At 46.4% G+C, this 57,671-nt stretch carries 57 protein-coding genes (2 of these 57 cut by a window edge); all 57 read right to left on the bottom strand.

Annotation, left to right across the window (positions count from 1 at the left end; genetic code table 11):
* A protein-coding gene (locus MUN34_RS04795) for a BMP family lipoprotein (RefSeq protein WP_026828054.1) crosses the window boundary here: on the bottom strand, nt 1-750 show its 5' portion. 324 nt of this gene lie to the left of the window's left edge; the window shows 750 of its 1,074 coding nt (coding positions 1-750); its start codon is at nt 748-750; the stop codon falls past the left edge of the window.
* Between the two features lie 128 nt (nt 751-878).
* Nucleotides 879-1,598 carry a GntR family transcriptional regulator gene (locus tag MUN34_RS04790; protein ID WP_012370694.1) on the bottom strand — a complete coding sequence of 240 codons (720 nt, stop codon included), beginning with the start codon at nt 1,596-1,598 and terminating at the stop codon, nt 879-881.
* Between the two features lie 222 nt (nt 1,599-1,820).
* Entirely contained in the window at nt 1,821-2,840 is a 1,020-nt protein-coding gene (locus tag MUN34_RS04785; RefSeq protein WP_247856969.1) for a BMP family lipoprotein, read from the bottom strand.
* Between the two features lie 232 nt (nt 2,841-3,072).
* Nucleotides 3,073-5,238 (bottom strand): DNA translocase FtsK, encoded by a 2,166-nt coding sequence (locus MUN34_RS04780; RefSeq protein WP_247856968.1) that lies wholly within the window; start codon nt 5,236-5,238, stop codon nt 3,073-3,075.
* Nucleotides 5,239-5,309: 71 nt separating this feature from the next.
* Nucleotides 5,310-6,974: a ribonuclease J gene (locus tag MUN34_RS04775; RefSeq protein ID WP_026828051.1), complete on the bottom strand. Its 1,665-nt coding sequence runs from the start codon at nt 6,972-6,974 to the stop codon at nt 5,310-5,312.
* Nucleotides 6,975-7,127: 153 nt separating this feature from the next.
* Nucleotides 7,128-7,790 (bottom strand): M15 family metallopeptidase, encoded by a 663-nt coding sequence (locus MUN34_RS04770; RefSeq protein ID WP_247856967.1) that lies wholly within the window; start codon nt 7,788-7,790, stop codon nt 7,128-7,130.
* A complete protein-coding gene (locus MUN34_RS04765) occupies nt 7,790-9,049 on the bottom strand; it encodes a lipid II:glycine glycyltransferase FemX (RefSeq protein ID WP_026828049.1) in 1,260 nt (419 codons plus the stop codon). Before MUN34_RS04765 ends, MUN34_RS04770 begins: the two co-directional genes overlap by 1 nt.
* Entirely contained in the window at nt 9,046-10,509 is a 1,464-nt protein-coding gene (locus MUN34_RS04760; protein WP_247856966.1) for a UDP-N-acetylmuramoyl-L-alanyl-D-glutamate--2,6-diaminopimelate ligase, read from the bottom strand. Before MUN34_RS04760 ends, MUN34_RS04765 begins: the two co-directional genes overlap by 4 nt.
* A 64-nt stretch (nt 10,510-10,573) precedes the next feature.
* Complete coding sequence (locus MUN34_RS04755; protein WP_026828047.1) at nt 10,574-11,815, bottom strand: M16 family metallopeptidase; 1,242 nt, start codon at nt 11,813-11,815, stop codon at nt 10,574-10,576.
* 78 nt (nt 11,816-11,893) lie between these two features.
* Nucleotides 11,894-14,113: a polyribonucleotide nucleotidyltransferase gene (pnp, locus tag MUN34_RS04750; RefSeq protein ID WP_026828046.1), complete on the bottom strand. Its 2,220-nt coding sequence runs from the start codon at nt 14,111-14,113 to the stop codon at nt 11,894-11,896.
* A 135-nt stretch (nt 14,114-14,248) separates the two neighbouring features.
* On the bottom strand, nt 14,249-14,518 hold the full coding sequence (rpsO, locus tag MUN34_RS04745; RefSeq protein ID WP_012370703.1) for a 30S ribosomal protein S15: 270 nt from the start codon (nt 14,516-14,518) through the stop codon (nt 14,249-14,251).
* 123 nt (nt 14,519-14,641) lie between these two features.
* Complete coding sequence (locus MUN34_RS04740; protein ID WP_247856965.1) at nt 14,642-15,571, bottom strand: bifunctional riboflavin kinase/FAD synthetase; 930 nt, start codon at nt 15,569-15,571, stop codon at nt 14,642-14,644.
* 17 nt (nt 15,572-15,588) lie between these two features.
* Nucleotides 15,589-16,497, bottom strand: coding sequence for a tRNA pseudouridine(55) synthase TruB (gene truB / locus MUN34_RS04735; RefSeq protein WP_247856964.1), 909 nt, complete (start codon nt 16,495-16,497; stop codon nt 15,589-15,591).
* A gap of 51 nt (nt 16,498-16,548) precedes the next feature.
* A complete protein-coding gene (gene rbfA, locus MUN34_RS04730; protein WP_012370706.1) occupies nt 16,549-16,890 on the bottom strand; it encodes a 30S ribosome-binding factor RbfA in 342 nt (113 codons plus the stop codon).
* Between the two features lie 36 nt (nt 16,891-16,926).
* A complete protein-coding gene (gene infB, locus MUN34_RS04725) occupies nt 16,927-19,095 on the bottom strand; it encodes a translation initiation factor IF-2 (protein WP_026828043.1) in 2,169 nt (722 codons plus the stop codon).
* A gap of 15 nt (nt 19,096-19,110) precedes the next feature.
* The gene (locus tag MUN34_RS04720; RefSeq protein ID WP_012370708.1) at nt 19,111-19,413 is read right to left on the bottom strand and encodes a YlxQ family RNA-binding protein; all 303 of its coding nucleotides are present in this window, start codon (nt 19,411-19,413) and stop codon (nt 19,111-19,113) included.
* On the bottom strand, nt 19,406-19,675 hold the full coding sequence (gene rnpM / locus MUN34_RS04715; RefSeq protein WP_012370709.1) for an RNase P modulator RnpM: 270 nt from the start codon (nt 19,673-19,675) through the stop codon (nt 19,406-19,408). Before rnpM ends, MUN34_RS04720 begins: the two co-directional genes overlap by 8 nt.
* Before the next feature lie 3 nt (nt 19,676-19,678).
* Nucleotides 19,679-20,806, bottom strand: a complete 1,128-nt coding sequence (gene nusA, locus MUN34_RS04710) for a transcription termination factor NusA (protein WP_026828042.1) — start codon at nt 20,804-20,806, stop codon at nt 19,679-19,681.
* 16 nt (nt 20,807-20,822) lie between these two features.
* Nucleotides 20,823-21,290 carry a ribosome maturation factor RimP gene (rimP, locus tag MUN34_RS04705; RefSeq protein WP_026828041.1) on the bottom strand — a complete coding sequence of 156 codons (468 nt, stop codon included), beginning with the start codon at nt 21,288-21,290 and terminating at the stop codon, nt 20,823-20,825.
* Between the two features lie 129 nt (nt 21,291-21,419).
* Nucleotides 21,420-25,715: a PolC-type DNA polymerase III gene (locus MUN34_RS04700; protein WP_247856963.1), complete on the bottom strand. Its 4,296-nt coding sequence runs from the start codon at nt 25,713-25,715 to the stop codon at nt 21,420-21,422.
* A 124-nt stretch (nt 25,716-25,839) separates the two neighbouring features.
* Nucleotides 25,840-27,540 (bottom strand): proline--tRNA ligase, encoded by a 1,701-nt coding sequence (locus MUN34_RS04695; protein WP_247856962.1) that lies wholly within the window; start codon nt 27,538-27,540, stop codon nt 25,840-25,842.
* A gap of 29 nt (nt 27,541-27,569) precedes the next feature.
* Nucleotides 27,570-28,811 carry an RIP metalloprotease RseP gene (gene rseP, locus MUN34_RS04690; protein WP_026828038.1) on the bottom strand — a complete coding sequence of 414 codons (1,242 nt, stop codon included), beginning with the start codon at nt 28,809-28,811 and terminating at the stop codon, nt 27,570-27,572.
* A gap of 13 nt (nt 28,812-28,824) precedes the next feature.
* Nucleotides 28,825-29,979, bottom strand: a complete 1,155-nt coding sequence (locus tag MUN34_RS04685) for a 1-deoxy-D-xylulose-5-phosphate reductoisomerase (RefSeq protein WP_247856961.1) — start codon at nt 29,977-29,979, stop codon at nt 28,825-28,827.
* Between the two features lie 12 nt (nt 29,980-29,991).
* Nucleotides 29,992-30,792 carry a phosphatidate cytidylyltransferase gene (locus MUN34_RS04680; protein WP_247856960.1) on the bottom strand — a complete coding sequence of 267 codons (801 nt, stop codon included), beginning with the start codon at nt 30,790-30,792 and terminating at the stop codon, nt 29,992-29,994.
* 19 nt (nt 30,793-30,811) lie between these two features.
* Nucleotides 30,812-31,549: an isoprenyl transferase gene (locus tag MUN34_RS04675; protein WP_247856959.1), complete on the bottom strand. Its 738-nt coding sequence runs from the start codon at nt 31,547-31,549 to the stop codon at nt 30,812-30,814.
* A gap of 83 nt (nt 31,550-31,632) precedes the next feature.
* A complete protein-coding gene (frr, locus tag MUN34_RS04670) occupies nt 31,633-32,190 on the bottom strand; it encodes a ribosome recycling factor (RefSeq protein WP_026828034.1) in 558 nt (185 codons plus the stop codon).
* 1 nt (nt 32,191) lies between these two features.
* On the bottom strand, nt 32,192-32,911 hold the full coding sequence (pyrH, locus tag MUN34_RS04665; RefSeq protein WP_026828033.1) for a UMP kinase: 720 nt from the start codon (nt 32,909-32,911) through the stop codon (nt 32,192-32,194).
* Between the two features lie 110 nt (nt 32,912-33,021).
* Nucleotides 33,022-33,903, bottom strand: a complete 882-nt coding sequence (gene tsf, locus MUN34_RS04660) for a translation elongation factor Ts (RefSeq protein WP_026828032.1) — start codon at nt 33,901-33,903, stop codon at nt 33,022-33,024.
* Between the two features lie 82 nt (nt 33,904-33,985).
* The gene (gene rpsB / locus MUN34_RS04655; protein WP_012370721.1) at nt 33,986-34,720 is read right to left on the bottom strand and encodes a 30S ribosomal protein S2; all 735 of its coding nucleotides are present in this window, start codon (nt 34,718-34,720) and stop codon (nt 33,986-33,988) included.
* A gap of 129 nt (nt 34,721-34,849) precedes the next feature.
* Nucleotides 34,850-35,305 (bottom strand): hypothetical protein, encoded by a 456-nt coding sequence (locus tag MUN34_RS04650; protein ID WP_247856958.1) that lies wholly within the window; start codon nt 35,303-35,305, stop codon nt 34,850-34,852.
* Nucleotides 35,306-35,316: 11 nt separating this feature from the next.
* The gene (locus MUN34_RS04645; protein WP_026828030.1) at nt 35,317-36,090 is read right to left on the bottom strand and encodes a FliA/WhiG family RNA polymerase sigma factor; all 774 of its coding nucleotides are present in this window, start codon (nt 36,088-36,090) and stop codon (nt 35,317-35,319) included.
* Nucleotides 36,091-36,103: 13 nt separating this feature from the next.
* Nucleotides 36,104-36,586: a chemotaxis protein CheD gene (locus MUN34_RS04640; protein ID WP_026828029.1), complete on the bottom strand. Its 483-nt coding sequence runs from the start codon at nt 36,584-36,586 to the stop codon at nt 36,104-36,106.
* Nucleotides 36,579-37,187, bottom strand: a complete 609-nt coding sequence (locus tag MUN34_RS04635; protein WP_026828028.1) for a chemotaxis protein CheC — start codon at nt 37,185-37,187, stop codon at nt 36,579-36,581. The genes MUN34_RS04640 and MUN34_RS04635 overlap by 8 nt, the downstream gene beginning before the upstream one ends.
* Complete coding sequence (locus MUN34_RS04630; RefSeq protein WP_026828027.1) at nt 37,180-37,608, bottom strand: chemotaxis protein CheW; 429 nt, start codon at nt 37,606-37,608, stop codon at nt 37,180-37,182. The genes MUN34_RS04635 and MUN34_RS04630 overlap by 8 nt, the downstream gene beginning before the upstream one ends.
* A gap of 11 nt (nt 37,609-37,619) precedes the next feature.
* Nucleotides 37,620-39,608 carry a chemotaxis protein CheA gene (locus MUN34_RS04625; RefSeq protein WP_247856957.1) on the bottom strand — a complete coding sequence of 663 codons (1,989 nt, stop codon included), beginning with the start codon at nt 39,606-39,608 and terminating at the stop codon, nt 37,620-37,622.
* 21 nt (nt 39,609-39,629) lie between these two features.
* A complete protein-coding gene (locus tag MUN34_RS04620) occupies nt 39,630-40,484 on the bottom strand; it encodes a MinD/ParA family protein (protein WP_026828025.1) in 855 nt (284 codons plus the stop codon).
* On the bottom strand, nt 40,481-41,548 hold the full coding sequence (locus tag MUN34_RS04615) for a flagellar biosynthesis protein FlhF (protein ID WP_247856956.1): 1,068 nt from the start codon (nt 41,546-41,548) through the stop codon (nt 40,481-40,483). Before MUN34_RS04615 ends, MUN34_RS04620 begins: the two co-directional genes overlap by 4 nt.
* A 3-nt stretch (nt 41,549-41,551) precedes the next feature.
* Nucleotides 41,552-43,576, bottom strand: coding sequence for a flagellar biosynthesis protein FlhA (gene flhA, locus MUN34_RS04610; RefSeq protein WP_247856955.1), 2,025 nt, complete (start codon nt 43,574-43,576; stop codon nt 41,552-41,554).
* Nucleotides 43,577-43,590: 14 nt separating this feature from the next.
* The gene (gene flhB, locus MUN34_RS04605; protein ID WP_247856954.1) at nt 43,591-44,682 is read right to left on the bottom strand and encodes a flagellar biosynthesis protein FlhB; all 1,092 of its coding nucleotides are present in this window, start codon (nt 44,680-44,682) and stop codon (nt 43,591-43,593) included.
* A 1-nt stretch (nt 44,683) separates the two neighbouring features.
* The gene (fliR, locus tag MUN34_RS04600) at nt 44,684-45,451 is read right to left on the bottom strand and encodes a flagellar biosynthetic protein FliR (protein WP_026828021.1); all 768 of its coding nucleotides are present in this window, start codon (nt 45,449-45,451) and stop codon (nt 44,684-44,686) included.
* Nucleotides 45,448-45,720 (bottom strand): flagellar biosynthesis protein FliQ, encoded by a 273-nt coding sequence (gene fliQ / locus MUN34_RS04595; RefSeq protein WP_012370733.1) that lies wholly within the window; start codon nt 45,718-45,720, stop codon nt 45,448-45,450. The genes fliR and fliQ overlap by 4 nt, the downstream gene beginning before the upstream one ends.
* 11 nt (nt 45,721-45,731) lie before the next feature.
* The gene (gene fliP, locus MUN34_RS04590) at nt 45,732-46,400 is read right to left on the bottom strand and encodes a flagellar type III secretion system pore protein FliP (protein ID WP_026828020.1); all 669 of its coding nucleotides are present in this window, start codon (nt 46,398-46,400) and stop codon (nt 45,732-45,734) included.
* Nucleotides 46,397-46,876: a flagellar biosynthetic protein FliO gene (locus MUN34_RS04585; RefSeq protein ID WP_247856953.1), complete on the bottom strand. Its 480-nt coding sequence runs from the start codon at nt 46,874-46,876 to the stop codon at nt 46,397-46,399. The genes fliP and MUN34_RS04585 overlap by 4 nt, the downstream gene beginning before the upstream one ends.
* Nucleotides 46,877-46,890: 14 nt before the next feature.
* Nucleotides 46,891-47,256 carry a response regulator gene (locus MUN34_RS04580; protein ID WP_026828018.1) on the bottom strand — a complete coding sequence of 122 codons (366 nt, stop codon included), beginning with the start codon at nt 47,254-47,256 and terminating at the stop codon, nt 46,891-46,893.
* A gap of 12 nt (nt 47,257-47,268) precedes the next feature.
* The gene (fliY, locus tag MUN34_RS04575; protein ID WP_247856952.1) at nt 47,269-48,399 is read right to left on the bottom strand and encodes a flagellar motor switch phosphatase FliY; all 1,131 of its coding nucleotides are present in this window, start codon (nt 48,397-48,399) and stop codon (nt 47,269-47,271) included.
* Nucleotide 48,400: 1 nt separating this feature from the next.
* On the bottom strand, nt 48,401-49,384 hold the full coding sequence (gene fliM, locus MUN34_RS04570; RefSeq protein WP_247856951.1) for a flagellar motor switch protein FliM: 984 nt from the start codon (nt 49,382-49,384) through the stop codon (nt 48,401-48,403).
* Between the two features lie 9 nt (nt 49,385-49,393).
* A complete protein-coding gene (locus tag MUN34_RS04565) occupies nt 49,394-49,843 on the bottom strand; it encodes a flagellar basal body-associated FliL family protein (RefSeq protein WP_247856950.1) in 450 nt (149 codons plus the stop codon).
* Entirely contained in the window at nt 49,818-50,054 is a 237-nt protein-coding gene (locus MUN34_RS04560) for a flagellar FlbD family protein (RefSeq protein ID WP_026828015.1), read from the bottom strand. Before MUN34_RS04560 ends, MUN34_RS04565 begins: the two co-directional genes overlap by 26 nt.
* Entirely contained in the window at nt 50,051-50,947 is an 897-nt protein-coding gene (gene flgG, locus MUN34_RS04555) for a flagellar basal body rod protein FlgG (RefSeq protein ID WP_026828014.1), read from the bottom strand. Before flgG ends, MUN34_RS04560 begins: the two co-directional genes overlap by 4 nt.
* The gene (locus MUN34_RS04550; RefSeq protein WP_026828013.1) at nt 50,947-51,417 is read right to left on the bottom strand and encodes a flagellar hook capping FlgD N-terminal domain-containing protein; all 471 of its coding nucleotides are present in this window, start codon (nt 51,415-51,417) and stop codon (nt 50,947-50,949) included. Before MUN34_RS04550 ends, flgG begins: the two co-directional genes overlap by 1 nt.
* Nucleotides 51,410-52,579, bottom strand: coding sequence for a flagellar hook-length control protein FliK (locus tag MUN34_RS04545; protein WP_247856949.1), 1,170 nt, complete (start codon nt 52,577-52,579; stop codon nt 51,410-51,412). Before MUN34_RS04545 ends, MUN34_RS04550 begins: the two co-directional genes overlap by 8 nt.
* Nucleotides 52,580-52,595: 16 nt before the next feature.
* Nucleotides 52,596-53,144, bottom strand: a complete 549-nt coding sequence (locus MUN34_RS04540; protein ID WP_026828011.1) for a MotE family protein — start codon at nt 53,142-53,144, stop codon at nt 52,596-52,598.
* On the bottom strand, nt 53,141-53,575 hold the full coding sequence (locus MUN34_RS04535) for a flagellar export protein FliJ (protein WP_026828010.1): 435 nt from the start codon (nt 53,573-53,575) through the stop codon (nt 53,141-53,143). Before MUN34_RS04535 ends, MUN34_RS04540 begins: the two co-directional genes overlap by 4 nt.
* A 12-nt stretch (nt 53,576-53,587) precedes the next feature.
* Nucleotides 53,588-54,901, bottom strand: coding sequence for a flagellar protein export ATPase FliI (gene fliI, locus MUN34_RS04530; protein WP_034769825.1), 1,314 nt, complete (start codon nt 54,899-54,901; stop codon nt 53,588-53,590).
* A complete protein-coding gene (locus MUN34_RS04525) occupies nt 54,894-55,616 on the bottom strand; it encodes a FliH/SctL family protein (RefSeq protein ID WP_034769823.1) in 723 nt (240 codons plus the stop codon). The genes fliI and MUN34_RS04525 overlap by 8 nt, the downstream gene beginning before the upstream one ends.
* Nucleotides 55,600-56,607 (bottom strand): flagellar motor switch protein FliG, encoded by a 1,008-nt coding sequence (fliG, locus tag MUN34_RS04520; RefSeq protein ID WP_026828007.1) that lies wholly within the window; start codon nt 56,605-56,607, stop codon nt 55,600-55,602. The genes MUN34_RS04525 and fliG overlap by 17 nt, the downstream gene beginning before the upstream one ends.
* A gap of 4 nt (nt 56,608-56,611) precedes the next feature.
* Nucleotides 56,612-57,671: the 3' portion of a flagellar basal-body MS-ring/collar protein FliF gene (gene fliF, locus MUN34_RS04515; RefSeq protein ID WP_247856948.1), read on the bottom strand. The gene runs 509 nt beyond the window's last position; the window shows 1,060 of its 1,569 coding nt (coding positions 510-1,569); the start codon falls outside the window, past its right edge; the stop codon is at nt 56,612-56,614.

Below are 57,671 nucleotides of genomic sequence, written 5' to 3'. Positions count from 1 at the left end.
GCCGTTTTTCTTACGGTTTTTCGCTTCTGTGAAGACACCTTGTCCTGTTCCACCAGCAGCATGATAGATGACGTCAACTTTTTTACCGTACATACCTGAAGCAATCGCTTGTCCTTTTTCAGCAGCGTTAAAGTCTTCTGCATATTGAACTTCGATTTCTGCTTTCGGGTTGACAGCTTTAACGCCGGCTTTAAATCCACTTTCGAACTTTTTGATCAAGTCAGAGTTAACACCACCAACGAAACCAACTTTGTCTGATTTTGTTGTCAAACCGGCAACAACACCAACGAGGAATGACCCTTCGTTTTCTTTGAAGACGATTGAAGCAACGTTTGGCTTATCAACGACCATATCGACGAGGGCAAAGTTATTGTCTTTGAACTGATCCGCGACTTTACCGATATCTTCCGCCATCAAGAATCCGATACCGAGAATCAAGTCATATTTTGCACGAGCCAATTGCTGAAGGTTCGGTTGGTAATCCGATTGTTTCGCCGACTGGAGGTACTTGTAGCCTGTACCTTCTTTTAAGTCGTTGTCTTTACCGAATTTCTGAATCCCTTCCCACGCTGATTGGTTGAACGACTTATCGTCAACACCGCCTGTATCTGTAACCATACCTACTTTGAAGCCTGCTTTTTCGTCCCCGCCGCTTGAATCTTTCGAATCATCGTTACCACCACATGCTGCGAGTACCGAACTCATTGCTAAACCTGTTGCTGCTAATGCGAGAAGTGACTTCTTTTTCATCTGAAATAATCCCCTTTCGAATATGGTCATACAAAGTTCCTGACTACGTCAAGCACCTGAGGCTGGTGATGAGGAGCGTTACGTAGGTAGGTGGAAAGCGCTTTCAGTAAAACCCCTAAAACGAGTGGTTAGACACGCTTACGGATGACATGGAAATCAAACTTGTCCGCACGGAAATAGTTCGCTGAATAAAGAACGGATCGGTCAAGCTCATCATAATGCGTTTGTCGCAGTACGAGTAACGGTTGGTCCGTATGTAATTGTTCAGCGATCTTTGGATCAATCCGCGGCTCGATGTGCGTGACCGCATGAGTGACACGGCGTCCCAGTTCTTTTTCTAGTGCGTCAAACAGTGACGTCGAGGACGTAAACTGTTCTTCATTTTTAATATAATGGCTTGGAATCTTATCGACACAATAGACGACAGGAACATCTCCCGCAAGTCGGATTCGTTCGATTCGATAAACCAGTTCATCCGGTCCTAACTGAAAACGTTCTCGATCACGTTCAGTTGGTTGTACCATTTCTGATGACAGGACTTCTGAGGTCGGAATCATACCTGCACGCGCAATCATCTCCGTGACACTGTAAAGCTCCTCAATCCCTGAAGTAAACGGTGGTCTTGCATTGATAAACGTACCGACACCGTGTTTACGGATGACGATGTTCTCATCTTCAAGAATTCGTAAAGCCTCTCGAAGAGTCGCTCGACTAACGCCAAGTTGCTTTGAAAGTTCAAACTCTGAAGGTAACTTTTCGCCTTCCTTGTAAACGCCGTCATCGATGTCAGACTTGATTTTTTCAATCACACGTAAATAAAGCAAACGATGATCTAATTTAATCGACATGACGCATCTCCATCCTCTATCTAGTTGTAACCAGTGCTCAGACTTCTGACGTATGAGAACTCCAGCCAAGATAAGTATATGATGCCGGACTCAATCCTGCAATCATTTTGTAACAGGTTAGAAGTCTGACTTCTGGCGCTTTTGTAACCCTTTTCATAACGTAAATAAGATTGGAAGAAAATAGGGCATTCTACCTAAGAATACCCCTTTTCACTCTACCGCTTATTGTTCAGGGACAACTGTTTTCCCTTGAATGACGGCTTTTTTAGCTTGTTCGACCTTTTTCAATGTCTCTTTTGACAACTTGTCTGATTCTACTAAATCGACACCTTGTTCTTTTAAACCGTAACGAATCGTTTTTCCACCCGTTAGTTTTCCGTCTTTGGCCGCATTTGCTGTATCTTGAACGGCACGATCTACTCGTTTAATGACCGATGTCAATGTCACATCTTCCGGCATACCTTCTTCTTTTTGATCCCGGTCGACTCCGATGACTGAAACATCTTCGCCGTTTTTCTTACGGTTCTTCGCTTCTGTAAAGACACCATTTCCTGTTCCGCCAGCTGCAGGGAAAATGATATCTGCGCCTTTTCCGTACATACCGGCTGCGATTGCCTGTCCTTTTTCCGGTGCTGCAAAGTCTTCTGCGTATTGGACATCGACTTTGATTTTCGGATTGACGGATTTCGCGCCTGCTTCGAATCCGGCACGGAACCGTTCAATGACATCCATCTTCATGCCGCCGACAAATCCGATATGGTCTGTTTTCGTCTGCATGGCCGCTACGATCCCTGCAAGATAAGCACCTTCGTTTTCTTTGAACGTAATCGACGTCACGTTTTTACCCGGTACGACATTATCGATGATGGCAAATTGTGTATCGTTAAATTGTTTCGCTACTGTTTCGATGTCTTCGTTAAACGTATTCCCGATTCCGAATACTAAGTTTTCCCCGCCTCGTGCGAGTCGAGACAAGTTCGGTTGGTAGTCCTGTTGGGATTTGGATTGAAGATATGAGTAGCCTTCATTTTGCTTAAGCTGATTTTCTTTTCCATACGCTTGAAGGCCTTCCCATGCCGACTGGTTAAATGACTTATCGTCGATTCCACCTTTATCGGCAACCATCGCTACGGAAAACTGTTCCTTTTTACTTGAATCGTTGTCTGCTGAACCTCCACATGCTGCTAATCCGACTGTCGCAACGGTCATCATTGATACGAATGCATACTGCTTTTTCATCATCGCCAACTCCTCTTCCTGTAATGTGAGCGCTTTCATTATCTATTTGTGAAAAAGTCGCTCACGTACCTTTATCGGGTACGCCAACTCATATGACTGAGTATGACAAATATCTCGCACAAAATCAACAGACGTCTGACAACTATTTTCATGAAAACGGTTTAAGTTTTCATTTTTTGGTTTTCGGATGAAAAAAGAGGACAAAGCCTATGGTGGCTTCCTCCTCTTTCCGCTGTTAATGCCCCATGACACGTCGGGGTTTTGATCCTTCGGACGGACCAATCAATCCATTTTCTTCTAACGCATCAATCAGTCGGGCGGCTCGGTTGTAGCCGATTCGATATTTTCGTTGAATCATCGAGGTTGATGCTGTTTCTTGCGTCAAGATGAACTGAACGACTTCATCGTATAGCGGATCGTCGACTTCCGTCTCCCCTTCTGGAATATCCTTTGGAATCATTGCCTCGACATACTGCGCTTTTTGTTGGGAAATGACATGATTGACGATTGTTTCGACTTCTTCATCAGACAAAAATGCCCCTTGGACGCGAACCGGTTTATTCATTCCGTTCCCAAGCAATAACATATCTCCTCGTCCAAGCAACTTGTCTGCTCCACTTGTATCAAGAATCGTTCGGGAATCCGTCCCACTGGAAACGCTAAAGGCGATTCGGGACGGGATGTTGGCCTTGATGACACCGGTAATGATGTCGACACTTGGCCGTTGCGTCGCGATGACCATGTGTATCCCAGCTGCCCGTGCCATCTGGGCGAGACGCATGATGGCATCTTCGACTTCGTTTGAGGCGACCATCATCAAATCGGCTAACTCATCGACGATGACGACGATGTACGGGAGGCGTTGATGGACTTTTTCCTCCGCGTTCATCTTATCGATCAAGGCATTGTAACCTTCGATATTCCGCGCCCCGTTCTGACTGAAGATTTCATATCGCCGTTCCATTTCCGAAACGACCTGCTTTAAGGCTTGGGCCGCTTTCTTCGGATCGGTCACGACAGGGGCGAGCAAATGGGGAATGCCGTTATAGACATTCAGTTCGACCATCTTCGGATCAATCATCATCAGGCGGACTTCATCCGGTCGGGCCCGCATCAAAATCGAGACAATCATCCCGTTGATACAAACCGATTTCCCGGATCCGGTTGAACCGGCGACTAAGACGTGCGGCATTTTATTCAGTTTCGCCGTGACCGTCTCACCGGAAATACTTCGACCAAGCGCAACGAGTAAGCGGTCCGGGTCTGCCTGGACACTTTCCGCCCCTAAGACCTCTCGTAAAGAGACCATGGCGACTTCTCGGTTCGGTACTTCGATTCCGACGGCAGCTTTTCCGGGGATCGGTGCTTCGATCCGGATATCTTTTGCTGCGAGCGCAAGTGCCAAGTCATCGGCCAGTCCGGTTATTCGACTTAGCTTGATACCTTGATCCGGTTCAATCTCATATTTCGTCACACTTGGACCAAGGTGGATTTTTAAGACTTTTGCTCCGATTCCAAACGACTTTAACGTGGCAATCAGTTTCGTCGCATTGTCTTTTAATCGTTTGTTTTCTCCTGATAAATCTTTAGTGACGGGTTCTGCCAGTAAATCGAGCGACGGCAATTGATACCCGTCCGGTGTCTCCGTCATCGTCAGCGGTCCTTGCGGTTCTTTCGCTTGTGGTTCGACATGATCCGCAAATCCGATGATCGGTACATCTTGAAGGTTGACCGGTGCTTCTTCCGGTACAAGTTCTTCGCCGGCTTGTTTTTTCAGTGTTTTCTTTTTAGCAACCGGTTGTTCTAGCGTTTCTGACTGGGTCGGTTTCTTTTTCTCAGGACGTTCTTTTGGTACTGTCTGTCGTTCGCGTTGCCGGAATTCCTGAATGCGTTCCTTGATTCCGACAGCCAGTTCACTGAAAAATGTCGGCTGAAGCAGATGAATACCTGTCACAATCAGAAATAACCCGATCATAAATGCCCCAAAAGTCGAGATGTAATATGAAGAACCTTGATACAGCCAAGCATTCATGGCACCACGCGGTTGACCGAGTAACAAATCAATCCAGATTAAGCCGCCTAAAATCAAGGAAGACCAGGCCCATTTGGCTAACCGTTCTTGGTTCGACAAGATCAGCAACAGCATTCCCCCGATCAATCCATACAGGAGCGAACCAAACTGTCCGACTTGATCTTTTGCGAACTCGGCCAGCACTTCACCGACACGTCCAAACTGTCCAAGTGCTAACACATACGCCAGCAACGAAAGGACCGCGATGATTGCTGCATATGTACGGTATTGAATGGGTTGACGCTGTTTTTTCGTTGGCGGCCGTTTTTTCGCTGTGGTGCGCTTTCGTGGTGGTGTTTTCCGGACCGGTCCTTTTTTTGTCGTTGCCATCTTTCTCTGACCTCCTGATAAAAAAACGACTCAGCTGACCATCGATCGGCCTCCCTGAGTCGCTCTTCTTGTTAAATTTCCATGATGATCGGTAAAATCATCGGACGACGTTTCGTCTGTTCATACAAGTATGAACTTAACTTGTCACGAATCAATGATTTCATTTCTGTCCAGTCGAGCTCACCAGTCAATTTACCTTGCAATTGCTTGGCAACGATACGGTTGGCTTCATTGATCATATCTTCTGATTCACGCATATAAACGAAGCCGCGGGAAATGATTTCTGGCCCGGAGACAATCGTTTTATTTTTTCGGCTGATTGTAATGACACAGAGGACGACACCATCTTGTGACAACAGACGACGATCACGTAAGACGATGTTTCCGACATCCCCGACACCGATTCCGTCAATCAGGACGTTTCCGGCGTTCACTTTCCGTGACATCCGGGCTTTTCGTTTTTCAAATTCAACGACATCCCCATTTTCGATGATGAAGATATTGTTGGCATTGACACCTACAGTTTGGGCTAAACGGCTATGTGCTTTTTGCATCCGGAACTCACCATGGATCGGCACGAAGAATTTAGGCTTAATCAAGTTCAGCATTAATTTCAAGTCTTCTGCATGACCGTGACCGGATACGTGGACTTTCCGTTGATTGTAGATGACGTTCGCTCCCGCGCGGAACAAGAGATCAATCGTTTTCGAAACGGATTTCTCGTTTCCGGGAATCGGTGACGCTGCGACAACCACGGTATCGTTTAAGCGGATATTGACCTGCTTATGCGCGTTCCGTGCCATTCGTGTGAGAGCTGCCATCGGTTCGCCTTGCGAGCCCGTCGTTAAAATCACAACCTGATTGTCATCGAGTCGATTGATATCCGACAGTTCGACCAACGTTTTTTGTTTAAAGCGCAAGTAGTTCAAACGTTGAGCGACCTCCACGATATTGACCATGCTGCGACCGACAACCGCAACTTTCCGGTTGTTGGCTTCTGCCGCTGCAAAGACTTGTTGCAGACGGTGAACGTTTGATGCGAATGAAGCTACGATGACGCGACCTGGTGCCTCGTAGATGACATCATTAAGTTCCGATCCGACCGTTGATTCTGATCCGGACATTCCAGGACGTTCTGCATTTGTCGAGTCCGATAAGAGACACAGGACACCACGCTGACCAATCGCAGCAATTTTCCCGAAATCGGCTTGTTTGCCGTCAACCGGTGTGTAATCAAATTTAAAGTCTCCCGTATGGACAATCGCCCCTTGCGATGTTTGGATACATACCCCGACTGCATCCGGAATCGAGTGATTAACACGGAAAAATGTAATGAAGTGACCTGCTACGGTTAATTTCGTCTTGGCATCAATTGGACGAAGATCTGCCTTTTTCAATAAACCGGCTTCTTTTAATTTAATTTCAATCAAACCAAGCGTTAAACGTGTTCCATAAACCGGTACTTTTAAGTCCCGTAAGACATAACTGAGGGCACCAATGTGGTCCTCATGTCCATGAGTAATGAAAATCCCTTGAATCCGCTCTTTGTTTTCTTTTAAATAACTAATGTCTGGAATGACTTTATCAATTCCAAGCATCTCATCTCCTGGGAACATTAATCCGGCATCGATTACGAAGATGTCCTCGTCGAGTTCGACGACGTACATGTTCTTACCGATTTCACCGGCGCCACCAAGAGCAAAGACGCTTACCTTTTCCGTCTTTTTCTTTGACACGATATGACCTCCTATTTATATTCACTTTTCGTGAGCCGTCCACTTATCACTATCACTATTCTAGCCGAACTTTGCCATTCTGCCAACAACAGGGATGGTGAAAACGAAAAAAAACATCGTGTGACCATTCTTTCGGTCCACACGATGTTCGTTTTACGGATTCAACAGCTTCTCGATTTCCTCTGTTCGGTTCGCTTTTTCCTGCCTGCTCGGTTTCTCGCCTGCTTGAAGCTCATTCAAGGAATAACCGAATGTCATCTCGAAGTGCGGATAATCGACAAACCGTTTCCAATCTCCACCCCATTCAAAGCCAAGCGCCTTCCCAACAGCAGCCACCTCACGCCAATCACTTTTACCTGATTGATTTCCGTCATAGTCTAAATCGTAAGAAATATCTCCGTCTATCATTTGAACAAAGTCAATCGCCAAACCATAATTGTGCATCGATTCTCCGCCCCGCGCGTTAGTCACGACTTCTCCTGCTTGCGATCGCCCTTGTTCATACAGCGTATCCTGCTGTTTTTTTGTCCGATACCCTTGTGTGATCCGGATATCGATGTTGTAGCAGGAATGACTGAGACGAATCAAATCCTTGGCACCTGCACGAACTGCTGGGTGAAGTTGCTTTAATTGATCCGCACTGTCGTTGATGAGACGATTCTCACCGGCGCGGTCCCGCGGACAACTCTCAAGTCCTAACTCCGGCTGATCGATCAAAATACTCGGCATTCGATTAGTAGACGCTGCAAGAAAGGATCCGATGGCAAACATGACCAACAGGAACAAAATCCAGATGAAGATTGTTCCCCGTTTCATTAGCGGCGTAACTTCTTCCGGATTTTTTGAAGAATCGGCAACCCTGTTTCAAGCAACAGATACAACGGCTTGTTCAAGACATAGTCGAATTCTCCGATTTTTTCAATCATTTCACTGCCCCAACCTGATTTAAACGCATATAGACCGGCATAATGATCGTCCGGATCCGTTGATCCACTGACACCACCAAAGTCATATGAGAGGGCGCCGTGCGCTTTCGCATGACGCATCATCGTCCACTGCATTAAATGATTCGGCATGAATTCACGGTATTCGTTTGATGAAGCACCGTAAAGGTAATATGACCGTCGACCGGCCAAGGTCAACAAGCCGCCCGAAAGAATCACTCCGTTTGGATGTTTTGCCGCAATCGCCATCAGTTCGGTTTTGGACTTCTCTGCTTTTTCAATCTGAGCGGTCGTCTGTTCGAGTCGATTATTTAAACTGTTGATTTTTTTCTCGACCGTTTCTTTTTCCAGCTGACGATGGATTTTCGTTAATTCTTTATCTGCTTGTAATAAGGCTGCTTCCGTATTTTCAAGCGCCCGGACGACATCCAGTTTAGTTAAAAACAATGCCGCGTCTCCAGTTGGACGCAGATGATCGTATAGATTTTCAAAATAATCGAGACCACGAATCGAAAATCCATCGCGTTCGCCCGTTTCGACCATCAGGTTCGCAAATGTTTTTAACTCTTCCCGCGATGCCTCGTAACAAACAATCCCTTTTCGTTCGGCCAAACGGACATTATAACGGAACTTGGAATGGAAACGATCAAAAATTTCTTTTTCCGATCCTTCAAGACTTGTCTCCATCGTAAAGCGCGGTTGCGCATAATCAAATCCGCCTCCGAATCCGTTGTGCTTGAATCCGAGTTCCTTCATTTCTTGAAGCAAGTTCGGATATTCTGTCCGGTCGACGTTCGGATCGAGTTTAATGGTAATCGCTTTTCGTTTCTTTGCGACTTGAATAGCCGCATCCCGTAATGCCGCAACGGCTGCCTGATCTGTATAATCAACGACAAATCCGCGTGGAGCATAACATAACGTAAACGGTAATTTTGGAACTTTTTTAAATAATAACAACGCGACCCCAACCAGTTGACCGGTTGATGTTCCGACCGCAATCCGTTCATGCGTCCAGCCAGTCGCTGCTTTGACGGATCCCCAAGCAGGTAACTGCAGGAGATCTCCTTTCGGGTGGGTTTTTACAAACTGTTCAAACTGCGCCTGTTCAATTTCAAGTTGTTGATAAGTCACTTCTTTTCCTCCAATTGGCGTATCATCTCTTTGACGAGTACTTCTTCGTCGAGGGGCGTCTTCTCATCCCCAATGATTTGATATTTTTCATGCCCTTTTCCTGCCAGGATGACGATGTTGTCTGGACGAGCAAGACTCGCTGCGTAGCGGACTGCTTCTTCCCGGTCTCCGATTTCAACGAATTGATCGTGGAGCATACCGGATGCGATTCCGGATGTGATGGACTCATACGATTCAAAACGAGGATCATCGGTTGTGATGACGACTGTCCCCGCATACGTCGATGCGAGTTGCCCCATCATCGGACGTTTAGTCACATCCCGATTACCACCTGTTCCAATCAAGAAGATGATGTTTTCTTTCGGAACATCGACCAATGCTTTCAGACATTGTTCAATTCCATCCGGCGTATGGGCATAATCCACGTAAATGTTGTAGCCGTCAATCGGCAAACGTTGCATCCGGCCTTTTGCTGGCTGTATCTGAGTGATCGCATTCGAAATCTCAGTTAAACTGTAGCCGATTGAAAGAAGGATGCCGGTAGCGAGCAGTAAGTTATAGACGTTGAATCGACCGATGAATTGAACGGTCAGTTCGACCGATTGTTCTTGATAGACCATCGTAAACGTCGTTTCCTGAAGTGTTTGTGTAATATTTGTAGCCTTCAAGTCGGCCGGTTGATCAATCCCGTATGTCATGACACGAGCACCCGTCATCATCTCAAATAAATGACTGATCTCATCATCCGCATTCAAGACTGCCACTTTTTTATCGGACAGCCGTTGTCCGAGTTGGGCGAAGAGCAAGCCTTTTGCCCGTGCATAATTCTCGAACGTCTTATGGAAATCCAGATGATCGTGTGTCAAGTTCGTAAAACCAGCCACATCAAAATCTGTTCCGGTCACTCGACCAAGCTCCAATCCATGTGAAGAAACTTCCATGATGACGTCTTCGACGCCTTCTTGGTGCATCTGATGGAAAAAGGCCTGCAGTTCCGAACTTTGAGGTGTCGTATTTCGACTCGGGACGACCCGATCGCCGATTTTGACTTCGACGGTACCGATGATACCCGTTTTCCGACCCAACTGAGCCAAGACATCACGCACGATCGTCGTCGTCGTCGTTTTTCCATTCGTTCCGGTGATGCCGATCATCCGCATCTTTTCGGAAGGATAATCATAAAACTTACCGGCAAGTTCTGCCATCGCTCGGGTTGTGCTTCTGACAAGAATGACAGGAATCGTCACATCGAGCAAGCGTTCTGACACGATGGCGACAGCCCCCTGTGCTTCGGCCTGTTTGGCATAATCGTGTCCATCCACTGTATAACCTTTGATGGCGACAAATAACGTACCTGGCTTCACATCACGCGAATCGGTTGTTAAGGATGTCACGACTGCCTCTACCATACGTTCCGTTTTTTGAGTCTGAATGACTTCGATTAGTTCAGCTAAATTCAAGGGTATTCCTTCTTTCTCCACAACTTGTTTTTCAGTTACATGCTACTTCAGTGTAGGGTAAGGCTCACTCGGTTTCAAGGTCTGCCTCATCGATTTCCGGCAAGATGTACGCTTTAGCCGGTGGTTCGCTAAAGATATAGGCAATCATTTCCTGAACGTTAGCAGGCGTAATCTGTTCTACTTCAGCAAGTACATCTTCTAGTGTCGGATGCATTCCGAGATGGAGTTCATTCCGGGCATTACGGTTCATATGACTCGATGTGCTCTCATTTCCTAAAATCAACGATCCCTTTAACTGCTCAATTCCATCTTCGAGCTCTTTCGTTGTCAGACCGTGTTCGAGCAGTTGCTGGATTTCCGTTGAAAGAACAGTTTCCACTTCTTCCAACGTTTCTTTTGATGTTCCGACATAAATCGTAAACGTGCCATGATCATCAAACGTCGTATAGTAGGAAAAGACGGAATATGCTAATCCGCGGTCTTCACGAATCGATTGAAACAAGCGGCTCGACATCGTTGCTCCAAACGCATTATTGAGTAAGGCTAACGTCGGCAAGCGATCATCCGCAGAAGGAATCGCCCGGAAATTATAACAAACATGGACTTGTTCCGTATCTTTTTCCTTCCGTAACGAATCGCTTTTCAAAACGGGCTCTTCAATCTGCCGAACGGTCCCATTTGTCTGCAGTACACTGAATCGGTTTTTAATTTGTGTAATCAGTTCGTCCGTCACATGCCCTGCAACTGAGATGACGATTTGTTCCGGTGCATACGCTTCCTGCAGGTACTCTACAATCATTTGACGGCTGAGCTGTTTGACACTTTCTTCCGTACCGAGAATCGGTCGTGCCATGACATCTTCCCCGTACGCCGCAACTGCTAACAGTTCATGTACCAAATCATCCGGTGTATCTTCATACATTTTAATTTCTTCAATCACGACCCGCTTTTCTTTTTCCAGTTCCTCTTCGTCAAACGTCGACTCCAAAAACATGTCTGCCAAGACATCAAACGCCGTGATGGCGTGTTCATCCAATGTCTTCACATAATAACAGGTCTGATCTTTACTCGTGAATGCATTAATATTACCACCCAAGCGGTCAAAATAAACGGCAATTTCTTTTGCCGATTGTTTTTTCGTCCCTTTAAACATCATGTGTTCAATCAAATGACTGATACCATGTTCTTCTTTTGTTTCCGTCCGTGAACCGGCTTTTATGAAAATACCGGTTGCCACACTCCGGGCATTCTCAATCCGTTCACTGACGATTCGAACCCCGTTCTCTAATACAAGTCTTTCGACCATCGTTCATTCCTCCTTGAAATATGAAACAAGGTGGCCCGCGGTGCACGTATTCGCACCGTTGAGCCACCTTTGTTTTCATTAGTTACGACGCGGTGGACGTTGTCCGTCACGTGGTGGGCGAGATCCAGTATCCCGACGCGGCGGGCGGCTGTCACGCTCTGTTTTTTTCTTTTCATCGTATGCAGCGCGATCTTCCGCACTCATACCTTCAACAAGCAGTACTTTATGCGATGCATTGACACGTCCTTTGTCATCGACTTCCGTGACACGGACTTTCAATTTATCGCCTAATTTAACGACATCTTCGGTTTGACCAACACGCTCAAGCGCTAGTTCCGAGATATGCACAAGGGCATCTTTCCCTTTGAACAATTCGACGAAGGCACCGAATTTTTCGACGCGGCGAACTGTCCCGTCAAATTCTTCTCCGATGACGACTTCACGGACGATATCTTCAATCAACTGACGAGCACGGTTAATACCGTCTTGATCCGTTGACGCGATAAAGACGGTTCCGTCTTGATCGATATCGATTTTAACACCCGTCTCATCGATGATGCTGTTGATGACTTTACCGCCGGGTCCAATCACATCACGGATTTTATCCGGATTGATTTTGAGTGTGACGATTTTCGGTGCATATTTAGACAACTCAACACGTGGTTCAGCAATGACTGAATTCATGTGTTCGAGGATGTGTAAACGACCAAGACGCGCTTGTTCAAGTGCCTCTTCTAAAATTTGGCGCGTAATTCCGCCAATCTTCATATCCATTTGAAGGGCAGTCACACCATCTTTAGTTCCTGCGACTTTAAAGTCCATATCGCCGAGATGATCTTCCATACCTTGAATGTCAGTCAAGATTGAATAGTTTTCGCCTTCTTTGATCAAGCCCATTGCAATTCCGGCAACCGGCGCTTTCAGCGGCACACCTGCATCCATCATGGCAAGGATTGATCCACAAATCGACGCCTGTGAAGACGATCCGTTTGATTCGAGGACTTCCGACACCAGACGAATCGTGTAAGGGAAATCTGTTTCTGATGGAAGAACTGGTAACAGTGCACGTTCCCCTAGTGCTCCGTGACCGATTTCACGACGACCCGGTGCACGCATCGGACGCGCTTCTCCGACTGAGAACGGCGGGAAGTTATAGTGGTGCATGAAACGTTTTTCTGCTTTGAGTCCAAGACCATCGATGATTTGCGCATCTCCTGCGACACCGAGCGTTGCAACAGACAAGACTTGAGTTTGACCACGAGTGAAGAGACCTGAACCGTGTGCACGCGGTAACAATCCGATTTCTGAATCAAGCGGACGGATTTCGGCAAGACCACGACCGTCTGGGCGGACTTTATCTTCTGTGATCAAACGACGCACTTCTGTTTTGACGAATTTGTTCAAGACACCCGATACTTCTGCTAATTGTGCTTCCGTAATCGAATCATCTGCTGCGTACTGATCGATATATTTCGAAATGACTTCATTGATGGCAAGATCACGTGCTTGTTTTTCTTCGACTTGAACAGCCATCGTCACTTCTGCAAGCGCGTCGGCTTTCAAGCGATTGACAAGTGTCTCGTCAAACGAAGAGACCGTATAGGCGAATTTTTCTTGACCAACAGCTGCGACGATTTCTTCTTGGAACGCAATCAATGTCTTGATGACGTCATGTCCGAGAAGAATCGCTTCAAGCATCGCTTCTTCTGAAACTTCTTTTGCACCTGCTTCAACCATGTTGACCGCATGTTTCGTTCCGGCAACTTGAAGGTCAATATCGCTTTCAGCCGCTTGACTCATTGTCGGATTGACGATGAACTCACCGTTCACACGACCAATCGTCACGCCTGCAATCGGACCATCGAATGGAATGTCTGAAATCGACAAGGCGATTGAAGCCCCGATCATCGCTGCGACTTCTGGTGAATTGTCTTCGTCCGAAGATAATACCGTCGTTGCGACTTGGATGTCGTGACGGAATCCATCCGGGAACAATGGACGGATCGGACGGTCAATCAGGCGTGATGTCAAAATCGCATTTTCGCCTGGACGTCCTTCACGTTTTAGGAAACCGCCTGGAATCTTACCTGCTGCATATAATTTTTCTTCATAGTTCACTGTTAATGGGAAGAAATCTAAGTCTTTTGGTTGTTTTGATGCGACGACCGTCGCAAGGACTGCAGTCTCACCGTAACGGATCAATGCTGCTCCGTTTGCTTGTTTGGCCAGTTGACCGATTTCAATTGTTAATGGACGTCCACCGAGTTCGGTCGAAAACGTCTGCTTTGTTTGTGACATGCACAAATCCCCTCTCACTTCTATCCGTTTTTTCATTCAAATCTAATTATGGATGTTCTTGAGCCAAATGTCCATGAATCGGCAAAAAAAAGAAGCAGGAGACGATGCTCCTGCTTCCTTGTTGATCTGTTCGGATTAGCGACGAAGACCAAGACGCTCGATCAATGAACGGTAACGTGAAACATCCTTGTTACGAAGGTATGTGAGCAAGTTACGGCGACGACCAACCATTTTCAAGAGACCACGACGTGAGTGGTGATCCTTTTTGTGTGTACGTAAGTGATCGTTTAAAGTTGTGATCTGTTCAGTTAAAACAGCAACTTGTACTTCCGGCGAACCAGTATCGCCTTGTTTCGTAGCATAAGCTTCGATAATTTCATTTTTACGTTCTTTAGTGAGTGCCATTGTCACTCCACCTCCATCTTTTGAATGACCGTATTGCCGAGCATCGGATGGTGAGACCTGATGCCAAGCCAACCGGCTGTACGTATTCGTACTGACTCATCATATCGAACCGATGACCGTCTGTCAAACCGTTAATGCCTGCATCGCGTGAATTTTATCTTGGGCGAGCTGGGTTTTTAAGCTCTCAATACCGTCGAACGCTCGTTCATCCCGTAAGTATGCCATCCACTCAAGCTTCAGTTCCTGTCCATATAAATCTTCGTCAAATGCGAGCAGGTGGGTTTCGATACTGACTTCTCCCGTCTCATAAAACGTCGGTCTCCGTCCGATGTTCGTCATCGCCGGAAATTTCCGACCATCCTCTAGATGAACGAACGTCGCATAGACACCTAGTTTCGGAATGACATAGGCGAATTCCGGGCGGATATTGGCCGTCGGAAACCCAATTTGTCGACCGCGGGCGTCACCATGAATGACAATCCCTTTCGTTTGATACGGCTCGCCTAGAAACAGGGCTGCCTCCGCGACAGCGCCATCGGCGAGCAGACGGCGAATTCGGGTCGAACTGACCTTTTCATCGTCTGCTTGGTGTTCTGAAACGATTGTATGATCAAACCGTCCACGGCTGTGGAAGTCAAGCGTCGCCATCTTGCCCGCCCCGAACCGTCCATACGAATAATCAAAGCCTGCGACGATATGGCGTGCCCCGGCAGCAATTAAATAATGATCAACGAAGTCTTGTGGTGACAATTCTGAAAAGGCGACTGTGAATTCAATGACATACACCCGGTCAATGCCAAGTTCCGCCATCTTTTCGAGTTTTCGGTCAAGTGGTGTAATGTAGAGAATCTGCTCCGTTCCGTTCCCAAGGACTTGTTTCGGATGAGGGTCAAACGTCATGACCGCTACCGGCAGATGTAATTCGCGGCTTTTTTCAATTGCGGTTTGTAAAACACGCTGGTGTCCAAGGTGTACGCCATCAAAAAAGCCGAGTGCGATGACAGCCGGGTCTTCTACTGGTTGTTCTGGATATGTTAAATGAATGATGTCCATTCCTGATCTCTCCGATCTTAATCGATTTGTAACATGACTTCCACGCGTCCCATATTGATTTCGGAATCAAGCCGATAGATTGCTAAAGGGATGCCCTCTTCATTATAGACAGTAAAGCGTTCAAATTCGACCGGAATGCCTGGTAATTTGGCACCATTCAATACACGGGCTGCAGTCTCGGCATCTACAGTCAACCGCGGCCATTTTTGAATGACTTGTTCAATCGGTAAGACGTACTTCATCCGCTCTTCGACAGTCTCGCATGCTTCAAGCGTTGCAAGTGTCACCGCTTCTGTTTCGGACATCGCACCCGAGCTCGTCCGGCGTAACTCACTCATATGGGCCGCATAACCTAAACGTTCACCGATTTCAACCGCAAGCGTCCGGATATACGTCCCTTTTCCACAGGCAATTTCAATTTGAAAACGGCAGACATTGTCTTCGAAAGTCAGCCCGGATGTTCGTTCTAATGTATCGATTTGGACGATCCGGGTCGGTCGTTCCACTTCGATGCCTTTACGGGCATATTCATATAATTTTTTCCCGTTTACTTTCACGGCCGAATAATAGGGCGGTGTCTGTTCAACCTGTCCGGTCAGTTGATTGAGTATTTCATCGACTTGCTGCTCTGTAAATGCATCGGGTATGACAGACGTTTCCCGGACGGTTTCCCCGTGGGCATCTTCGGTCGTCGTTGCATAGCCAATCGTTACTTCTGCGACATACCTTTTCCCTTCGTCCGTAATGAAGCGCGCAAGCTTCGTCGCTCGTCCGAGACAAATCGGCAAAACACCTGTCACTTCCGGATCAAGCGTTCCGGTATGTCCGACTTTTTTTGTTTGAAAAAGGCGACGCAGTCGAAAAACACAATCGTGACTCGTCATACCTGCTGGTTTATCTAACGGTAATACTCCGATGGGTTCCATCCTTGTCCCTCCTAAAAAAGGACAACCACAGGTGTGGTTGCCCTTGTCTTGTTAATCCTTGTTCAAGTTCCGGAGCAACTCATCGATCCGTGATCCATACTCGACAGATGTGTCAATCTCAAACAGCAATTCAGGTGTCTTCCGTAAACGGATCCGTGATCCGATTTCTTTACGCATGAACCCTTTTGACTTTTCAAGACCAACGCGCGCTTCTTCACGCACTGTTTCATCACCGAGCACCGAATAAAAGATCGTTGCTTGTTGTAAGTCACCTGTGACTTCAACACCAGTTACCGTCACCGCCTTGACACGCGGATCATTCACATCTTTGATCAACATTTGCGTAATTTCTTTACGCACCTGCTCTGCTACACGATTGGAACGTACACTCATTCTATATCCCTCCAGTTCGGATTCTGATCCGTTCTGTTACTTGCGTTTTACTTCTTCCATGATGAATGCTTCGATGACATCGTCTACTTTGATGTCGTCATACCGTTCGATCTTGATTCCACACTCGTAACCGGCTGCAACTTCTTTGACATCGTCTTTGAAGCGGCGCAACGTATCGAGTTTTCCTTCATAAATAACGATGCTGTCACGAACAACACGGACACCTGCAGCACGTGTCAATTTACCTTCTGTGACATAACCACCGGCAATCGTTCCGACTTTCGAGACTTTGATGACGTCACGAACTTCAGCTTGACCGATGATTTTCTCAACGAATTCTGGGTCAAGAAGACCTTTCATCGCTTGTTCGATTTCTTCAATCGCATTGTAGATGATTTTGTGAAGACGAATCTCAACCTTCTCTTGGTCGGCCATCGATTTAGCATTACCATCCGGACGGACGTTAAAGCCGATGATGATCGCGTTGGCTGCTGAAGCCAAGATGACGTCACCTTCTGTGATCGCACCGACACCCGAGTGGACGATGTTGATTTTAGCACCTTCAACATCAATTTTCTTGAGTGAACCGGCAAGGGCTTCGACAGAACCTTGAACATCACCTTTGATGATGATGTTGAGGTCTTTGACTTCGCCTTCTTTGATCCGGTCGAAGAGGTCTTCCAAGCTGACTTTCGCTGAATCACGGCGTTGTGCCTCGATTTCACGTTGGTAACGGGCTTCTCCGATTTGACGGGCTTTTTTCTCGTCTTCAAACGCAAAGAATTGATCACCGGCTTTTGGTACATCGTTTAAGCCTGTGATTTCGATTGGTGTCGATGGACCAACTTCTTTGACACGACGACCGATATCGTTGACCATTGCCCGGATCCGACCGAACGTATGACCGACAACGATTGGATCTCCGACACGAAGTGTTCCGTGTTGGACAAGTAATGTTGCGACAGGTCCACGTCCTTTATCGAGTTTCGCTTCGATGACCGTTCCACGGCCGTGCATGTCTGGTGTAGATTTATATTCTTGGACTTCAGAGACAAGGAGAATCATCTCAAGCAACTCATCGATTCCGTCTCCTTTAAGAGCTGAAACCGGTACGAAAATCGTGTCGCCGCCCCAGTCCTCGGCTACGAGTTCGAATTCCGTCAATTCTTGTTTGACGCGGTCTGGGTTAGCGCCTTCTTTATCCATCTTGTTGACAGCAACGATGATCGGAACACCAGCTGCTTTTGCGTGGCTGATGGCTTCTTCCGTTTGCGGCATGACACCGTCATCTGCTGCGACAACGATGATGGCGATATCCGTGACATCTGCTCCACGTGCACGCATTGTCGTAAACGCGGCGTGACCCGGTGTATCGAGGAAGGTGATTTTCTTTCCTTCGATTTCAACTTGGTAGGCACCGATATGCTGCGTGATTCCGCCGGCTTCGCCTGCTGTGACTTTTGTGTTTCGGATCGAGTCAAGCAATGTCGTTTTACCGTGGTCAACGTGTCCCATGATCGTAACGACCGGTGGACGTTCTGACAATTCGTAGTTATCGAGATTCAGTTCATATGCATCGAAGTCTGTTTCATCGACTTTCACTGTTTTCTCGACTTCAAATCCGAAGTCAGATGCAAGCAATTCAACCGTCTCATCATCAAGATCTTGGTTAATGGTCGCCATGACGCCCATTCCCATCAATTTCATGATCAGTTCGTTTGGTTTTTTATCCATTTTTTCAGCCAATTCGCCGACTGTTAAATTGTCTGCGTATTGAACGACGTTCGCCATTGCTTCTTCTTGCGCCCGACGTGCTGCTTTTCGTTGGCTTGATTTTGAATTTGGATCTGCTACTTCTAGTTTACGTGGTTCCACTTTTTTCTGTGGACGGCGTTTTCCACCGCGGTTGTTACGGTTTCCGAATTCTGGACGTCCGCCTTTTGTATTGCGTGATTGGTTCCCTGCTGGTTTGTTAGTTGTTCCTGGTCTGTTCGGTTTATTGTCTGATTTCACTTGTTTTGGAGCCTCCGTTTTTTGGACCCGATGTTTCTCGGGATTAAATACTTTGTCGAGTTGCTGTACTGTCTGTTCATCTAAAACCGCCATATGATTCTTAACGGGTTTTTCCAGCTTTTCGAGCTGGGCGATGACCTGCTTACTCGTTACATTCTGTTCTTTCGCGAATTCGTATACACGTTTACCCAAAAGATCCACCTCCAGTTAATCGTTCGAGAGGAGTTCCGTTAGCTTTTTCGCAAATCCGGCTTCGTTGACTGACACGACAACACGCGCGTCTTTCCCAAGTGCATGTCCAAGAATATTTCGATCTCCGACTTCGATGTACGGAACACGATAACTTGTACATTTATCCGTCACTTTCTTACGCGTGGCAGCCCCCGCATCTGCTGCTAAGAGGACGAGTTTGGCTTGTCCCCCCCGTACTTCTTTCAGTACGAGTTCTTCTCCAGTCGTCACTTTCCGCGCTCGGTTCGCGAGACCAAGGAGCGATTCCCATTTACTCATGTGTACCTCCCGCGATCGCAAGCAATTGATCATATAACGCATCTGTTGTCTTGACTTTCAGATGGTGATCGAGTGTGCGCTTCTTTTTTGCTGTCGCAATGACAGTGGCATCTTTAGTCAAATAGGCGCCTCGCCCATTCATTTTACCATTAAGATCGACGACAACCTCACTATCAGGTGTCCGAACGACCCGAATTAACTCTTTTTTAGGACGCATCTCCTGTGTGATGACACATTTGCGTAATGGTACCTTTTTTTGCACGAATTATTCCTCGCCTTCGACTTGGACCGTTTCCACGTCAACTGCTTCTGCTGCCGCAGGTTCGACTTTCATGAAGACATCTTTCAATTCCATCGATTCTGCTTCTGATTCGCTCTTGATATCAATTTTCCATCCTGTTAACTTGGCAGCTAGACGGGCATTTTGACCACGTTTTCCGATCGCCAGTGACAATTGGAAATCAGGTACGACGACGATTGTTGCTTTTGCCGGCTCATTGACATACACTGCGACGACTTGTGCTGGACTTAATGCATTGGCGACGTATTCTTTCGGATCATCTGAATAACGGACGATATCAATCTTTTCTCCGTTTAATTCGTTGACGATACGTTGGACACGCGCTCCTTTTTGACCGACACATGCACCGACAGGATCGATCTCGTCGGAAGCAACGGCAATCTTCGAACGGTCGCCGGCTTCACGTGCCACCGACTTCACTTCGACTTCTCCGCTGGCGATTTCAGGTACTTCGATTTCAAACAGGCGTTTTAATAAACCTGGATGTGTCCGTGATACGAGAATCGATGCGCCGGATCCTTTGACCATTGGATCGACTTTCGTCACGTACACTTTGATGTATTCACGAATTCCGAAACGTTCATTCGGCATCTGTTCGTGTGTCGTCAATACGGCTTCAATACCTTCGAGATTGACGTAAAGGTTACGTGCATCTTGACGTTCAACCATTCCCGTCATGATTTCATCTTCCCGGTCGGCGAAGTGATTGTAAATACGTTCCCGTTCTGCTTCGCGCATCTTTTGTGTGACGATTTGTTTCGCCGTTTGTGCTGCAACACGTCCAAAATCACCTGGTGTCACTTCAACTTTATGGAAATCACCGAGTTCATACGTCGGATCGATTTCGTGTGCTTCCTCGAGTGAAAGCTGTTCTTCCGGCTGTGTCAAGCGTTCAACAACCTCTTTTAAGGCGAAGACACGGATATCTCCTGTCTGTTGGTCAAACTCGACTTTTACTGCCTCCGACTCTTTTCCAAAGTTGCGACGGTAAGCGGAAATCAATGCCTGTTCCAGCGCATCGATGATAATATTCTTATCAATCTCTTTTTCTTTAGCGATTTGTTCGATTGCTTCAAGTAACTGTGGTCCCATCGTTCTCTTCCTTTCCTTAGAACACTACCGCAAGCCGCGCCATCGCGATCTTGTTCACCGGTATTTCAATTTTCAATTTTCGTGTCTTCACACGGACTTCGAGTTCAAGCATTTCTTCAGAATAAGCCAGTAATGTACCCTCAAATTCTGTCGCATCCTTGACGGGGTCATGTGTCTTGATGTAGACGTGTTTGCCAATCGCCTTTTCGAAATCCTCGGTTTTTTTGAGTGGTCGTTCAGCACCCGGACTCGCAACATCTAAATAGTAGGGTTCGTCAATCGGATCATCTTGATTCAATGCTTCCGACAACTTTTCATTGATGTTGACACAGTCTTCCAGGTCAACGCCACCTTCTTTATCGATGGAGACACGTAGGAACCAATCCGCCCCCTCTTTGACGAATTCGACGTCGACAAGCTCCATCCCCTCTCGTTCTACGATCGGTTTAGCGAGTTGTTCGACCTTCTCAGTTACGTTCGTCATCTTCATCCTCCTTCAAAAAACAAACAAGAAAGGAGCAGGTCCCCCTACTCCTTCCAAGTCGTAGTATAAAAAACATTTCCTCACTCAATATAGCATAATGCACCTTCTTAAGCAAGCATCCGCAAGGCTTTAGAGGTCAAATAACGAGAGTTGGTTCTCATCCGGAAGACCTTCCAGACAACCGAGATTATCCAGCGTTTCGATAATCGACTTCGAGAGTTTCGCCCGTTTTTGCAGATCTTCCTTCGACAGGAATTCACCGCCTTTTCGAGCTTCGACGATTTGTTTCGCCGCGTTCGTCCCAAGACCGGTGACGGCATCGAACGGCGGCAGTAGCGAATCTCCATCAATCAGAAACTCGGAGGCACTCGATTTATACAAATCGACTTTACTGAAGGTAAAGCCCCGTTCAATCATTTCAAGCGCAATTTCAAGCACGGTGTACAGTCCCTTGTCTTTCGCCGTTGCTTCAAATCCTTTATCTTTAATATCCTGCAACACTTTTCGGATCGCTGCCGATCCCTTATTCATCGCCCCGATATCGAAATCACCAGCCCGAACCGTGAAGTAAGAGGCATAGTAATACATTGGATGATGCACCTTGTAATAAGCAATCCGGACGGCCATCAAAACATAGGCCGCGGCATGGGCTTTCGGGAACATGTATTTAATTTTTTTACATGAATCGATGTACCAAAGCGGTACATGATTTTCAATCATCGCCTCTTCCATCTCAATCGAAAGACCTTTCCCTTTACGGACGGATTCCATGATTTTAAAGGCAAGCGACGGTTCAAGACCCGCATAAATCAAGTAGACCATGATATCATCCCGACAACCGATGACGTCTTTCAATTCACATGTTCCGTTATATATCAGTTCACTGGCATTGCCGAGCCAGACATCCGTTCCGTGAGACAGACCGGAAATCTGGACAAGTTCCGAAAAAGTCGTCGGTTTTGTTTCTTCAAGCATCTGCCGGACAAACTTTGTCCCAAACTCTGGAATCCCAAGCGTCCCGGTTTTCGAATCAATCTGTTCCGGTGTCACACCAATCGATTCTGTCGAACTGAAAATCTTCATGACTTCTGCATCGTCAACGGGAATTGTTTTCGGATCGCGTCCCGACAAATCTTGTAGCATCCGGATCATCGTCGGATCATCATGTCCGAGGATATCCAGTTTCAACAAATTATCGTGAATCGAATGGAAATCAAAATGGGTCGTTTTCCATTCGGAACCCATGTCATCCGCAGGAAACTGAATCGGGCTGATATCATAAATGTCCATATAATCTGGCACGACGATGATTCCACCCGGGTGTTGTCCTGTCGTCCGTTTGACACCTGTCACACCACTGACGAGCCGGTCGACTTCGGCATTCCGGTAATTCAAATCATTTTCAGACTGATACCCTTTGACATAGCCGTAAGCCGTTTTCTCGGCAATCGTCCCGATGGTTCCCGCCCGGTACACATAGTCATCGCCAAACAATACTTTCGTATAGGCGTGGGCTTTCGGCTGGTATTCTCCACTGAAGTTCAAATCAATATCCGGTACTTTATCCCCTTTGAATCCAAGGAACGTCTCAAACGGAATATCGTGTCCGTCCTTGATTAACGGAACATCGCATGTCTTACATGTTTTATCCGGTAAGTCGAATCCAGATCCGACTGAACCATCATCAAAAAACTCCGATTCCTTACAATTCGGACAGACGTAATGCGGTGGTAACGGATTGACTTCTGTGATTTCCGTCATCGTCGCGACAAGACTCGACCCGACGGATCCCCGTGATCCGACAAGATATCCATCATCCAGTGATTTTTTAACGAGCTTGTGCGAAATCAGATAAATGACGGCAAATCCGTGTCCGATAATCGACTTGAGTTCTTTTTCCAGTCGGGCTTCGACGATTTCCGGCAACACATCACCGTAAATCTGATGCGCCATATCATACGACAGTGAGCGGACCTCTTCATCCGCGCCTTCAATTTTAGGCGTGAATAAGTCTTTTGGAATGATGTCAATGTTTTCAAACCAGTCAGCGATTTTATGGCTATTGGTAATAACAAGCCGTTCCGACAGATCCGGTCCTAAAAATTTAAAATCACTCATCATTTCCTGCGTCGTCCGGAAATGGGCCGGCGGCAATTGTTTACGCATATTCAGCATATTGGCGCCGCCCTGCGTTCGAATCAACACTTCCCGATACGTCGCGTCATGAGTGTCCAGGTAATGCACATTGCCTGTCGCAACCGGCAAAATATCATTTTCTTCCGCGACCCGGATGACCTTTTTAATCAAATCCCGCAGTTCCAGCTCATTTTGAACGATTTCCCGTTCGATTAAATGACCGTACATCGCAGGCGGTTGAATTTCAATGAAGTCGTAAAAACGCATGACCTTCGCCAAATCTTCATCCGATTTATTGAGGGCGGCATCAAACACTTCCCCGTTGTCACAGGCGGAACCGATGATTAAACCGTCCCGGTGCGCGACGAGTTGCGAACGAGGTGTCCGGACGACCCGGTGGACGTGTTTCGTATGCGCGAGCGAAATCAATTGATACAAGTTTTTCAAACCCGTCCGGTTTTTGGCATAGACCGTCGCATGATACGGACGTGACCGTGAGATATCTTTTCCCATCTCGCGGTTAAGCGAAAGGTGGGTCTTCATGTTAAACATTTCATCCGCCATTTGCAGTAGTTTGAGCATCAAATACCCTGTCGCTTCCGCATCATAAATCGCCCGGTGATGCTGGGTCAATTCAATATCAAATCGTTTCGCAAGCGTATTCAAACGGTGATTTTTGAGACTTGGCATCAGGACACGCGCGAGTTCGAGCGTATCGATGACGGGTAACGTCGATTCCTCATGGTTGCCGGACCGCAACGTTGCATTTAAGAACCCGATATCAAAGGAAGCATTGTGGGCAACGAGAATAGAATCACCCGCCCAGTCCATGAATTCTTTGACGACTTGTTCCGGATCCGGTTTTCCACGGACCATCTCGTCCGTAATCCCCGTTAAATCAATCGTCGTTGCCGACAAAAGATGTTTTGGATCGGCAAATGCTTCGAACTTGTCGATGACGTCTCCATCGTAAATCTTAACAGCAGCTAACTCGATGATTTTGTTATACATAGCAGACAATCCCGTAGTCTCGACGTCAAAGACGACAAACGTTGCTTGTTCCAAGTCTTGGTCGACCGGATGATAGGCGACTTGAACCCCGTCATTGACGACGTTCGCTTCAATCCCGTATAACACCTTGATGTTGTTTTTCTTTCCGGCATAATACGCATCCGGGAAACTTTGCGCCCCGGCGTGATCGGTGATGGCGACTGCCGGGTGCCCCCAGGCAGCAGCCCGCTCCACGTATTTCGTCACGTTCATGACAGCGTCCATCTGACTCATCTGGGAATGGGCATGTAACTCAACCCGTTTCTCACCCGCCCATGGATCGGCCGGCAATTCCATTTTGACTTCGGACAATTGGGCAATCATCATACATAAGTCACGCAAGAACGTATCGAATTCGACACGACCCGCCACTTGAATCCACATGCCTTTTTTGATCGCCGACAAGATTTTGACATCGGTCTCGTCACGGGCAAACATTTTGACGACCAAGGAATCCGTATAGTCGGTCAGTTTAAAGGTAAAGATCGTTTTTCCGCTGCGAAGTTCCCGACTTTCTGCTGCAAAAACAAGTCCCCGGATCGCAATCCGGCGCTCTTCATCTTGAATCGTCTTGATCGGTACCACTTCGTCCTGAATCGGTTTTCCGATCCGGATATCAATTGGTCCTTCATCATCGTCACGGGATTGTTCCCGTTTGAATTGAAGTTCGAGCATCCGTTTTGCTTCATCAATATCTTCCTGTTTGACCTGGTTCCGTAATTCTTCCTGCTCGGTTTGATCCATCTGGACGACCGGTTCACACACAAATTTCGGAAAGCCGTATGCCCCGTATAATAATTGCATTTCACCGCAAAGATCGTTTTTCAAAAATCCGGCTTCCGGTTCACTGCGAACCGGAATAAATAATTTATTGTCCCGGTATTCCGGCAAAACACGGCTTAAATGACTCCGCATCGCTGACGAGGCATCCGCCAAGTCTTCGACGATATACGGCCAATAATCAATAAACAGTTTCGCGTCGGGACGTTGTTCGGATTCAAGCAGTAATTTGACCTCCGCAAACTGTTGGTAACGGCTTTTTAACCGACTGTAAAACATCTGATAAACGTTTTGAGGTAAGACCTGTGCCAGTCGAATATGGAAAGTCCACGTCGCAGTTGCTTTTTGGACCCGTAATTTTTCAAGTGAAGCATCTGTAAAAAACTCTTCGACGATGCCGGTCGGTAATTCTAAATCGCTCATCAAGAGCGACATGCGTTGTTGTGTATCCACTCGCATTTGTGCTGTCGTTGTTGCTTCACACCATGACAGCCACTCCTCCTCCTCTTGCAGATTGCCCAAGGGGCGAATGGGTGTGAGACAAGAAAACAGTCACTTTACGAAAAGTGACCGTTCCCATTACTTATTGTAAACCTTCATACAGCGAACGAACAGCTTCAAGAAGATCTGCTTGTTGAATTTCTTCAGCTTCTCCACCGCGTCGTGCTTTCAGTTCCACGATACCGTCCGGTGCTTTTTTACCGACATTAATTCGGACAGGCAGTCCAATCAAGTCTGCGTCGGCAAATTTGACGCCGGCGCGTTCTTTCCGATCGTCAAAGAGAACTGAGAATCCGGCAGCCGTTAGTTCATGGTAAACCGTTTCTGCCACTTGTAATTGTTCTGCATTTTTACCGTTGACGGCAATCAAATGAACATCAAATGGTGCAATTGCTTTTGGCCAGATGATGCCGCGCTCATCGTAATGTTGCTCGACGACGGCTGACATCGTCCGTGAGACACCGATTCCGTAACAACCCATGATCAACGGTTGGGCTTTCCCGCCTTCATCGAGGAAAGTTGCATTCATGCCCTCTGAATAACGTGTCCCGAGTTTAAAGACTTGTCCGACTTCGATTCCCCGTGCGAACTTGACATGCCCTTGTCCGTCTGGTGAAACGTCACCTTCTTCAACGAATCGTAAATCTGTGTATTCTGCTTCAAAGTCACGGCTTGGATCGACATGCACGTAATGGGTTTCCGACTTGTTCGCACCGCAAACAGCATTCGTTAATGCCCGTACAGCGTAATCCGCGACAACCTTCATGTCAGCCCCAATCGGTCCGAGTGTGCCCGGTGTCGAATGGAGAGCCTGCTCGATTTCCTCATCCGTTGCCATCACGATATCGAGAGCGCCGAGGTAATTCTTCAGTTTAATATCATTGACTTCATGATCACCACGAACGAGCGCCATGACAAGACCTTGTTCCGTTTTGAAGACAACCGTTTTGATTGACTCCTGTTCCGGTAATCCAAGTACTGCGCTGACAGCTTCAATCGTTTTAGCGTCGCCTGTGTGGACTTCTTCCAACGCTTCCGGTGCTTTATCTTGCTTCGTATATTGATCGATTGATTCTGCCATTTCCAAGTTCGCGGCATAATCCGACTGATCAGAATAGACGATCGTATCTTCTCCGATGGCAGCTAACGCATGAAATTCATGTGTTCCGCTTCCGCCGATTGCACCGGAATCAGCAACGACCGGACGGAATTCGAGTCCGACACGTGTGAAGATTTTTGTATAGGCATCAAACATGTTTTGATACTCTTCTTCCAAACTCTCTTGCGTTGAATGGAATGAATACGCATCTTTCATGATGAATTCACGACCACGGAGTAATCCGAACCGTGGACGGCGCTCATCCCGGTACTTCATTTGAATCTGGAACAAGTTGACCGGTAATTTTTTATAGGAGTTCAGCTCATCACGGACGATGGACGTAATCAACTCTTCATGTGTCGCACCCAGCGCAAACCGTCGATCGTGACGGTCAGTCAAACGCATCAGTTCCGGACCGTAAATATCCCAGCGTCCGGTTTCTTCCCATAGTTCTGCAGGTTGAATGGCTGGCATCAACAATTCCTGCGCACCAGCGCCCTCCATTTCTTGACGAATGATCGTCTCGATTTTTGATAGAACACGTTTTGCCAGTGGAAGGTAAGAATAGATTCCAGCTGCATTTTGGCGCATGAACCCTGCCCGTAACAAAAGCTGATGACTGATTGCTTCTGCATCGGATGGTACTTCACGTAAAGTTGGCATAAATAATTTGGATTGTTTCATGTGAGTCGTGAACCCCTTTGACTAATAATTTAAAAGAACTTCTGGATATCGTTCCATGTGACGACTAACATCAAAAGCATCAACAGTGCAAATCCGACAAAATGGACGAGTCCTTCTTTTTGTGGATCGACCGGTTTCCCGCGCAACGCTTCTAAAAATAGGAATAATAATCGGCCACCATCTAAAGCAGGTAGTGGTAACAAGTTGAATACTGCTAAGTTGACTGAAAGTAATGCAGTCCACGTCAGCAACATAGAAAATCCACTGTCTGCGACTTGGTCCGTCATCTTGACGATCCCGACCGGACCGGATAATTGATCGACGCCGACGACACCCGTTACAAGATCTCCGACAGCTCCAACGATTAATGTCGACATCCGCCATGTTTCGGAAACACCTGTCTGTAAAGCTGTTCCAAATGACTTTTCCGTCTCATTCGTCACACCAATGATTCCAACTTTTTGATCACCTTGCTGTTGTACTTTCGGTGTGATGGATGTCGTTTGTTCCTGACCATCTCGTTTATAGACGACCGTCGTTTTTTTTCCGGCCTGATCTTGGAAGCCAGCCCGTAAATCCGTCCATTTATCCGTATCTGTTCCATTGACGGAAACAATCCGGTCTCCTTCGACAAGGCCTGCTTTATCGGCCGGCGATCCTTTTTGCACCGTTCCAATGACACTGTCTCCGGTCGGTGATCCATTATACAATGCTAAGCCGAACAAGATAACAAATGCGAGGACAAAGTTCATTGCCGGACCTGCCGCAATGGCTAGGACACGTTTGAAAACGGATTTTGATCCAAACGTCCGATCGTATGGAGCGATTTGAGTTTTGGTTTGTCCTTCGACAAGAAACGCCGTCTTCGAGACAGGGTAACGTGTCGACACTTCGTCCTGTAAGGCGACGACTTCTAACTTGTGCAACAAATCAATTTTTTCGACGGTTACGACTTGATCTGCTTCCGGACGGGAAGCATCCAAATACATCGTCTCGATGACACCATTACGAAGTCCTAACCCGATTGTTTGACCCGGTTTGACTTCAACGAATTCCGGTTCTTCACCGGCCATTTTGACATATCCACCGATTGGTAACAGGCGGACTGTGTACAACGTCTCATTTTTGAAAAAAGAAAAAATTTTCGGACCAAATCCGATGGCGAATTCACGACAGAGAATTCCTGCCCGTTTTGCCATGACGAGATGACCCCATTCATGCACGGCAACAAGTACACCGAACATCAATACGATTGATATAAAGGTCGTCATTGTTATCCCATCCTTAATTAGCGAGTGAGAGGGACGCAACAAACGCACGGGCCCAGCGATCCGACTCTAAAATCTGGTCCAAAGACGGATCTTCGATGTTTTCATGTGCTTGAAGAGCCGCCTCGACGCTCGCTTCAATTTCTAAAAAGCTGATTTCCCCTTTTAAAAAGCGGTCGACAGCTTGTTCGTTCGCAGCATTGAGCACGGAAGGCATCGATCCACCGGCACGTCCTGCTTCAAACGCAAGACGAAGCAATGGATACCGTTCAAATGAAGCCTCCGCAAAATTCAGGCGTCCGATTTGTTTTAAGTTTAACCGTTCTCCCCCTTTGATTTCAAGGCGGGACGGATATGTAAGGGCATATTGAATCGGTTCTCGCATGTCCGGCATCCCGAGCTGCGCCATAACCGCACCATCATTAAATTCAACCATCGAATGAATGATTGATTCCCGGTGGAGGACGACATCGATTTCATCGTACGTGACATCAAACAACCAGTGCGCTTCGATGACTTCAAATCCTTTATTCATCATCGTCGCCGAATCAATCGTAATTTTAGCACCCATCGACCAGTTCGGATGGTTTAGCGCCTGCTCCACCGTCACGTTCGCCAACTGTTCCCGTGTTTGATCACGGAAACTGCCGCCGGATGCGGTTAAAATGATTTGTCGGACGTCTTGGCGGCGTTCGCCATTCAGACATTGGAAAATCGCGGCATGTTCACTGTCAACTGGAAGAATAGCGACACCTTTTTCACGCGCTTTTTTCATGACGAGGTGTCCGGCTGTCACAAGTGTTTCTTTGTTGGCAAGTCCAATCGATTTGCCTGCTTCAATGGCGGCAAGGGTAGGACGAAGTCCGACTGCACCAACGACGGCTGTAATAACGATATCCGCTTGTTCTGCTGTCGCAACAGCAATCAATCCTTCTTCCCCGACGAGCACGGTTGGCGCGTAATCGAGAACAGCTTCGAGTTGATCTTTTACTGTCTCGTCTAAGACAGCTACCAACTCCGGACGTAAACGATTCAGCCAAGGTAAGGCAACCTCGATGTTTTTCCCAAACGCAAAGCTGACCAGTTGGAAACGATCCGGATTTGCTGCGATGACATCTAACGTTTGGGTACCAATCGATCCAGTTCCCCCAATGATACTAACCTGTTTCATCCTTTCTCCTCCTTATCCGAATATATCGAGTACAATCAGAACGGTAAACACAATGATCATACTGTCGAACCGGTCAAGAATCCCACCGTGTCCGGGTAATAACGCTCCGGAATCTTTTACGCCATAATGACGTTTATACGCTGACTGGACTAAATCCCCCAGTTGACCGACTACGGCAACGATCAGTGCCAGTAGGATGACAGTTCCAACGCCGACCGTCGGGTGAATCAGTTCAAACACGACTCCGAGTACAATCGCAAGAACAACACCACCGAGCGCTCCTTCAACTGTTTTATTGGGGCTGATTGCTGGCCACAATTTCGTTTTCCCAAAACTTTTTCCAATGAAATAAGCACCCGAATCCGTAAACCAAATCAGTAAAATAATCAGTAAGGAAAACGTCAAGCCGTTTTCAAGCAGACGAATGTACGTAAACGATGCAAAGCCTACTCCGACATAGACTGCAGTCAACAGCAGAAAGGCCACATCGTCAAAGGTAAATACGTTTTTGGAGAACACTGTCCAAAATAAACCGATCAAGACAATTAACATTCCCCATGCAATCGGAGTCAGTCCGAGTGACAGCGACTGTTCGCTCGCCTGTTCATACAAACCGATGAACGGAAGTAAGGTTCCCGCTCCAAACAACAGGACCGGAAGTGACTTGAACGACAATTGCCGCATTTTAATCAGTTCGGTATACCCGATGATTGTCAAAATTGCCATGAAAGCAAGGAATGGGAGTCCTCCTAGATAAAGCAATACTAAAAAGATGGCACCTGCCCATAGTCCTGTAATAATTCGTGTTTTCATAAGATATGTCCTCGTTTAGTCAGACCCCGCCAAAACGACGTGTCCGTTGATTATAGTCTTCAATCGCCGCTAAGAACTGGTCACGCCGGAACTCGGGCCATAAGACATCCGTAAAGTAAAATTCGGCATAGGCAGCCTGCCATAATAAAAAGTTGGAAAGTCGTTGTTCCCCACTCGTACGAATGACGAGATCGACATCTGTCATCGAACCTGTCATTAATTCTTGTTCAATGACTTCATTCGTAATCATGTCAGGTTGTAACACACCGGCCTGCACTTTTTCAGCAATTTTTTGCATCACTTGAACGATTTCATCCCGTCCTCCGTAATTGAGGGCAAAAATCAATCGAAGTCCTGTATTGTCCGCTGTATCTGTTTTAGCTTGTTGGACGGCTTCCCGTGTGTAAACCGGCAGACGCGAAATTTCTCCCGCCACTTCGACTTTGACGTTCCGTTCATTCAAATCTTTAAGATCCGACTCTAAAAATTGTGCCGGTAGTTTCATCAGGAAACTGACTTCTTCTTCAGGACGCGTCCAATTTTCGGTTGAAAAAGCATATAACGTCAAACTTTTCACACCTAATTCGTTTGCCGTCCGAACAACTTCCCGGACCGATTTCATCCCTTCACGATGTCCCATGATACGGGGAAGGCCTCGTTTTTTTGCCCAACGCCCGTTTCCATCCATAATAATCGCAATGTGTTCAGGAACTTGTTGTTCAATTACTTCTTTCGTCTGATTTAACCATTGAAACATTTACTTCTTCCTCCCCTCGTTTAGTTTAAGAAGAAAGGGACTCTTCGTGTGACAAAGAGTCCCCAACCTGACAATATTACGTGTCATACTTCCATAATTTCTTGTTCTTTATCCGTAGCTGTTTGATCAAGTACTTTAACGAATTTATCCGTTAATGTTTGAACGTCTTCTGTGTAGCCGCGTAGATCATCTTCAGTCAACGCACCGTCTTTTTCTTGTTTTTTCAGTTGTTCGTTCGTATCACGACGGATGTTCCGAAGGGCAACTTTTCCTTCTTCCGTGTACTTTTTGACAAGTTTCACGAGTTCTTTCCGACGATCTTCTGTCAATGGTGGAATTGCTAAGCGAATGACTGTCCCGTCCGAAGAAGGAGCGAGTCCCAAGTCTGCACGTTGAATCGCCTTTTCGATTTCTGTCACCATCGATTTATCCCACGGTGTAATCAAAATCAAACGCGCTTCCGGTGTGTTGACGTTTGCGACTTGATTGAGTGGTGTCGGTGAACCATAGTAGTCCACTTGCACCGGATCAAGGATTGATACGTTTGCACGTCCTGCACGTAACGTCGCAAGTTCTTTTTTTAATGACAGATGGGCTTTCTCCATCCGCTCTTCTGCTTGTTTCATAATTGCTTGTGACATGTTATTTCCCCCTTACAAGTGTCCCGATTTCATCACCGATGACAACTCGTTTAATGTTTCCTTCTTCCATCAACGAGAAGACGATGAGCGGGATGTCATTGTCCATACAAAGTGATGTTGCAGTTGAATCCATGACTTGAAGACCATCTTTAAGCACATCCAAGTAAGATAATGTCTCAAATTTCTTCGCATCTGGATCAACATTTGGATCAGCCGAATAGACGCCATCGACGTTGTTTTTCGCCATTAAGATGACTTCTGCCTCGATTTCAGCTGCCCGAAGCGCTGCTGTCGTATCTGTTGAGAAATATGGATTCCCTGTTCCGGCTGCAAAGATGACAACCCGTCCTTTTTCAAGATGACGCATTGCCCGGCGGCGGATGTATGGTTCAGCGACTTGTCGCATTTCAATCGACGTCTGAACACGTGTTTCGACACCAACAGATTCCAGGCTATCTTGTAAAGCAAGCGAGTTCATGACGGTCGCAAGCATTCCCATATAATCGGCATTTGCCCGGTCCATCCCAAGCTCCGCTCCCGTCTTACCGCGCCAAATGTTTCCTGCACCTACGACGACCGCGACTTCTACGTTCAATTCGACTAATTCTTTAATCTGATTCGAAATCGAATTGACAATCCCAGGATGAATTCCGAACCCTTGATCTCCTGCGAGCGCTTCTCCGCTCAATTTTAACACAATCCGGTTATATTTCGGTTGCATGACTATGTCCCCCTTGCTAAATTCCGTAAAAAAGGAACACGACCCACTTCCACACGAAAGTGGATTGAAGCATACGTGTTCCTTCTCTTGTCATCAGGAAATCCTGATTCTTATTTTTTAAGTTGGTTCATTACTTCTTCAGCGAAGTTTTCTTCACGTTTCTCCATACCTTCTCCAACTTCGAAGCGTACGAATGAAACGATTTTTCCGCCTTTAGATTCTACATATTTACCAACTTTGAAGTCTGGATCTTTGACGAATGTTTGGTCAACGAGGCAGATTTCTTCGTAGAATTTGTTCATGCGACCAGCAATCATTTTTTCAACGATGTTAGCAGGTTTGCCTTCGTTGAGTGCTTGCTCTGTAAGAACTTTTTCTTCACGTGCTTTTTCTTCTTCTGTGACAGAAGAACGGTCGACGTAAAGTGGGCGCGCTGCAGCGATGTGCATTGCGATATCTTTTGCAACGGCTTCATCTGTTGTGCCTTCGACGACGACGACAGAACCGATACGTCCACCCATGTGGAGGTAAGAACCGAATGCTGCGTTGTCTTCTTTAGCGAAGAGAGCTACACGACGGAGTGAGATTTTCTCTCCGATTGTTGATGCTTCTTCTGAGATGTATGTGTCGATCGTTTTTCCTGCTTCGTATTCAGAAGCAAGTGCTGCTTCAGCCGTTTCAGAACCATTGCGGAGTACTGCGTCTGCAATGTTTTGAACGAGTGTTTGGAAACGTTCGTTTTTCGCAACGAAGTCTGTTTCCGAGTTGATTTCAACAAGTGCCGCTTTGTTTCCGTTAACTGCGACAGCCGTCAAACCTTCTGCTGCAATTCGGTCGCCTTTAGCTGCTGCCTTAGCGATTCCTTTTTCACGCAAGAAGTCGATTGCTGCGTTCATGTCTCCATCAGCTTCGACGAGTGCTTTTTTGCAGTCAAGCATCCCTGCACCAGTTTTTTCACGAAGTTCTTTTACCATAGCTGCTGTAATAGCCATTCGATATTCCTCCTTATAACGTCCTTATTTTCAAAAAAAAGGTGATAAAAGGTCAATTCCCTTTATCACCTGGCATCACGAATTACTCAGCGTCTGCTACTACTTCTTCAGTAGTTTCAGGTGCTACGTTATCTTCGCCTTGTTTAACTTCGAGGATTGCGTCAGCCATTTTACCAGTAAGCAATTTGACTGCACGGATCGCATCGTCGTTTGCTGGGATGACGTAGTCGATTTCGTCCGGATCACAGTTTGTGTCAACGATCGCAACGATTGGGATGTTGAGTTTGTGTGCTTCTGCAATCGCGATACGCTCTTTGCGTGGGTCAACGATGAAGAGTGCATCTGGAACGCCTGGCATATCTTTGATACCGCCGAGGAATTTCTCAAGACGAGTCATTTCTTTTTTAAGAATGATGACTTCTTTTTTAGGAAGAACTTCGAATGTACCGTTCTCTTCCATTTTTTCGAGTTGTTTTAAACGGTTGATACGTTTTTTGATTGTCGAGAAGTTCGTGAGTGTTCCACCTAACCAACGTTCGTTGATGAAGTATTGACCAGCACGGATCGCTTCTTCTTTCACAGTGTCTTGAGCTTGTTTTTTCGTACCAACGAAAAGAACGTTTCCGCCTTCAGACGCTACTTCACGGATGAAGTTGTAAGCTTCGTCTACTTTTTTAACCGTTTTTTGTAGGTCAATGATGTAGATTCCGTTACGTTCTGTGAAGATGTATTTTGCCATTTTTGGGTTCCAACGGCGTGTTTGGTGACCGAAGTGTACACCAGCTTCTAACAATTGTTTCATCGAGATTACTGCCATGATGAATTCCTCCTTTTGGGTTTTGGATGTCCTCCGCGATGATCGTTGTTCCAGCTAACCTATTAAAGGCACCGCAGCCGGCGATACATGCGTGCGTAATTAACACCGTAGACTAATATAGCATAAAGTTTAGCGCCGGGCAACCTTCGTTTTCCGAGAAAGTTTAGCAATCAATGCCACTTCTCCTGCTCCACGATTCAGCGAACGTGCCAATTGATCTAAATCAGCACCTTTGTCGAGTTGATCTTTCACATCTAACAGAGGAGATTCTTCCCCCCGGTCGTCCGGTTTATCTTCTTTTGAAGGCACTTTTACCGGTTCAGATAAATGATCAGGTCGCTCTGATTCTTCTGCTGCAACGACCTCACCTTTCCATTCTTGTTGGACAGTAGCCGACGGGCGGGATATTTCCTCCCCGTCCGTCAACTCATTCACCTGTTGCATGAATTGTAACAGAATTTCTTCCGTTTCCTGCTTCTGTCGTTCAAGATGTGTGACGCGGTCCTTCAAGAGCGCTTGTTGTTTAAATAATAATAAAAGACCGTAGCAAATGAGTGCTGCTAATAAAATATAAAAAAGTGTCATGGTATGTCCTTTCACATCGCGACGCGGTCAGAAAGATAGGCACTCCCTAACGCTTGTTTCAGTTTCCGAAGCGCTTTCGAATGAATCTGTGAAATTCGTGAAGTGGATAGGCCGAGTACTTCCCCGATTTCCGTCAATGTCAGTTCTTCAAAGTAAAAGAGCGACACGACATATTGTTCCTTCTCGGACAACTGCTCCACTTCTTCCGCAAGTTTTGAAATCAGCTCCCGCATCAAAAGCGTATCCTCAGGTGTCGCTGCGTCCGGATCCAGATAGGAAACAGCCATCGATTTCCCTTCGTCTTGAAGCGTTACTGCTTCATCGATCGATAGAATATTCGCAAAATAGCTCTCAGCCAGTGCCGTCTTGACTTCTTCCGGATTCATATCAACAATCGACGAAACTTCATCAATCGTCGGTGTCCGTTGAAGACTCTGTTCTAAAATCTCGACAGCGGCTTCGACCCGCTTCGATTTTTCTCGTAACGAACGGGGTAGCCAGTCAATCTTCCGTAATCCGTCCAAAATGGCACCACGAATACGAAATGCCGCATACGTATCGAATTTATTGTTGTGATTTTGATCAAACTTTTGAAGGGCATCATACAACCCCATCATCCCAAGACTTTTTAATTCATCACGATCGACACTTTTCGGAAGTGTCGCGCTGAGACGCTGAACGTGGTATTGCACAAGAGGTTCATAATTTTGCAGTAACCGGTCAGCTACTGCTATATCACGCGTCGACAGCCACTGATTCCAAAGTTGTTGTAATTCCTCACGCATGACCATTCCTCCTCTAAATTTCCAGCGTTCCGACGTTGACTGTCCGGATAACTAACCGACCAGTCTGAGAATGGAACTCGATCGTTCGACCATTTGTTCCACCAACGTCTTCCGCAACGAGTGGGACGTTCGCTTTTCGTAAAGCCAATTTTACAGCCGCAATATTTCGTTCACCGATTCGCATCGATTCATGTTCATATTTAAATTGAAACATCTGTGCACCACCGGCAATTTTCGCCCGAAGACGGATTGCTCCACTTTGACGAAGACGACGTGTCAACTCGACGACAGCCGTATCGGCAAATTTTCCGATTTCCAGTGCGATATTCCGACTGATTGCCGAGTCCGGCAACATGACGTGTGCCATACTCGACAGTCCACGTTCTTGGTCGTAGATAATCACACCGACACAAGAACCTAAACCAGCCGTCCGAAGAATGATTGGTTTTTGGCTGACTGCATATTCTGCAATTCCAATCCGAACGACTTCATCCATCAATATCCACACCCAATCGTTGAAACACCGAATGAAAGGCACCTTCTTCAGGTAATAACAATAGATGACCATTCAAATCATTACCTGAACTGGATAAACGTGTATCGATGTATACTGCCATGTTACCAAATTTTGTTGACTCAAGTAAGGCAACTTCCAAAATTGCTCCCACCATATCAAAAGCAGAGGCCGGGACCGTGACGTGGACGGACAAATCCAACCAATCGGAAATCGAACGGGCATAAGCTCCAATCAAGATATTCCCAATCTCTTCCCATGCCGAAACACCAAGTGCATGGTGGTCCGAGAAAAATTGAAACGGCTGTTGCAACAATTGTGAAACGAGCTTTTCAGCATCCTTAAGCGGCATTAAAAATAATAAGGACGCTTTAATATCTCCGGAAAATCGAAGGAGTGCTCCTGCTGTATAGGCTTCAGCACCCCCGACCCGCTCGATGATGGTCGAGAATCCTTCTAAATCTGCTGAAGGGACTTCAATTTCAACCGGTTGTCCCAGCAATGTGGATAAAGCGGTCGCCGCATGTGCTGCCCCGATGTTACCGATTTCTCGAAAGACATCCTGTTCCATTCGATTAAGCATGGATGATCTCTTCAAATAAACGGTTTGGTTCGAGTAAAGAGAATAATTGATCTTCGCCTTTAGCAATGGCCGTTAAATAATTTGTCTCGTCTTGTTTTGAATCCGCCAACGGTTCAATCCGGACATCTGCTGCTTCAACGACTTCATTTGCACAATCCACGATAAACCCTGCATCTCCATGTTCAAGTGTTGCGATGATGATACGCGTTTCTTCTGTCTCCTCGACGGCCTCAAATCCTAAACGTGTCCGCAAATCAATCACGGGTGTAACGACTCCACGTAAGTTGATGACACCTTTGACATAGGATGCGGCATTTGGGATACGTGTGATCGGAATGACACGTTCGATTGAACGAACCGATTGCACATCAATTCCATATGCATTTTCTTCTAATTGAAAGACGACCCATTTTTGTTCCATTCTTCATTCCCTCACTTTCGTAACAGTGCATTGCTGTCAATGATTAACGCAACTTGTCCGTCACCAAGAATCGTCGCACCTGAAATCGCACGAATCCCCTCGAGATAACTTCCTAACGGTTTCATGACGATTTCCTGTTGTCCTATCAGTTCTGAGACTATTAACCCTGCTAATTTTTCACCGCTTCTTACGACGACGACAGAATAGGCATCTGCCTCCACGTGTGGTAATTCGTACACTTGATTTAATGAAATCAATGGAACGAGCTGACCGCGGAAATCGAACACTTTTTCCCGGTGGGCTTGCAAAATGGCGTCCTGCTTCAGCGATGTCGTTTCAAGGATGGCCGTTAATGGGATCGCATATGTTTCTTCTCCCAGCTTGACAAGCATCGCAGAAATAATCGATAACGTCAGCGGTAAACTGATTCTGAAAATCGTTCCTTCTCCGCGTTTCGTCTCGACGAAGACTTCTCCACCGAGTGATTCGATTTTAGATTTAACGACGTCCAAGCCAACACCACGGCCTGATAAATCGGTGACCGTTTCTGCCGTCGAGAATCCAGGAGCGAACAACAACATCGCCGCTTCTTCCGACGTCAACAACGCTGCTTCTTCTTCAGTCAACAATCCTTTTTCAAGCGCGATTTTCGTCACCCGTTCCTGATTAATCCCTGCGCCATCATCTTCGATTTCAATAAAGACACGGTTTCCGGAATGATAGGCCCGGAGTGACAGATTTCCTTCGACTGCTTTTCCGGCTAGAATCCGGTCGGCTTTACTTTCAATTCCATGATCGACAGCATTTCGGATCAAGTGGACGAGTGGATCCCCGATTTCATCAATGACCGTCCGGTCGAGTTCCGTTTCCGCTCCTGTAATGTGGAGCTTGATGTTTTTTCCGACATCTTTCGATACCGAACGCACCATCCGCGGGAAACGATTGAAGACTTGTTCGATTGGCATCATCCGTAGCGTCAGGACAAGTGATTGTAATTCATTTGTTCCGCGTTTAATCCGTTCAACCGTCTCCGTTAAATCAGAAGAACCGGCTTCTGCCGCAATCCGCTCGAGGCGTCCACGATCAATGATGAATTCTTCAAATAGATTCATCAATCGATCAATCCGCTCGAGGTTGACACGAATCGTTTTTGCCGCAATCGGTGTTTGTGTCTCGTTGGAAGTATCCGACGTTGGACTGACGACCGGAGTTTCAACCGGTTCGAGCAACGTCGCCGCTGCTGCTGGTTCGATCGACACCTCGAATGGCTGAATTAACACTTGAGCGACTTCCGAAACGGATTTGATTTCATCCTGAATGTCTTCGGCAGACTTCATCGTCACGAACAAGACATCAAAACGGGTCTCGAATTGTTCTTGTTCCAGTTCATCCGAAGTCGGATTCGACAAGATGACATCCCCAAGGTTTTGTAATCGGTCAAATACCATATACACACGCGCTGCCTTCAAAATGACATCCGCCGATAATTCCACCGTAATGACATAGGCCTGATAACCGGAAGCCATCGATTGACGAACAACGGACTCGGAGTAGACGTCACACTCAAAGTTTTTCATGACTGTTGCTGCAGGTTTGACCGTATCCTGACTTGGTTCCGAATCCGCATTGATGAACTGCTTCAAACGAATGACGGTTGTTGTCACATCAAGCTTTCCGGTACCGCCTTGACTGATATCCTCGACCATCGTTTCCAGCTGTTCAGCTGCGACAAACAATACATCAATCAATTCAGGTGTTGCAGGTTGTGTCTTTGAACGGACTAAATCAAGTGCACTTTCCATTTCGTGTGTTAAATCGGCAATCGCATCATATCCCATCGTTCCAGACATGCCTTTTAACGTATGAGCGGATCGGAAAATTTGATCGATGACGGCTTCATCATCGAGTCGTTGTTCAAAAATCAGCAAACTCGAGTTAATGGCTTGTAAATGTTCAATCGATTCATCAAGAAACAATCCTAAATATTCATTTAAATCCATGGAACGTATCCTCCTTTATGGTTAGCGGACACGGTTATGCCGTTTTTTCAAACGATTCAGTAACCGGTCTAAAAATTTCTGTTCCTGGACCTGAAGTCCTGTCAGCGATGTCGTGATATGGTCGAGTCGCCAACTGACATCACTTGTCCGATCAAATACATAAAATGGTCGCTGTGCTTTAACTGCCTTCATGACAGTCGGATCATCCGGCAAGAAACCAACGAAACGCAACGATTTTCCCAAAAAGTTCTGACTGACCTGTTGTAACCGGTCAAACGTTTCAAGTGCTTCTTGTCCGTTCGTCGCCCGATTGACGATGACAGCGACGGGAAGTTCATTGGCATGGTGATGGGCAAGTTTGACAAAAGCATATCCGTCCATGATGGAAGTCGGTTCGGGAGTCACGACCAGCCATGCTTCATCCGCACTGCTGATGAAATCAAAAGTCTGATGTGTTGCACCGGCACCTAAATCAAGTAAGACGAAATCATATTCATAGAAAAACCGGAACTCGCTCATCATGAATTCGACATCATGATCCGTCAGATCCATCAGTTCGGTGAATCCGCTTCCGCCATGGATGAAATGCAACTCCGGTGTCGCTTCGACGACGGCTTGGTTTAGGGGTGACCGCTCTTTGACACAATCCATTAATGAGACTTTGGACGATTTCCCGAGCAGCACACCGACATTCGCCATGCCGATATCCAGGTCAATGATTAATACTTTTTTAGCCTGTAAGGATAGCGCGACACCCAGATTCACCGCGACATTCGTTTTCCCGACCCCACCTTTGCCGCTGACGATGGCAATGGTTTTGGTCTGCCGTACTGAAACTTTTGATCTTAGCGCACGTGCCTGATCTTCTGGCATCATCTTAACCCTCTTTCTACAATCATTCGGGAAACTTCTGCACTTGTCGGCCAGATGATGTCTTCAGGCACTTCTTGTCCCGTCGTCAGACAAAACACAGGCAACTGCGTCTTTTTCACAAGTCCGTAAATCGACCACAAATCTGTTGTTTCATCTGCTTTGGTAAAAATGAAACCAGACAGCGGTACTTGATCGAACCGTTGTTGAATCTGTTCTAAATCACGGTATTTTGACGTTAAGCTGAGTACAAGAAACACATCCGTATCTGAAAAATCATGCCGTTTTTTTAACTGCTCGACATAACCTGCGTCAAGAAAATTTCGCCCTGCTGTGTCGACCAAGATGACATCACAGTCTGACAACTCGGCTTTTGCTTGTTCAAATTCCTGTAAATCATAGGCGACGCGTAGCGGAATATCGATGATATCTGCATAAGTACGCAATTGTTCGATGGCTGAAATCCGGTATGTATCCGTCGTAATCAATCCAACGGTTTGTTGTTTCGTGAGACGGTAATACGCAGCCAGTTTTGCAAGTGTCGTCGTTTTCCCGACTCCCGTCGGTCCTGTCACCATGATGAAACGGGAAGTTGCCGTCGTGACTTGGATAGGGGTGGTCAAGGTCGTGATGAATGCTTGTTCGACCTGGCTCAAGTCATTGGTCTTGTAATAGGTTGACACTAACAAATCATAGAGTGCCTCCGCCTCATGCTGCAGAGCCGGTTCAGCGAGCAACACCTCGTATGCGCTAAGCGCTTCCGGCAATCGCCGTGAAGCGAACGAGACAATCTTCGGGCTTAGCGATTCCATCGTTGGCGGACGACTTTGAACTGCTGGCTTAGTTGGCTGTAGCTCAGCCGAGATCTGTTTTACAGGCTGTGCTGTTTTGACGACCGGATGTTCTTCCACCGAGGCGACGAGTTCAACTTTTTTTTGTGCAAATAAGCCGAACAAACCACCCACTTTGATCTGACGCGTGTTTAAAATGATGGCATCATTTCCTAAGTCTTGTTTGACCAGTTCCATCGCTTCGCTGACAGAATTTGCGATAATTCGTTTGACCATCATGTGTTAAATCACCCCAATACTCTTGACTTCAATTGTCGGAATCAGTTCGTTATAGGACAGAACGGGCACGTCCGGGAAATAACGTTCTGTCAATTGACGAACAAACATCCGGATACTTGGAGATGCCAAGACGATTGGCTGAGCCCCGTATCGTTCGAATTCTGCCGTCAATTCATTTAATGACTCGATGAAACGTGTTGCTTTATCCGGATCAAGCGCCAAATAATTTCCAAACTCCGTTTTTTGAATCGCCGACTGGATATCCATCTCCAGTTCACTCGATACCGTCACGACATGCAATACGTCTCCTTGTAAGACTTGTTCCGTAATTTGTCGAGACAACGCTTGACGGACATATTCGGCTAACAAATCACTATCTTTCGTCACCGCTGCATAATCAGCGAGTGTCTCAAAAATGAGCGGTAAGTTTCGAATCGAGATTTTTTCTTTTAATAACTGCACGAATACTTTTTGTAATTCGCCGATCGACAACAACTGTGGTGTCACTTCGTCGACTAAAATCGGATGCGACTCCTTCAAATGATCAACCAGCTGTTTTGTCTCTTCTCGACCGAGTAAATCGGCCGCATGCTTTTTCAAGAGTTCGGTTAAGTGTGTCGCGACGACAGACGGCGGATCAACGACCGTATATCCGGACATCTCGGCCCGGCTTCTCGTCCGCTCGTCAATCCATAACGCCGGCATTCCGAACGCGGGTTCAACTGTCTCGATGCCTTGGATTTCCGGATCATCGACACCCGGACTCATCGCCAGATAATGATCGAGCAACAGTTCACCGGTTGCCATCTCACTTCCGCGAATCTTTATCCGGTAATGGTTTGGCGGGAGTTGCAGATGGTCGCGAATGCGGACCGTCGGTAAGACGAATCCAAGTTCAAGTGCCAACTGTCTCCGGATCATGACGACCCGGTCGAGTAAATCCCCACCCTGTGCTTCATCGGCAAGTGGAATCAAACCATAGCCAAATTCAAACTCGATCGTATCGACGTTTAAGAGCGAAATGACCGATTCGCTGGATCGCAGATTTTCAGTTGGTGCTTCTTCGACAGCCACTTCTTCTTGCGCTGCTTTTGACGTTCGTGTTAATCGCCAAGCGAAGAAGCCTGCTGCAGCCGCGACAGGAATCGTCACGTAATCGGGAATTGCAGTAAAAAGTCCTAACAGGAAAATTGCGCCGGCTCCAATCATGACGAGGAGCGGCGTCCGTGACAGCTGTCCGACGATATCTTCCCCTAAATTGCCGTCAGAAGTCGAACGGGTGACGATGATTCCGGTTGCGACAGAAATCAACAAGGCCGGGATTTGACTGACCAGCCCGTCACCGACCGTCAACAGCGTATACAGCTTTACGGACTCTCCCATCGGTAATCCTTGTTGGACGACACCGATGATCATTCCGAAAATCAAGTTGATGATGACGATGATGATACCGGCAATCGCATCTCCTTTAACGAATTTTGATGCTCCGTCCATCGCGCCGTAAAAATCAGCTTCCGACTGGATTTTTTGGCGGCGTGTCCGGGCCTGCAATTCATCAATCATGCCGGAGTTCAAATCGGCATCGATTGCCATCTGCTTTCCGGGCATCGCATCAAGCGTAAAGCGGGCGGATACTTCCGATACCCGCTCGGATCCTTTTGTGATGACCAAAAACTGGATCAAGACAAGAATCAGGAAGACGACGAACCCGACGAGGGCGTTTCCGCCGACAACGAAATCACCGAATGCTTCAATGACTTCCCCACCGTTCCCGTTCGAGAGAATCGACCGGGTCGTTGAGACGTTCAGTGCCAACCGGAACAAGGTTACGATCAGTAAGAGTGTCGGGAAAACAGAAAATTCCAATGCTTCCTTCGCGTTCATCGCAACAAGTAAGACCATTAAGGCAATTAAAATGTTGATGATAATAAGAAAATCGAGTAAAAATCCTGGCAGTGGAATGACGAGCATGAAGACAATCATAATGACGCCTAGCAGGACAGATAAATCTCGTGTTGAAATGGTCATGATGCTTCATCCTTTCATTTCGCTTGTTTCATTTGATAGACAAAGGCAAGTGTTTCAGCGAGTGCCTGATAAAATGATTCATCCACTGCCATTCCTATTTCTGATTTTGCGAATAATGCTCGTGCGAGCGGTCTATTTTCAACAATCGGGATCTCAGCTGCTGTCGCCTTCTCCCGAATCCGGAATGCGACAGCATCCACTCCCTTGGCGACGACAATTGGTGCGGCATGTTTGCCGTCATCATATTGAATCGCGACGGCATAATGGGTCGGGTTTGTAATGACAACATCGGCATTCGGTATTTCCTGCATCATACGCCGCATGGCCATCTCCCGTTGTTGCTGTTTAATTTTCCCTTTGATTTGCGGATCACCTTCCGTATTCTTATGTTCATCCTTTAAATCTTGCTTACTCATCCGAATCGACTTTTCAAAATCGAATTTTTGATAAGCAAAGTCAAGGACAGCAAGGACAATCAACGCGATACTGACCGAAATCCCCAACAGGAAAGTCAGATGACCGATAATCGCCAAGGCGTCACCAATCGGTTCTGACGTCAAACGTGAAATTTCTACTTTGTTATTCCATAAGACGGTTCCGCTCGTCACACCGATGACAAGCAGTTTAAAAACAGATTTCAAGAATTCAATCAATGCTTTCATGCTGACGATTCGTTTGACTCCTTGCAGGGGATTGATCCGATCAAGTTTCGGTTGGATTGATTCCGCGCTGAGCAATGCTCCGATTTGCATAAAATTTCCTAAAATGCCGATGATAACGGCTGTCAGAAAGAATGGGGCCACGAGAATACTCATTTGGACCAACATTTCAATCATGACTTCCTGAACACGTCCTTCTTCGACAGCGACTAAAACCGTTTGAGCACTAAGTCCATGCTCTAACACCATGACGAACCGTTTTCCTAGAAACGGACCAAAGAAAAATAAAATCAAGAACATGCCAAACAACATCAAACTACTTGTTAAATCAGCCGACTTTGCGACCTGACCTTTTTTTCGAGAGTCATCGCGTTTTCGGGGCGATGCTTTTTCCGTCTTTTCGCCCGCAAAATACTGGAGGTCAAGTGTTAATGTGTATTTTCCCATCTCAACCTCCTAGTAAGTGAACCGCATCGGACAATACTTCTTGTAATAATGGAACAAATCGGGAGATCCCAGTAATGGTCGCTCCGGCGAGTAAAAACAAAATCGCGTAACCCATCAATAGCTTGACGGAAAATCCAATCGCAAAAATATTGAACTGGGGTGCGGTTTTCGCTAAAAAACCAAGCGCCAAGTCGACTAAAAATAAGGCGACGACAAGTGGCATCGCCATTTGAAGGGCCGTGAGCATGGCTAGCCCCACGACACGAACGACTAAGCTCATGCCGGCTTCTCCGGAAACATGAATCGCACTACCGGGCGGAAAAATTTTAAAGCTCGTATAGATACCATCCAGTAAAATCAAATGCATATCTGACGCCAGCAACACGAGGAGTGTCAACATGTAAAAAAATCGACCGACGATCGGCGATTGACCACCAAACATCGGATCATATGCTGATGCCATCGCCAGCCCCATCTGTAAATCAATGATCGATCCAGCCATTTGTGGCGCATACAGTAAAAAACTGGCGAGCAAACCAAGTGCCAGCCCGATGATGACTTCTGTTCCCATTCGAAAAAAGAAATCGATATCATCGACTTGAACTGTCGTCTTGACCGCATAACTGGCAAAATAAGCGAGTCCTGCAGCGATTGCCAACTTATGCTGGGCGGGTAACTGCTTTGATGAGAACAAAGGAGCAGCCACTAAAAATCCGACAAGTCGACCAAATACAAGTAAAAAAACACTGACAAAGGACAGTAACGTCATTTCCGTGAAACCTCTGCGATCTGTTTAAAAATTTCAATCGTAAACGTTTTGAGTTCTTCCATGATCCATGGTCCAAAAAAGACGAGTGCTAAAAAAACGGCAACAATCTTCGGAACAAAGGATAAGGTCTGCTCTTGGATTTGGGTCGTCGCCTGCAAGATGCTGACGAGAAGTCCAACGACGAGTGAGACGAGCAAGAGCGGAGCTGACACCTTTAACAAGGTCCATACAGCCGAGCTGGCTAATTGAATAATCATTTCCTGCGTCATGTCGTCCCTCCCTATCGCATGCTGACGAGTAGTGATTCGACAATCAAATGCCAACCATCTACTAAAATGAACAATAATAATTTAAACGGTAAGGCAATCATGACCGGTGGTAACATCATCATCCCCATCGACATCAGGACACTCGAGACGACCATATCGATGACGAGGAACGGAATGAAAATCATGAAACCGATTTGAAATGCCGTCTTTAACTCACTGATGGCATAAGCCGGTACTAACGCGACAAGTGGAATATCTTCCACTTTCTCCGGCTTGTCGTAATTGCCATACTTCAAGAAAAGTTCCAAATCATTGCTCCGGGTGTACTGAGACATGAATCGTTTCATCGTACCGCCTGCTTGATCAAAGGCTTCATCTTGACTGATTTTTTCATCCATGTACGGTTGGAGCGCCGTCGTATTTAATTCCGTCAAGACAGGCGCCATGACGAACAATGTGATGAACAATGCCAGTCCGACGAGCAATTGGTTAGGCGGCGTTTGTTGTGTCCCTAGAGCAGAACGCACAAAGGATAAGACGACGATGACGCGTGTGAAACAAGTCATCAAAATCAGTAAAGACGGTGCTAAGGACAACAGCGTAAGTAAGACCAATAATTTAACGGAAGTCGCCGTCCCGGACGGTGTATCCAAGGAAATCAAGTTTTCAATCGTCGTCATGACTGTCCTCGTTTCTTTTGGAATTGATCGAGCTGTTGCTTAAACGATTCCAGAAACGGAGACGCATTTGACGTATGTGATGTGCTGTCTGGTACATCTTGTGTGGCTAACCATTCGTCATCTTCCTCAATCGTATCAAGCAGTTCAACGTTCTGACCGACACCGACAACATAAATCTTACCGTGAACCCTCACGAGCTGAACGGATCGATCTTTGCCAAGCGGGACACCACCGAGATGGGACAGGCGGCTCGATTGACGGACTCCCTTTGTCCGTTCATTGATGAAACGGACAGCAAGAAGAAATCCACCAATCAAAACTGCAAGCGTCACGACAATCTTGACGACCGTGACGACTGTCGATGACCCGTCGACCTGTTGTGTTGTAGGTTCATTTTTCTTAGATGGGTTAAGCTTCTCTTCCACTGTTTCCGCACCGACCTGATGCGTTAGTAGGAACAGGAGAAGACAGGTCAAACAGGTCAGTCTTCTCATGATGAAATGGTTTTCGAAACGGCTTCGAGGACGCGGTCTGCCTGGAACGGTTTAACGATGAAGTCTTTTGCTCCGGCTTGAATCGCATCGATAACCATCGATTGTTGTCCCATTGCGGAACACATGATGACTTTAGCAGCCGGGTTAAAGGCTTTGATTTCTTTTAGTGCTGAAATCCCGTCCATTTCCGGCATCGTGATATCGAGTGTGACGAGATCTGGCGCTAACTCTTTATATTTCGAAACTGCTTCACGACCGTTTTCTGCCTCACCGACGACGTCATATCCGTTCTTTGATAAAATTTCCTTAATCATCATTCGCATGAAAGCTGCATCATCTACAATCAAAACTTTTGCACTCATCCTATTTCCTCCTTAGAACATCCGCAGACGTTCTTTTGTATTGACGATCTCTGTAATCCGGACACCGAAGTTCTCTTCGATGACGACGACTTCTCCCGTTGCAATCAATGTATTATTGACGAACACATCAACGGGTTCCCCTGCTAATTTATCCAATTCAATAATCGATCCTTGTGTCAGTTCTAGAATGTCCCGAACTGAACGGCGTGTCCGTCCTAATTCAACTGTGACATTCAACGGTACGTCGTAGAGCATACCGATGTTACCGGGTGGACCCTCTTGTTGCACTTCAGAAAACTGACCGAATTGGACAGGACTCACCCCAACCGGCTCTTTTTTGTGTTCTGGTGGTGCTTCATACCGCGGTTCCGGCTGTGGCTGAGACGCAGCCGGCTGTTCCCGGACCGCTTCTGGTGCAGGGACTTGAGCTGTTGGCGCTGGTTCGGTCGTTGTCGTACTGGCATTGAATAATTTCTGAATCAATTGTTTGGAAAATTCAAGTGGTGCCAACTGTACGATTTTCGAGTCGATCAACGTACCGATTTTCAAATCAAATTCGATGATGACCATGCTCTCCCATAACGAGAAACTATCAACAATTGTTTTTTCCTGCGAGAAATCGAAAATTTCGACTGCCGGAGGTGAGATGTCGATCCGCATCGAGAACACGGTCGACATGGAGGTCGCAGCCGCCCCCATCATCTGGTTCATCGCTTCCTGAACGGCGGATAACGCAATCGGTTCCATCTCAAGGCTCTCGTCCACGACACCATCGCCGCCCATCATCAAGTTCGCAATGACGGAAGCATCCCGTTGTGTCAAAATCAAAACGTTTTCTCCCTTGAATCCTTCTGTATATCCGACACGAAGGGCGACGTGTGGAATCGGATAACGGCTCCGCAGTTCTTCCATCGTAATCATCCGCACGTGTGGTGTCGTGATTTCGACTTTTTGATTCAATAACGCGGACAGCGCCGTCGCAGAATTCCCTAGCGAGATATTCCCGACCTCTCCAAGTGCATCAATTTCCATCTCATCCAATTGATGTAAGTCATCCGTTGAACCGGTATCGGTTGGTTCTTCAGCCGATGGGGTCCCACGTAATAATGCATCGATTTCATCTTGCGAAAGCATATCGCTCATGTTATTCCTCCTCAATTCGTTGTAAGACTTGTAAAGCGAGATGCTTCCCGTTCAGACCAGGCCGCGCTTTGAACATTTTCCGGTCATCGACGAACAATTCAACCGGATCGGATGTACGTGTCTGGAGGGACAGGCAATCGCCTACCTCGAGGTGTAACAACTCTCCAAACGAAAGTTCCGTCTGGCCGAGCACTGCTTTCAAATCGACGATTGATCCCATCAACTGTGCTTGCATATGTTCTGACTCTTGGTTATCGGCTGACTTTCGTTTTTCTTGCTGCATCCAAAAGTGACTCGATAGTTTCGGAATGATTGGTTCTAGCGTCACGAACGGTAGACAGACGTTAAGTGTTCCGCTCACTTCTCCGACCGTTACGTAGATCGAGACGAGAATGACCGTTTCATTCGGTGAGACGAGTTGAAGAAATTGTGGATTGATTTCCAAATCGTCATACTCGGCTTCGATTTCGGCAATCGATTCCCAGGCTGCTCCGTATTGGACAAAGGCGCGCTTGAATAACTGTGTCAAAATCCGGGTTTCAATTTCCGTCAAGTTCTCAATCTTATTCATGCCTTCACCCGGTCCACCAAGCAGTCGATCAAGCATCGCATAAGCGATGTTCGGATTCACTTCGAAAATGACTCGTCCGTCTAACGGATGAAGATTGACGAGATTAATCAAGGTCATATTCGGAATTGAATGAATGAATTCATCATAAGGCAGTTGTTCGACCGTATTGACTGTAAACTGGACGTATGTTCTAAGCTGTGCTGAGAAATGGGTCGTTAAGACTCGTGCGAATTGTTCATGAATCCGCGTTAAGTTTCGCATTTGGTCTTTTGAGAATCGTAACGCCCGTTTAAAGTCATACACTTTCACGCGGCGTTCTTCTTCTTGACTGCGTATTTCCTCGACTTCCATATCTCCGCTTGAAATGGCTGATAGCAGGGCGTCAATTTCATGTTGTGATAATACTTCGCTCATGCGGCCACCTCACTGGATGATTTTTTTCGTCGTGTAGACACGTTGAACATCGCCTTCTTGCAGAAGCTTTTTAAATTGCCCCCGTAATTTTTCTTCGAGTTTCGCCATGTCTTGTTTGGAATCTAAATCTTGTTTTTTCATCGAAGCTAAATCTCCTAAGATGATATTGTTGATTTGAAATTTTCGTAATTCTAGTTCTTCCCGCGTCGCCACGTCATCCGTAACGATTGTAAACTGAACATTTAAGAAGCGTTCGTCTGCAATGTTCGTCGTTAAATCGTCTGTCTGAAAACTTCGTTCTTCGAGTTCTGCGCCTGTCGGTTGTTCGACTTTCGCTTCGGTCGGATCACTCGTTAACAAGTATTTCGAAAGCATGTAACCGGCGCCTACCATCATGATGGCGACGACGACCATGATGAGTGGTAATTTCAACTTACTCTTCTTCTTTTCTTCTGCCATCTTCGAGCCTCCTAGCACTGTTCAAGCCCGTTAAACCGACTTGTCGGTAAAAATCGATTGTGGCTGCTTTTACCTCTTCCAATGTTTCTTTGACGACGTAAGTCTGTCCCCCGACCAACTGAATCGTCGTATCGGGTGTCGACCGGACCGCTTCGATTAAGATTGCATTTAAGACGAGCGGCGTTTCACGTAATGTCGTTAAAGTAATCATCGTTTCAAGTTAACGAGTTCTTCTAAAATTTGATCCGACGTTGTGATGATTCGTGTGTTCGCCTGGAATCCACGTTGGGCGATGATCATTTCCGTAAACTCTTCCGATAAGTCGACGTTCGACATTTCAAGTGTTCCGGATGTTAATTGACCAAGACCGTTTGTGCTTGGTGTTCCAGTAGCTGCGATACCCGAGTTTTGAGAAGCAGCAAACAAGTTCACTCCTGATTTTTCAAGACCACCCGGGTTAGCAAAATTCGCCATTGATACGTAACCAACTCGTTGCAAGTTACCCGTTCCATCAACAAATGTGACCAATCCATCTTTTCCGATTGCTAAGTTTTGTGCTCCCGTCGGAATTTGTAATTTCATATATCCATTATTTACTTTTCCTGTGATTTGACCCTGAGCATTGTATTGGTTTGCAGGTAGGTTTGCTTGATCAGCAGGTGGCTGACCCGGGTTGGCAGGTGGTGGATCAGACAATCCTACGAGATAATTCCCGTCTCCCGTTACGATATTCCCTTGAAGATCTGTATAAAAGTTACCGGAACGAGAATAACGTACACCATCTGCAGTTAAAACTTGATAGAATCCTTCACCGGAAATCCCGACATCAAGCGTTCGACCTGTATTTTGTAACGCTCCTTGATTATAAACGTTATCGACTGTCGACATCGAGGCGCCGAGTCCAACCTGTTTCGGGTTTGTCCCACCGACCCCTCCACCATTACCAGACGCTGAACCAACCGATTGGTTGACAAGATCTTTAAACGTGACACGGCCTTTTTTATAACCAAATGTATTGACGTTGGCGATGTTATTCCCGACGACGTCTAACTTTGTTTGGAAGTTCTTTAACCCACTGATTCCTGAATACATTGAACGTAACATTATTTTTCCTCCTTTGTTTTGATTTCAGTCAATTCGTAGACACTGACACTTTTCCCATTCGATAACTCGGCAACGACATCAACACCGTCACGTTTTACACTAAGAACGTTTGCCGTAACCTTACCAGTCGATGTGATATCTGTGCCTGTCGCATCTTTCGTGACAGTCTCACCTTCATAACTGACATTTTTACCAATCAGATTACTGTAGTTCATCAAAGCCGCTGCATGTTGATTTAACATCATCGTCTCGATTCCTTTACCGATGGATTGCATCTGTTCAAGAGAAGAAAACTGGGCCATCTGAGAGATGAACTCTTTGTCTTCCATCGGTGCCGTCGGGTCTTGATTGGACAGTTGGGCAATCAGGATTTTCATGAACATGTCTTTGTCCATCGAATTACTGGATGGTACTTTCGTTTTCTCCGGTAACTGATAAGAAGACGTATCATTTTTGATGGATTCAGTCATCTTCATCCTCCTCTGGTTCTTCCTCGTACGGGACAGGTTCCTCTTGCTGACGCTCCCGTCGTTCTTGCGGTAAACCTTGGTCAAAATCTTTGACGCTCGCTGCTAACATCCCGGTTTCGATTTTGACGAGTGGTGCTTGTGGTTGCAACGACGTATGTAACTTTCCGAGTTGCTGATCCAACAGTTGTTTCGCTTGTTCCGTCGCCGCGAAAAGTTTTACCGTCAATAAGCCGTCTTTTTTATCCAACTGGATGACGACCTCACCTAATTGTTCTGGGTACAATCGGATTGACATTCTCGTCGAACCATCCGCACCTTTTAAAAAGGGCGCTTGTTTCATCGCCGCCTCAATCCGTGACATGAGCTGGTCATCAACACTTGTAGTCATGACAGGTTGAGGAACAATTGCTGATCCTGCACTAGTCATTCGTTCAAATTTGAATCCGGTCAGTAGTGAAGGATGTTCTTTTCCTTCCGGATCGGCAACTACCTGAATGGATTCAATCACTTTTTTAGTCATGACACTTGTTTTCAGTGTTGATGTATTTTGTTCGGGAAGTACAAGACGGTTCGAAAACGGAGTCACAGTTGCATCTTTTTTGACGCCTGTAGAATCAACCAACGTTGGATTACTCACCGGTGGAGCTGACACGGCAATTCCGGTAGCGTCCGTCATCCGTATGACCGGAGTATTCATTCCGACCGGTAATTCATTTGATTTCACGTGTTCCTTAGCGACGCCGACGACGGTCGACATCACCGTTGCAAGTACTTGTTGGAGCGAAGCTGGGAATTGTTCGAATAACTCTATCGCTTTTCCTGGCTGTCCGTCTTGTATCGTCTTAATGAACTGAATCAGCTCCGTCGCTTTTTTTGGATCATGTATCATACCTTCTACTTCGGGTTGCTCCAGAAGTTGTAACACTTTTTCTGGCTGTGCGGTCAATTGTTCCAACAGCGGTTTGACTTCGAGATTCGTCTCCCCTTCAGTTGATATTGTCTGTTGATTCAGTGATGGGTTCTGTACGCCCTCAGCTAGAGGTTGAACTAAGTATTGAAGTAGCGAAGCAAAATTTCCAACGCCATTCGCCGGGAGTTCTTTCCCGTTCCACTTCGTAACCGGTTTAGCCGTTTGTGTTTGCTGTACATCCGTCAAGTTCATCTTATTTTCTCACCCCTTATTGAACTGCCAGCAATTGTGTCAACGCTGCTGCTTTTTTAGGGTCCATCTTTGCCATGATGGCCGCTTGTTGTTCAGCATCGATCTCTTTAATGATTGAGACGACTTCGGTCGGACTCAATTCGTTAAAAATATTGGCTGCATCTTTCGGCGTCATCTCCGCATAGACATCCGTCACATCAGCAGTCTTTTTCGGAGTCGGCTTATTAGTCGCTGCCGGTGTAGCCGGCGTGTTTTTTAGTCGATCCCGTTCCGCAATCAATCGGACGACTTCCTGTTCTTTCGCTTGGATGAGTTCTGCTTGATCCGTCGTCTTTGCCCGCAGTTTTTTGATTTCAGCGTTTGCTAATTTCAAACGTTGTTCGATCTCCGAACTTTTTGAAGACGTTACCTTCGTGTTCGTTACTTCTTCTGACGCAAAAGGCAATGAAAAAATCGGCCGCCCATTAGCATAATTTAATACGAGATAGGCTGTAAATAATAGCAATAACAATGGGATGATTAATAAAGGCAAAATCCATTGTTTTGATGATTTGTTCTCACTCATGTCGTTCGCCTTCTTCCAAACTGCAATAATGCTAATTCATCCATTTGGTTCTGTTCCACTAAAGCGAGTGTCCGCCGATTTTCTTCTAATTGATTCGATTGCAGTCGTGTGAATTTCTTTTCTTCAATTAAAGCTTCTTTTAAATCGACTTGAGCCCGTTCATACTGATTTTTCGCCTGTGTGACATATAACTGTTGTCGTTCGATCTGTTGTTTGACAACATCGCGTGCACGTTCACGGTATTGAGAAGCAAGCAACTCAACCGTCCCTGTTTCGTTTTGTGCTTTCAAAAACGCTTCATAACGAACGAGCAGGTGATACAGTTTCTCCACCTCGACTTCATATTGTTTCTTTTTTTCAGCAGTATGTTTTGAAACACGATCCTTTTCCGCTTCCGCTAAAGGAATGATACGTTCATATATGGTTTTCATTCGTGCACCCCCTTAACGGATTGTCGAAATCAAACGATCCATCCCATCTTCGAAATGACTTTTCTCTTCCACCCGTTGTTTTAAAAATCCGATCAATTCCGGATACTTTTCAACAGCCCGATCAATGTCTGGATTTGTACCGCTTTTGTAAGCACCGATATTGATTAAATCTTCGGCATCGAGGTACGTTGACAATAGCTGCCTGAAGGTAATGGCACTATCCTTATGTTCGGTCGAAGTAATTTGATTCATGACCCGGCTGATGGAGCGTAGGATGTGAATCGCCGGATATTGTCCTTTATTGGCGAGATTTCGGTCGAGGACAAAATGACCATCGAGAATCCCGCGGACCGCATCCGCAATCGGTTCATTCATGTCATCACCGTCAACTAAGACCGTATAAAATGCTGTAATGGAACCTTCTGTCGTTTTACCGCTTCGTTCCAACAATTGTGGAAGTAAGGCGAATACACTCGGGGTATATCCCTTGGAAGCAGGTGGTTCCCCGGTTGCCAGACCAATTTCTCGCTGGGCCATAGCAAACCGTGTGACGGAATCCATCATCAAAACGACATTTTTTCCTTGATCCCGAAAATATTCAGCAATCGCCGTTGCCGTGTAGGCGCCTTTGAGTCGTACGAGTGGCGGTTGATCACTCGTCGCTACGACGATGATCGAACGGCTCATGCCTTCCTCACCTAACTCCGCTTCAATAAATTCCTTCACTTCACGGCCTCGTTCACCAATCAAGGCGATGACATTGATATCAGCCGTCGATCGTTTGGCAATCATACCGAGTAATGTTGATTTACCGACACCTGATCCTGCGAATAATCCGACGCGTTGACCTTGTCCGACGGTCAATAAACCATCGATGGCACGAATGCCTGTCGACAACACTTCATCAATTCGCGGACGATCAAGTGGACTTGGTGGCTTACGGACAATGGAAGTCGTCCGTAAATGTGCCAGTGATTTTCCATCTAATGACCGTCCAAGCCCGTCTAAGACTTTCCCGATCAAATCATCTCCGACAGGAACATGGAGCGGTTTCCCTGTTGCGATGACAATCGACCCAGGTGCAATGGCCGTCGTCTCACCATAAGGCATCAGTAACACATGTCCTTCCCGAAAACCAACGACCTCTGCCTCGATTTCGTCTCCACGATGTATTCGGATCAAGCACCGTTCTCCAATGGCGACAGCTGTCGGACCACGCGATTCAATCATCAAACCAATGACTTGAACGACTTTACCGGAATGTTGAACCAAATCTTCTGAACGAACATCCCGAATCGCGGCTTGCAATGGTTTCAGTTTATACATCTTGCAGCACCTCGGATAACTGTTTCAATAACATGTCATAACTAGAAGTCAGTCCACCTGTAATGGCACCATTTTCTGAATCGACACGAAAATCACGTACTGCCAGTTCAGCGTCGATTCTAAAGCTGATTGTCGTTGTTCCACCTAAAATTGTTTGGAGTCGTTCATCTAACAATACGACCCTTTCAAAGTCTTCCGCTGATGTATACACTACTAATTTTTCACGGTCCCGGAATTGAAGTATCAGTTTATGAATCGATTGATACAATGCTTCTTCATCCGTATCATGTAAATGTTCTAAAAATTGATGTGTCAATTGAAGTGAAAGTGCACACAATTCGTCTTCCATCATCTCAATCCGGTCAGAAAACATCTGTTCGAGACGACTTGCGAATTGATTAGTTTCCTCGATTCGTTGTTGATACGAGGTTCGACCTTCATTTTGACCCGTTTGGTATCCTTCTTGATGCCCTTGTTGCCTTGCTTCTTCTAATACCTTTATCCGTTCTTGCTCCAAAGCCATGCGCTGTGATTGTTCGCGTTGTTCCAACAAATCCTGCTGTTGTTTTAATTGTCTTTGACCTTCATGCATCATGTCATCATATGACGTAAGTGGCTCAGGATCAGCAGTCTGCTCTGGAGTACGATGAACTATCGTCCGGTGATCTCGTTCAAAAACAATTTGACGTTTTATGACGTTAGACAACGATATCATCTCCTCCACCACGGGCTACCACGATTTCTCCCATATCTTCCAGGCGACGAATGATACCCACAATTCGACTTTGTGCTTCTTCGACGTCACGCAACCGGACAGGTCCCATGAACTCCATATCCTCTTTGAACGATTCGACCATTCGTTGGGACATATTGCGATAAACCATTTCCTTCACGTCGTCTGAAGACACCTTGAGCGAAAGCAACAAGTCTTCATTCGAAACTTCACGAATAATCCGTTGAATGGCCCGTGCATCCAGTGTAACGATGTCTTCAAAGACAAACATCCGTTTCTTGATTTCTTCCGCCAATTCCGGATCCTGAATTTCAAGCGTATCGAGAATCGTTCGTTCCGTTGTCCGGTCGACACCGTTCAAGACTTGAACAACCGCTTCGATTCCGCCAGATTGAGCATAATCCTGCATTCCTGCTTGTGATAGATTCCTTTCGAGTATTTGTTCGACTTCACTGATGATTTCTGGATTCATCCGATCCATCGTTGCAATCCGTCGGGCGACATCAGACTGGGCTTCTGTCGGAAGTTCTGATAGAATCTGTCCTGATTTGACCGGATCCAAATGAGCCAATACCAAAGCAATCGTTTGCGGATGTTCATTTTGAATGAAGTTCAGCAATTGTTTCGAATCTGCTTTGCGGGCAAACTCAAACGGTCTGACTTGAAGCGTCGATGTCAAACGATAAATGAGTTCCATCGCTTTCTCTTCACCTAGTGCTTTTTCCAACACGGATTTTGCAAATCCGATACCACCTTGCGTGATATAGTTTTGCGCCGTCGCTAATTCGTGAAACTCTTCTAACACTTCGAGCTTCTCATCCGGATCAATCCGTTTCATGCTCGAAATCTGTAATGTCAGCCATTCCATTTCTTCTTCAGACAAATGTTTGTATACGCTGGCCGCGACTTCCGGACCAAGCGAAATCATTAAAATGGCGGCTTTTTCCCGACTACTCATCTCTAACTTCTTCATTTCATCAATCCTCCGCTAACCAGGTGCGTAACAACTTCGCAAATTCATCCGGATTGGATGCGGCAAGCTTCTCAAGCTGTTTCCGTTTGACCGTTCCTTCACTTGTGTCCTCTGTCGACAGTTCAGGAATCTCTGTCTCGATCGGTGTCCATTCTTCCAGTTCCTCAATCTCAGCTGTTCTTCTTCTACGTATTAACAGGAAGATAACTCCTACTACAATCAGTGCTGCGGCACCTAATGCAAACCAGACCCACATCGGTGTTGTTTCCGTTGTTACTGTCTGTTTCGGTGTCTCGGCAAACGGTCTTGACATGACGACGACTTTATTCGCCAGCTCTGCATCGGTTAAGGTCGTCTTCGCATCTGTCTTCGTCAATGAAGTACGAATGATCGAATACATCATGGTCTGTAAATCTGTTTGAAGTTGCGGATCTATTTGATTTTGTCCTTTAGGTGGCTCAACGATGACTTGAATTCCTAAATCCCGAATTTCATATGGCGCACCGGTAATCTGTTTTGTGATTCGATTAACTTCGTAATTAATGATGTCGTGTGTCTTCTCACTCGTATCTCCTGCCGTCCCTGTACCTTGCGGGAAGTTAATTGTCTCATTCTCACCCGTTCCTGCAGTTCCTTCATTTGCAGCCCCGGTGTATGCTTCGGCGACTTTCTCTGCCGAGGTGACAATCCCCTCGATTTTATCAGGATCAACCGGTTCGACTAATTTTTGTTCTTCTTGACGCTGCGTGACATCGACATCTGCCGTAACAGAGACTAATGCTTTTTGCGGACCAAGAACAACCGACAGCATCTGTTGAATTTGCTGACGCAAATCTTTTTCTGTCGTTTTCTTCAACTGCATCGGATCCGTTCCCCCTGCAGTCTGAGTTCCCTTACCTGGCTCATAATACGTAAAGTACTGATCCATGATGGTAATGTTCTCTTCTTTTAGATTCGGGATACTTTTCGCAATCAGGTGATAAAGACCTTGGACGGTCTGCTGATTCAGGTCGCTGCCGGCACTTGACGTCAAAACGACTGACACGGTTGATGTCTCTTCTTTA

This window comes from Exiguobacterium sp. 17-1, from assembly GCF_023096305.1.
Classification (GTDB): domain Bacteria; phylum Bacillota; class Bacilli; order Exiguobacteriales; family Exiguobacteriaceae; genus Exiguobacterium_A; species Exiguobacterium_A sibiricum_A.
Note: the sequence above shows the minus strand (reverse complement) of the source record. Positions and strands in the feature narration are given on the sequence as shown.

Coding starts and splice junctions, on each gene's coding strand:
- MUN34_RS04650 (WP_247856958.1), bottom strand. CDS start 35,305: ATGACACTTTTTTATATTTTATTAGCAGCACTCATTTGCTACGGTCTT.
- MUN34_RS04565 (WP_247856950.1), bottom strand. CDS start 49,843: ATGGCAGAAGAAAAGAAGAAGAGTAAGTTGAAATTACCACTCATCATG.
- MUN34_RS04640 (WP_026828029.1), bottom strand. CDS start 36,586: ATGGATGAAGTCGTTCGGATTGGAATTGCAGAATATGCAGTCAGCCAA.
- MUN34_RS04785 (WP_247856969.1), bottom strand. CDS start 2,840: ATGATGAAAAAGCAGTATGCATTCGTATCAATGATGACCGTTGCGACA.
- MUN34_RS04695 (WP_247856962.1), bottom strand. CDS start 27,540: ATGAAACAATCCAAATTATTTATGCCAACTTTACGTGAAGTACCATCC.
- MUN34_RS04780 (WP_247856968.1), bottom strand. CDS start 5,238: ATGGCAACGACAAAAAAAGGACCGGTCCGGAAAACACCACCACGAAAG.
- MUN34_RS04560 (WP_026828015.1), bottom strand. CDS start 50,054: ATGATTACTTTAACGACATTACGTGAAACGCCGCTCGTCTTAAATGCA.
- fliI (WP_034769825.1), bottom strand. CDS start 54,901: ATGTATAAACTGAAACCATTGCAAGCCGCGATTCGGGATGTTCGTTCA.
- MUN34_RS04545 (WP_247856949.1), bottom strand. CDS start 52,579: ATGAACTTGACGGATGTACAGCAAACACAAACGGCTAAACCGGTTACG.
- flhB (WP_247856954.1), bottom strand. CDS start 44,682: ATGGGAAAATACACATTAACACTTGACCTCCAGTATTTTGCGGGCGAA.
- MUN34_RS04790 (WP_012370694.1), bottom strand. CDS start 1,598: ATGTCGATTAAATTAGATCATCGTTTGCTTTATTTACGTGTGATTGAA.
- MUN34_RS04685 (WP_247856961.1), bottom strand. CDS start 29,979: ATGAAACAGGTTAGTATCATTGGGGGAACTGGATCGATTGGTACCCAA.
- MUN34_RS04615 (WP_247856956.1), bottom strand. CDS start 41,548: ATGATGGTCAAACGAATTATCGCAAATTCTGTCAGCGAAGCGATGGAA.
- flhA (WP_247856955.1), bottom strand. CDS start 43,576: ATGACCATTTCAACACGAGATTTATCTGTCCTGCTAGGCGTCATTATG.
- fliG (WP_026828007.1), bottom strand. CDS start 56,607: ATGAAGAAGTTAGAGATGAGTAGTCGGGAAAAAGCCGCCATTTTAATG.
- rpsO (WP_012370703.1), bottom strand. CDS start 14,518: ATGGCACTCACTAAAGAACGTAAAAATGAAATTATCGAAGCTTATGCT.
- fliP (WP_026828020.1), bottom strand. CDS start 46,400: ATGACGACGATTGAAAACTTGATTTCCTTGGATACACCGTCCGGGACG.
- fliQ (WP_012370733.1), bottom strand. CDS start 45,720: ATGACGCAGGAAATGATTATTCAATTAGCCAGCTCGGCTGTATGGACC.
- nusA (WP_026828042.1), bottom strand. CDS start 20,806: ATGGGACCACAGTTACTTGAAGCAATCGAACAAATCGCTAAAGAAAAA.
- truB (WP_247856964.1), bottom strand. CDS start 16,497: ATGGAACCCATCGGAGTATTACCGTTAGATAAACCAGCAGGTATGACG.
- tsf (WP_026828032.1), bottom strand. CDS start 33,903: ATGGCTATTACAGCAGCTATGGTAAAAGAACTTCGTGAAAAAACTGGT.
- MUN34_RS04625 (WP_247856957.1), bottom strand. CDS start 39,608: ATGGATTTAAATGAATATTTAGGATTGTTTCTTGATGAATCGATTGAA.
- rpsB (WP_012370721.1), bottom strand. CDS start 34,720: ATGGCAGTAATCTCGATGAAACAATTGTTAGAAGCTGGTGTACACTTC.
- MUN34_RS04645 (WP_026828030.1), bottom strand. CDS start 36,090: ATGCGTGAGGAATTACAACAACTTTGGAATCAGTGGCTGTCGACGCGT.
- MUN34_RS04535 (WP_026828010.1), bottom strand. CDS start 53,575: ATGAAAACCATATATGAACGTATCATTCCTTTAGCGGAAGCGGAAAAG.
- MUN34_RS04635 (WP_026828028.1), bottom strand. CDS start 37,187: ATGCTTAATCGAATGGAACAGGATGTCTTTCGAGAAATCGGTAACATC.
- MUN34_RS04700 (WP_247856963.1), bottom strand. CDS start 25,715: ATGCGAGTGGATACACAACAACGCATGTCGCTCTTGATGAGCGATTTA.
- pyrH (WP_026828033.1), bottom strand. CDS start 32,911: ATGCAACCGAAATATAACCGGATTGTGTTAAAATTGAGCGGAGAAGCG.
- pnp (WP_026828046.1), bottom strand. CDS start 14,113: ATGTCACAAACAAAGCAGACGTTTTCGACCGAACTCGGTGGACGTCCA.
- MUN34_RS04550 (WP_026828013.1), bottom strand. CDS start 51,417: ATGACTGAATCCATCAAAAATGATACGTCTTCTTATCAGTTACCGGAG.
- rimP (WP_026828041.1), bottom strand. CDS start 21,290: ATGACGAACGTAACTGAGAAGGTCGAACAACTCGCTAAACCGATCGTA.
- fliR (WP_026828021.1), bottom strand. CDS start 45,451: ATGACGTTACTGTCCTTTGTCAGTGTTTTTTTACTTGTATTTGGTCGA.
- MUN34_RS04630 (WP_026828027.1), bottom strand. CDS start 37,608: ATGGAACAAAAATGGGTCGTCTTTCAATTAGAAGAAAATGCATATGGA.
- MUN34_RS04770 (WP_247856967.1), bottom strand. CDS start 7,790: ATGAAACGGGGAACAATCTTCATCTGGATTTTGTTCCTGTTGGTCATG.
- MUN34_RS04740 (WP_247856965.1), bottom strand. CDS start 15,571: ATGGACATCATTCATTTAACATATCCAGAACAACCAGTAGAAGACCCG.
- rbfA (WP_012370706.1), bottom strand. CDS start 16,890: ATGAGTGTACGTTCCAATCGTGTAGCAGAGCAGGTGCGTAAAGAAATT.
- fliY (WP_247856952.1), bottom strand. CDS start 48,399: ATGAGCGATATGCTTTCGCAAGATGAAATCGATGCATTATTACGTGGG.
- fliM (WP_247856951.1), bottom strand. CDS start 49,384: ATGAGCGAAGTATTATCACAACATGAAATTGACGCCCTGCTATCAGCC.
- MUN34_RS04720 (WP_012370708.1), bottom strand. CDS start 19,413: ATGAGTAAATGGGAATCGCTCCTTGGTCTCGCGAACCGAGCGCGGAAA.
- rseP (WP_026828038.1), bottom strand. CDS start 28,811: ATGACGACCTTTATATCAATCGTATTGATGTTCGGTGTACTTGTTGCC.
- flgG (WP_026828014.1), bottom strand. CDS start 50,947: ATGTTACGTTCAATGTATTCAGGAATCAGTGGGTTAAAGAACTTCCAA.
- frr (WP_026828034.1), bottom strand. CDS start 32,190: ATGTCACAAGCAATTATGAAACAAGCAGAAGAGCGGATGGAGAAAGCC.
- MUN34_RS04580 (WP_026828018.1), bottom strand. CDS start 47,256: ATGAGTGCAAAAGTTTTGATTGTAGATGATGCAGCTTTCATGCGAATG.
- MUN34_RS04680 (WP_247856960.1), bottom strand. CDS start 30,792: ATGAAAACACGAATTATTACAGGACTATGGGCAGGTGCCATCTTTTTA.
- MUN34_RS04525 (WP_034769823.1), bottom strand. CDS start 55,616: ATGATATCGTTGTCTAACGTCATAAAACGTCAAATTGTTTTTGAACGA.
- MUN34_RS04675 (WP_247856959.1), bottom strand. CDS start 31,549: ATGTTTCAATGGTTAAATCAGACGAAAGAAGTAATTGAACAACAAGTT.
- MUN34_RS04755 (WP_026828047.1), bottom strand. CDS start 11,815: ATGGTCGAAAGACTTGTATTAGAGAACGGGGTTCGAATCGTCAGTGAA.
- MUN34_RS04540 (WP_026828011.1), bottom strand. CDS start 53,144: ATGAGTGAGAACAAATCATCAAAACAATGGATTTTGCCTTTATTAATC.
- MUN34_RS04620 (WP_026828025.1), bottom strand. CDS start 40,484: ATGATGCCAGAAGATCAGGCACGTGCGCTAAGATCAAAAGTTTCAGTA.